Annotated in this window: 55 protein-coding genes and 1 pseudogene (2 of these 56 only partly in view); 33 read left to right on the top strand and 23 right to left on the bottom strand. The window is 58.7% G+C overall.

Annotated elements, in window-relative coordinates; all coding sequences use genetic code 11:
- The 24 genes from tssC to ACYZTY_RS27995 form a co-directional block, all read left to right on the top strand.
- Positions 1–108: the final stretch of a type VI secretion system contractile sheath large subunit gene (tssC, locus tag ACYZTY_RS28110; RefSeq protein ID WP_109626782.1), read on the top strand. The gene continues 1,368 nt to the left of window position 1, outside the view; 108 of the gene's 1,476 nt are visible here — the last part of the coding sequence; its start codon lies off the left edge, out of view; it ends in the stop codon at positions 106–108.
- Between the two features lie 14 nt (positions 109–122).
- Positions 123–530 (top strand): type VI secretion system baseplate subunit TssE, encoded by a 408-nt coding sequence (gene tssE / locus ACYZTY_RS28105; protein WP_008150080.1) that lies wholly within the window; start codon positions 123–125, stop codon positions 528–530.
- A gap of 10 nt (positions 531–540) precedes the next feature.
- Positions 541–1,053: a PAAR domain-containing protein gene (locus tag ACYZTY_RS28100; protein WP_461956341.1), complete on the top strand. Its 513-nt coding sequence runs from the start codon at positions 541–543 to the stop codon at positions 1,051–1,053.
- Positions 1,050–1,889, top strand: a complete 840-nt coding sequence (locus tag ACYZTY_RS28095) for a hypothetical protein (protein WP_461956340.1) — start codon at positions 1,050–1,052, stop codon at positions 1,887–1,889. The genes ACYZTY_RS28100 and ACYZTY_RS28095 overlap by 4 nt, the downstream gene beginning before the upstream one ends.
- Before the next feature lie 325 nt (positions 1,890–2,214).
- On the top strand, positions 2,215–2,655 hold the full coding sequence (locus tag ACYZTY_RS28090) for a hypothetical protein (RefSeq protein ID WP_461956339.1): 441 nt from the start codon (positions 2,215–2,217) through the stop codon (positions 2,653–2,655).
- A gap of 125 nt (positions 2,656–2,780) precedes the next feature.
- Positions 2,781–4,568 carry a type VI secretion system baseplate subunit TssF gene (tssF, locus tag ACYZTY_RS28085; RefSeq protein WP_461956338.1) on the top strand — a complete coding sequence of 596 codons (1,788 nt, stop codon included), beginning with the start codon at positions 2,781–2,783 and terminating at the stop codon, positions 4,566–4,568.
- Complete coding sequence (tssG, locus tag ACYZTY_RS28080; RefSeq protein WP_131062487.1) at positions 4,532–5,539, top strand: type VI secretion system baseplate subunit TssG; 1,008 nt, start codon at positions 4,532–4,534, stop codon at positions 5,537–5,539. The genes tssF and tssG overlap by 37 nt, the downstream gene beginning before the upstream one ends.
- A 13-nt stretch (positions 5,540–5,552) precedes the next feature.
- A complete protein-coding gene (gene tssH / locus ACYZTY_RS28075) occupies positions 5,553–8,201 on the top strand; it encodes a type VI secretion system ATPase TssH (protein ID WP_461956337.1) in 2,649 nt (882 codons plus the stop codon).
- Between the two features lie 10 nt (positions 8,202–8,211).
- Positions 8,212–9,729: a sigma-54 interaction domain-containing protein gene (locus ACYZTY_RS28070; RefSeq protein ID WP_461956336.1), complete on the top strand. Its 1,518-nt coding sequence runs from the start codon at positions 8,212–8,214 to the stop codon at positions 9,727–9,729.
- A gap of 270 nt (positions 9,730–9,999) precedes the next feature.
- Positions 10,000–10,140 (top strand): type VI secretion protein, encoded by a 141-nt coding sequence (locus ACYZTY_RS28065; RefSeq protein ID WP_092276060.1) that lies wholly within the window; start codon positions 10,000–10,002, stop codon positions 10,138–10,140.
- Between the two features lie 17 nt (positions 10,141–10,157).
- Complete coding sequence (tagH, locus tag ACYZTY_RS28060; protein WP_461956335.1) at positions 10,158–11,354, top strand: type VI secretion system-associated FHA domain protein TagH; 1,197 nt, start codon at positions 10,158–10,160, stop codon at positions 11,352–11,354.
- A 5-nt stretch (positions 11,355–11,359) separates the two neighbouring features.
- On the top strand, positions 11,360–11,860 hold the full coding sequence (tssJ, locus tag ACYZTY_RS28055) for a type VI secretion system lipoprotein TssJ (RefSeq protein WP_461956334.1): 501 nt from the start codon (positions 11,360–11,362) through the stop codon (positions 11,858–11,860).
- A 2-nt stretch (positions 11,861–11,862) separates the two neighbouring features.
- Positions 11,863–13,194: a type VI secretion system baseplate subunit TssK gene (tssK, locus tag ACYZTY_RS28050; protein ID WP_461956333.1), complete on the top strand. Its 1,332-nt coding sequence runs from the start codon at positions 11,863–11,865 to the stop codon at positions 13,192–13,194.
- 5 nt (positions 13,195–13,199) lie between these two features.
- Positions 13,200–14,075 carry a type IVB secretion system protein IcmH/DotU gene (gene icmH / locus ACYZTY_RS28045; RefSeq protein WP_010465262.1) on the top strand — a complete coding sequence of 292 codons (876 nt, stop codon included), beginning with the start codon at positions 13,200–13,202 and terminating at the stop codon, positions 14,073–14,075.
- Between the two features lie 13 nt (positions 14,076–14,088).
- Positions 14,089–17,628 (top strand): type VI secretion system membrane subunit TssM, encoded by a 3,540-nt coding sequence (gene tssM, locus ACYZTY_RS28040; RefSeq protein WP_461956332.1) that lies wholly within the window; start codon positions 14,089–14,091, stop codon positions 17,626–17,628.
- Entirely contained in the window at positions 17,628–18,356 is a 729-nt protein-coding gene (locus ACYZTY_RS28035; RefSeq protein ID WP_461956331.1) for a PP2C family protein-serine/threonine phosphatase, read from the top strand. Before tssM ends, ACYZTY_RS28035 begins: the two co-directional genes overlap by 1 nt.
- On the top strand, positions 18,353–19,354 hold the full coding sequence (locus ACYZTY_RS28030) for a serine/threonine-protein kinase (protein ID WP_461956330.1): 1,002 nt from the start codon (positions 18,353–18,355) through the stop codon (positions 19,352–19,354). Before ACYZTY_RS28035 ends, ACYZTY_RS28030 begins: the two co-directional genes overlap by 4 nt.
- Positions 19,355–19,382: 28 nt before the next feature.
- Positions 19,383–21,419, top strand: coding sequence for a type VI secretion system Vgr family protein (locus ACYZTY_RS28025; protein ID WP_461956329.1), 2,037 nt, complete (start codon positions 19,383–19,385; stop codon positions 21,417–21,419).
- A gap of 11 nt (positions 21,420–21,430) precedes the next feature.
- Positions 21,431–22,462, top strand: a complete 1,032-nt coding sequence (locus ACYZTY_RS28020; RefSeq protein ID WP_461956328.1) for an SEL1-like repeat protein — start codon at positions 21,431–21,433, stop codon at positions 22,460–22,462.
- A complete protein-coding gene (locus ACYZTY_RS28015) occupies positions 22,459–25,527 on the top strand; it encodes a glycoside hydrolase family 19 protein (protein ID WP_461956327.1) in 3,069 nt (1,022 codons plus the stop codon). Before ACYZTY_RS28020 ends, ACYZTY_RS28015 begins: the two co-directional genes overlap by 4 nt.
- Positions 25,508–26,230 carry a hypothetical protein gene (locus ACYZTY_RS28010; RefSeq protein WP_461956326.1) on the top strand — a complete coding sequence of 241 codons (723 nt, stop codon included), beginning with the start codon at positions 25,508–25,510 and terminating at the stop codon, positions 26,228–26,230. Before ACYZTY_RS28015 ends, ACYZTY_RS28010 begins: the two co-directional genes overlap by 20 nt.
- 125 nt (positions 26,231–26,355) lie before the next feature.
- Positions 26,356–26,910 (top strand): DUF3304 domain-containing protein, encoded by a 555-nt coding sequence (locus tag ACYZTY_RS28005; protein ID WP_461956325.1) that lies wholly within the window; start codon positions 26,356–26,358, stop codon positions 26,908–26,910.
- 171 nt (positions 26,911–27,081) lie between these two features.
- A complete protein-coding gene (locus ACYZTY_RS28000; protein WP_461956324.1) occupies positions 27,082–27,381 on the top strand; it encodes a lysozyme inhibitor LprI family protein in 300 nt (99 codons plus the stop codon).
- A 15-nt stretch (positions 27,382–27,396) separates the two neighbouring features.
- Entirely contained in the window at positions 27,397–27,648 is a 252-nt protein-coding gene (locus ACYZTY_RS27995; RefSeq protein WP_461956323.1) for a hypothetical protein, read from the top strand.
- A 95-nt stretch (positions 27,649–27,743) separates the two neighbouring features.
- Here ACYZTY_RS27995 and ACYZTY_RS27990 read toward each other — a convergent pair whose 3' ends face one another.
- The gene (locus tag ACYZTY_RS27990; protein WP_461956322.1) at positions 27,744–28,127 is read right to left on the bottom strand and encodes a DUF6124 family protein; all 384 of its coding nucleotides are present in this window, start codon (positions 28,125–28,127) and stop codon (positions 27,744–27,746) included.
- 483 nt (positions 28,128–28,610) lie between these two features.
- On the opposite strand from ACYZTY_RS27990, the gene ACYZTY_RS27985 reads away from it, so the two are divergent.
- Entirely contained in the window at positions 28,611–28,994 is a 384-nt protein-coding gene (locus ACYZTY_RS27985) for a helicase (protein ID WP_461956321.1), read from the top strand.
- A 334-nt stretch (positions 28,995–29,328) separates the two neighbouring features.
- On the opposite strand, the gene ACYZTY_RS27980 is transcribed toward ACYZTY_RS27985, so the two are convergent.
- The 6 genes from ACYZTY_RS27980 to exbB form a co-directional block, all read right to left on the bottom strand.
- A complete protein-coding gene (locus tag ACYZTY_RS27980; protein WP_461956320.1) occupies positions 29,329–30,729 on the bottom strand; it encodes an aminoacyl-tRNA deacylase and HDOD domain-containing protein in 1,401 nt (466 codons plus the stop codon).
- Between the two features lie 78 nt (positions 30,730–30,807).
- The gene (gene recG, locus ACYZTY_RS27975) at positions 30,808–32,883 is read right to left on the bottom strand and encodes an ATP-dependent DNA helicase RecG (protein ID WP_461956319.1); all 2,076 of its coding nucleotides are present in this window, start codon (positions 32,881–32,883) and stop codon (positions 30,808–30,810) included.
- 9 nt (positions 32,884–32,892) lie between these two features.
- Positions 32,893–33,822: a LysR substrate-binding domain-containing protein gene (locus ACYZTY_RS27970; RefSeq protein ID WP_461956318.1), complete on the bottom strand. Its 930-nt coding sequence runs from the start codon at positions 33,820–33,822 to the stop codon at positions 32,893–32,895.
- 284 nt (positions 33,823–34,106) lie between these two features.
- A complete protein-coding gene (locus tag ACYZTY_RS27965) occupies positions 34,107–34,856 on the bottom strand; it encodes an energy transducer TonB family protein (RefSeq protein ID WP_461956317.1) in 750 nt (249 codons plus the stop codon).
- Positions 34,853–35,281 carry a TonB system transport protein ExbD gene (exbD, locus tag ACYZTY_RS27960; protein ID WP_438658587.1) on the bottom strand — a complete coding sequence of 143 codons (429 nt, stop codon included), beginning with the start codon at positions 35,279–35,281 and terminating at the stop codon, positions 34,853–34,855. The genes ACYZTY_RS27965 and exbD overlap by 4 nt, the downstream gene beginning before the upstream one ends.
- A 6-nt stretch (positions 35,282–35,287) precedes the next feature.
- Positions 35,288–36,286, bottom strand: coding sequence for a tonB-system energizer ExbB (exbB, locus tag ACYZTY_RS27955; protein WP_461956316.1), 999 nt, complete (start codon positions 36,284–36,286; stop codon positions 35,288–35,290).
- Positions 36,287–36,475: 189 nt separating this feature from the next.
- Between exbB and ACYZTY_RS27950 the strand changes: the two genes are divergently transcribed.
- Complete coding sequence (locus tag ACYZTY_RS27950; RefSeq protein ID WP_461956315.1) at positions 36,476–37,333, top strand: SDR family oxidoreductase; 858 nt, start codon at positions 36,476–36,478, stop codon at positions 37,331–37,333.
- 76 nt (positions 37,334–37,409) lie between these two features.
- On the opposite strand, the gene ACYZTY_RS27945 is transcribed toward ACYZTY_RS27950, so the two are convergent.
- The 6 genes from ACYZTY_RS27945 to ACYZTY_RS27920 all read right to left on the bottom strand — a co-directional run bounded on the left by ACYZTY_RS27945 (position 37,410) and on the right by ACYZTY_RS27920 (position 42,705).
- Positions 37,410–38,150, bottom strand: a complete 741-nt coding sequence (locus tag ACYZTY_RS27945; protein WP_461956314.1) for a hypothetical protein — start codon at positions 38,148–38,150, stop codon at positions 37,410–37,412.
- A gap of 58 nt (positions 38,151–38,208) precedes the next feature.
- On the bottom strand, positions 38,209–38,589 hold the full coding sequence (locus ACYZTY_RS27940; protein WP_003229509.1) for a RidA family protein: 381 nt from the start codon (positions 38,587–38,589) through the stop codon (positions 38,209–38,211).
- A 25-nt stretch (positions 38,590–38,614) separates the two neighbouring features.
- Entirely contained in the window at positions 38,615–40,720 is a 2,106-nt protein-coding gene (spoT, locus tag ACYZTY_RS27935; protein ID WP_403099825.1) for a bifunctional GTP diphosphokinase/guanosine-3',5'-bis pyrophosphate 3'-pyrophosphohydrolase, read from the bottom strand.
- Positions 40,721–40,777: 57 nt separating this feature from the next.
- The gene (rpoZ, locus tag ACYZTY_RS27930; protein ID WP_007894670.1) at positions 40,778–41,041 is read right to left on the bottom strand and encodes a DNA-directed RNA polymerase subunit omega; all 264 of its coding nucleotides are present in this window, start codon (positions 41,039–41,041) and stop codon (positions 40,778–40,780) included.
- Positions 41,042–41,208: 167 nt separating this feature from the next.
- Positions 41,209–41,829 carry a guanylate kinase gene (gmk, locus tag ACYZTY_RS27925; protein WP_010465215.1) on the bottom strand — a complete coding sequence of 207 codons (621 nt, stop codon included), beginning with the start codon at positions 41,827–41,829 and terminating at the stop codon, positions 41,209–41,211.
- Positions 41,830–41,841: 12 nt separating this feature from the next.
- Positions 41,842–42,705, bottom strand: coding sequence for a YicC/YloC family endoribonuclease (locus ACYZTY_RS27920; RefSeq protein WP_461956313.1), 864 nt, complete (start codon positions 42,703–42,705; stop codon positions 41,842–41,844).
- Between the two features lie 280 nt (positions 42,706–42,985).
- On the opposite strand from ACYZTY_RS27920, the gene rph reads away from it, so the two are divergent.
- Together rph and ACYZTY_RS27910 are read left to right on the top strand one after the other, a co-directional pair.
- Positions 42,986–43,708, top strand: coding sequence for a ribonuclease PH (gene rph, locus ACYZTY_RS27915; protein WP_010465211.1), 723 nt, complete (start codon positions 42,986–42,988; stop codon positions 43,706–43,708).
- A 27-nt stretch (positions 43,709–43,735) separates the two neighbouring features.
- Positions 43,736–44,104, top strand: a complete 369-nt coding sequence (locus tag ACYZTY_RS27910) for a DUF4870 domain-containing protein (RefSeq protein ID WP_461956312.1) — start codon at positions 43,736–43,738, stop codon at positions 44,102–44,104.
- Between the two features lie 171 nt (positions 44,105–44,275).
- Here ACYZTY_RS27910 and ACYZTY_RS27905 read toward each other — a convergent pair whose 3' ends face one another.
- Positions 44,276–45,055, bottom strand: coding sequence for an exodeoxyribonuclease III (locus tag ACYZTY_RS27905; RefSeq protein WP_008030595.1), 780 nt, complete (start codon positions 45,053–45,055; stop codon positions 44,276–44,278).
- An 82-nt stretch (positions 45,056–45,137) separates the two neighbouring features.
- Between ACYZTY_RS27905 and pyrE the strand changes: the two genes are divergently transcribed.
- Positions 45,138–45,782, top strand: a complete 645-nt coding sequence (gene pyrE, locus ACYZTY_RS27900; RefSeq protein WP_461956311.1) for an orotate phosphoribosyltransferase — start codon at positions 45,138–45,140, stop codon at positions 45,780–45,782.
- A 199-nt stretch (positions 45,783–45,981) separates the two neighbouring features.
- Here the strand turns inward: pyrE and ACYZTY_RS27895 are convergent, their stop codons facing one another.
- The 7 genes and pseudogenes from ACYZTY_RS27895 to coaBC form a co-directional block, all read right to left on the bottom strand.
- The gene (locus ACYZTY_RS27895) at positions 45,982–46,365 is read right to left on the bottom strand and encodes a hypothetical protein (protein ID WP_461956310.1); all 384 of its coding nucleotides are present in this window, start codon (positions 46,363–46,365) and stop codon (positions 45,982–45,984) included.
- Positions 46,352–46,924 (bottom strand): hypothetical protein, encoded by a 573-nt coding sequence (locus ACYZTY_RS27890; RefSeq protein ID WP_461956309.1) that lies wholly within the window; start codon positions 46,922–46,924, stop codon positions 46,352–46,354. Before ACYZTY_RS27890 ends, ACYZTY_RS27895 begins: the two co-directional genes overlap by 14 nt.
- 18 nt (positions 46,925–46,942) lie before the next feature.
- On the bottom strand, positions 46,943–47,203 hold the full coding sequence (locus ACYZTY_RS27885; protein ID WP_461956308.1) for a hypothetical protein: 261 nt from the start codon (positions 47,201–47,203) through the stop codon (positions 46,943–46,945).
- Positions 47,204–47,392: 189 nt separating this feature from the next.
- Positions 47,393–48,298 (bottom strand): acetylglutamate kinase, encoded by a 906-nt coding sequence (gene argB, locus ACYZTY_RS27880; RefSeq protein WP_008007602.1) that lies wholly within the window; start codon positions 48,296–48,298, stop codon positions 47,393–47,395.
- 17 nt (positions 48,299–48,315) lie between these two features.
- Positions 48,316–49,719 (bottom strand): annotated as a pseudogene (locus tag ACYZTY_RS27875) (phosphomannomutase/phosphoglucomutase); the annotation flags it as partial.
- A gap of 360 nt (positions 49,720–50,079) precedes the next feature.
- Positions 50,080–50,535, bottom strand: coding sequence for a dUTP diphosphatase (gene dut, locus ACYZTY_RS27870; RefSeq protein ID WP_010465200.1), 456 nt, complete (start codon positions 50,533–50,535; stop codon positions 50,080–50,082).
- Positions 50,536–50,540: 5 nt separating this feature from the next.
- Positions 50,541–51,749: a bifunctional phosphopantothenoylcysteine decarboxylase/phosphopantothenate--cysteine ligase CoaBC gene (coaBC, locus tag ACYZTY_RS27865; protein WP_077748581.1), complete on the bottom strand. Its 1,209-nt coding sequence runs from the start codon at positions 51,747–51,749 to the stop codon at positions 50,541–50,543.
- A 137-nt stretch (positions 51,750–51,886) separates the two neighbouring features.
- On the opposite strand from coaBC, the gene radC reads away from it, so the two are divergent.
- Positions 51,887–52,561 carry a RadC family protein gene (gene radC / locus ACYZTY_RS27860; protein ID WP_461956307.1) on the top strand — a complete coding sequence of 225 codons (675 nt, stop codon included), beginning with the start codon at positions 51,887–51,889 and terminating at the stop codon, positions 52,559–52,561.
- A 133-nt stretch (positions 52,562–52,694) separates the two neighbouring features.
- Here radC and ACYZTY_RS27855 read toward each other — a convergent pair whose 3' ends face one another.
- A complete protein-coding gene (locus tag ACYZTY_RS27855; protein WP_461956306.1) occupies positions 52,695–54,281 on the bottom strand; it encodes an ABC transporter substrate-binding protein in 1,587 nt (528 codons plus the stop codon).
- Between the two features lie 445 nt (positions 54,282–54,726).
- Between ACYZTY_RS27855 and rpmB the strand changes: the two genes are divergently transcribed.
- Both rpmB and rpmG read left to right on the top strand, forming a co-directional pair.
- Positions 54,727–54,960 (top strand): 50S ribosomal protein L28, encoded by a 234-nt coding sequence (gene rpmB, locus ACYZTY_RS27850; RefSeq protein ID WP_007894701.1) that lies wholly within the window; start codon positions 54,727–54,729, stop codon positions 54,958–54,960.
- 11 nt (positions 54,961–54,971) lie between these two features.
- On the top strand, positions 54,972–55,127 hold the full coding sequence (gene rpmG / locus ACYZTY_RS27845; protein ID WP_007894709.1) for a 50S ribosomal protein L33: 156 nt from the start codon (positions 54,972–54,974) through the stop codon (positions 55,125–55,127).
- A 194-nt stretch (positions 55,128–55,321) separates the two neighbouring features.
- On the opposite strand, the gene ACYZTY_RS27840 is transcribed toward rpmG, so the two are convergent.
- Complete coding sequence (locus ACYZTY_RS27840) at positions 55,322–55,684, bottom strand: cupin domain-containing protein (RefSeq protein WP_461956305.1); 363 nt, start codon at positions 55,682–55,684, stop codon at positions 55,322–55,324.
- Between the two features lie 237 nt (positions 55,685–55,921).
- Between ACYZTY_RS27840 and ACYZTY_RS27835 the strand changes: the two genes are divergently transcribed.
- Positions 55,922–56,619: the 5' end (the start) of an aldehyde dehydrogenase gene (locus tag ACYZTY_RS27835; RefSeq protein ID WP_461956304.1), read on the top strand. 796 nt of this gene lie beyond the right edge of the window; the window shows 698 of its 1,494 coding nt (coding positions 1–698); its start codon is at positions 55,922–55,924; the stop codon falls past the right edge of the window.

Genomic DNA, 56,619 nt, shown 5'->3' with positions numbered 1-56,619 from the left:
GAAGGCGAGCCTGGCTGGTACCGCGTCAGCCTGAACGTGCGCCCGCACTTCAAGTACATGGGTGCCGATTTCACCCTGTCGCTGGTTGGCAAGCTGGACAAAGAGTAAGCGGAGCCTAACTCATGACTGGATACGGCAGCCTTTTCGAACGCCTGGGTGGCGACGCGGACAAACGCGTCGGCTGGAGCCGCGAGGTCTCCGCCATGGCGTCCGTGGCTGCCCATCTGGCCAAGATGCTCAGCACCCGTGCGGGCAGCGTGCAAACGCTGTCCGATTACGGGCTACCCGATCTCAATGACATGCGTCTGAGCCTGCACGACTCCCTGAGTCAGGCCCGTCTGGCCATCGAAAATTTCATCGAAGCCTACGAGCCACGCCTGAGCAATGTGCGTGTCATCTCTCTGCCGCGTGATCACGATCAGCTTCGCCTGTCCTTCAGCATCGAAGGCCTGCTGGAAGTTGATGGTTTCAAGCGTCAGGTCAGTTTCGCCGCGCGCCTGGATGGCAGCGGTCAAGTCAAGGTCAACTAAGGAGATTCGTATGTCCGGCAAACCAGCAGCCCGCGTATCCGACCCCACCGCTTGCCCGCTCCCCGGCCACGGCACCAACCCGATCGCCGCCGGTTCCGGCGACGTCTTCTTCGACGGCCTCGCGGCCGCCCGCCAAGGCGATGCCTCGGCGTGTGGTGGTGCGTTGGTTGGCGACCTTGCGACGACGGTTTTGATTAATGGGAAACCGGCGGCCACCGTGGGTTCTGTTGGCACTCATGGCAACAAAGTTACGGCTGGGTCCGGGACTGTGATTATCGGGAATTCGCATTCGCCGGTGCCGTTTGTGCCACCGATTCCGTTGATGCTGTTTTCTCATACTCAACATGTCGTGATGAAAGATCAGGACGGAAACCCTCTTCAGGATATTCCCTATCAAATTAGAAATGCGAAAGGTGAAATGATCTCAGGTAGCACTGATGCGATGGGCCGAACTCAACTAGTCGGTGGCAAAGATGGTGAAAAGTTCGATTTCTTCGCAGCCATTAAAGGGGTGATGAGTTGAGCGTAGTCATTACACCGCAGGCTATGAGCAAAGGCATCGAGTTTACCGGTGTCAATCTGACCCCGAAAGCGGAAAAAACGGGCGCGACAGTTGTTCTAAAAGTTTTTTGGAAGACAACTTCATTTTGGTCTGATTCAGATATTGCCGAGTACCACGAGCAGGCTCCGAACATTATCGAGCGTTTGATGGTGGAACAGTACTGGAACAGAGAGGGTGCGGTAAGTAATAACAAATTCACTTGTGAGGACTTTGCGCTCAGAGTGCTCTGTGAGTTTGCGAGCAAGCGAGGGCTTCCAGTTGTGTTGAAGACGGGTGTCAGGACATACAAGAACATGGAAGTCTATAACCCGGGGCAACATGATAAATACAGTTCGACCATGTACGGTTTTTCGGAAATGGTGATGTTGACATATGGTGCGCCAGACATGCAGCGAGTTGACGAAAATACCGTGGCCGTTGCAGAAGTCGGCGCATTGAAACCTGGCGATATTCTCGCGCTCATTCGCGATATTCCCATGAAAACTAGGGCGCACCACATTCAGATGGCTTTCAAGGTGGCCGCCACAAGAGTTGATATCAGGCAGGGAAATACCGGCGGATGGAGTACTCAGCCATGGACCGCTGTCCGCAATGTCATGGGAAAAAACATGGCAGACCCTCAAAATGAGGGTTATGCGGGAATGCCGATTGAGTCTGGTTACTTTGAGAAGGGTGTAGTGGGTTGGGATTATCACAATCTGTCGGCCAATTCATTTAAAAATGATTACCTGCAAAACTTCGACTTGTTTCGTTGGAATTTTTTCGAGTTTAACGGTATGTGCGGGAAACCGGCGTAAGTCGGATGGATTTCACAATAAAGGATGGGTGAGATGGATTTTGACGTTTACCTTGGGGTTGTTGCAGACAGTCTTTTTTTCGGTTGTTTGGCATTGCTTTGTTTGCTCTTGGCTGTCAGCGGAATCTCGTCAAAAATTCGCAATAACTGGATTCACAGGTTCTTGACATTCGTATGTCTGATGTCGATTCCGGTAATCGAATTGGTCGGTAGTTACTACGCTAATTTGCCTCCGGCTTAGAGGCAATTATTGATCTGGTGCGGGTTTTTAACTCAACGCAAAAAAGGGGGCTGTCCCCATTGTTTTGGTTAAGCGAGAGTGGGGAATGATGCCTGGGTTCAGCAGTTTATTTGTTGGTAAGCATCGAAAAGGTATTCGCCGAGCAGTTGTGTTGCTCGTAGCTCTTTCTGTGCTGCTGTTTTCTGTTGTCAATACGATGAAAAACTATCCAGCCAGTTCGACAGTAGTCAGTCCCTCCGGCCGGTATATTTTGGAGAACGTTAGGGTTGGGAGGATCCTCACGCTTGGTGGAATGGCTTACTTGAGAGTGATTGATAGGCAAAACCCACAAGAGGTTTACCGTACACCTCTGTACGACACTCAATCACTGGATATGAGGGTGACCGAAGATGACGAAACTGTCGGAATTGCCTGGATCTATTTCAATCGAGACAACAAAACGTTCGACATCGCCATGCCCCAGTGGGAATCGCATTGGCTGAATATGTTTATCAGCAACACCCCTTATGTACACATTGAAAACTGAGCCCCCGCATGAACCATTGAGCCGGCCCAAGCCAACCTGCAGGTGCCATGCAGGGGGCAAGTCGGATATCGGGCGTAATCCACAGGACAGTTTTTTCATGAGATCCACCACCAGGAAGGTAACCCGTGTCCTTTAACCACTACTACCAAAGCGAACTCACCGCACTTCGCCAGTTAGGTCGTCGATTCGCCGAGCGTAGCCCGGCGTTGGCGCCTTTCCTCGGTCAGGCCGGGCGGGATCCGGACGTGGAGCGGTTGCTGGAAGGTTTCGCGTTCCTGACCGGGCGCCTGCGTCAGAAGCTCGATGACGAACTGCCCGAGCTCAGCCATTCCCTGATGCACCTGCTGTGGCCCAACTACATGCGGCCGCTGCCGGCGTTCAGCATTTTGCAGTTCGATCCGTTGAAGCGTTCGGGGCCTGCGTTGATGGTCGAGCGCGATACGCCGGTCGAGAGCGTGCCGGTCGATGACGTGCGTTGCCGCTTCCGCACCTGTTACCCGACCGAAGTCTTGCCGCTGGATCTGGCCGCGCTGAATTATTCGGTGAAGGGCGACGGTTCGCTGTTGAGCCTGCGTCTGGAGATGAGCGCTGACGGTCACCTCGGTGAACTTGAGTTGAGCCGTTTGCGTCTGCACTTCGCCGGTGAGCGCTACATCAGCCAGATGCTTTACCTCAGCCTGCTGCGTAATCTGGAAGGCATCGAGCTGATTCCACTGGACGGCGCGGGCAAGCCTATCAACGGCGTCAACGGCATGCCGATGGCGTTCAAGATGCCCGGCGACCGTGTGCAGCCGGTGGGTTTTGCCGAAGAAGAAGCGTTGATCCCGTATCCGCTGAACACCTTCCGGGGCTACCGCTACTTACAGGAATACTTCGCCTTCCAGGACAAGTTCCTGTTCGTCGACGTCAACGGTCTGGACATGCTCAAGGCGTTGCCGGAAGACACGCTCAAGCAAATGCGCGGTCTCGAATTGCGCTTCGATATTCGCAAGAGCGGCATCATGCGGATGCGCCCGACGCTGGACAACGTGAAGCTTTACTGCACGCCGATCGTGAACCTGTTCAAGCACGACGCATTGCCGATTCGCCTCGACGGCAAGCAAGACGAATACCTGCTGTTGCCGGCGGAATTCGATCTGGAAAACTGCGGTGTGTTCTCGGTGGAAACCGTGACCGGCTGGAAGCCGGGTGGCCTCGGTTATCAGGAGTACGTGCCGTTTGAATCCTTCGAGCACGACCCGAGTTTCGACGTGCCCACCAGCCGCCCGCATTACAGCATCCGCCAGCGTTCGTCGCTGTTGCACGACGGCCTCGACACGTACCTGAGCTTCGGCATCCGCCATACCGAAGCCCACGAAACCCTGTCGATCGAGCTGATGTGCACCAACCAGAACCTGCCGCGCAAGCTCAAGCTCGGCGACATCAGCCAGGCCTGCGAAGAGACGCCGGAGTTCCTGAGTTTCCGCAACATCACCCCGGCCACGTCCAGTTTTGCGCCGCCGCTGAACCGCGACTTCCTCTGGAAGCTGATCAGCAACATGTCGCTCAACTACCTGTCGCTGGCCGACGTCAATGCGTTGAAGGTGATTCTGGAAACCTACGACCTGCCGCGCTACTACGACCAACACGCTGAAAAAGTCAGCAAACGCCTGCTCGGCGGGCTCAAGTCGATCAAGCATCAACACGTCGACCGATTGCACCGAGGGTTGCCGGTTCGCGGGTTGCGCACCGAACTGACCATCGACCCGGAAGGGTATATCGGCGAGGGCGACCTGTTCGTTTTCGCCTCGGTTCTTAACGAGTTTTTCGCGCTTTACGCCAGTCTCAATTCATTCCACGAGCTGCGGGTAAAAAGCACACAGGGAGAGGTGTACCAATGGACACCACGTATGGGCCTTCAGCCGCTGCTTTAAGCGGACTGACCCGAGGAATACGCGAGTACTCGCTGTTTCAGGCCGTGCTGCTGGTGGTTGACCGGCTGCGCGAGGCCCACCCGCACCTGAGCCAGGATGACTTGTACGACCAGCTGGAATTCCAGGCCAACCCGAGCCTGGGTTTCCCCGGCAGTGACGTCGATCGCGTGGAGTTTTTCCACGAGCACGGGCAGATGCGCGCGCGCCTGCGTTTCAACCTGATCGGCCTGGTCGGTTCTGGCTCGCCGCTGCCGGCGTTCTACGGCGAACAAGCCTTGGGCGACAGCGAAGACGGCAACCCGACCCGCAACTTCCTCGACCTGTTCCACCATCGCCTGCAACGGCTGATGCTGCCGATCTGGCGCAAGTACCGCTATCGCGCCAGTTTCGAAAGCGGCGCCCTTGACCCGTTCTCGGCGCAGCTGTTCGCCTTGATCGGCCTCGGCGGCGAAGAGATCCGCAAGGCCCAGGAACTGAACTGGAAACGCCTGCTGCCGTACCTCGGTTTGCTCAGCTTGCGGGCGCACTCGGCGGCGCTGATCGAAGCGGTGCTGCGTTACTACTTCAAGCACGCCGAACTGACCATCGAGCAGTGCATCGAGCGTCGCGTGGAAATTCTCGAAGAACAGCGCAATCGCCTCGGCCGCGCCAACAGCCTGCTCGGTGAAGATCTGGTGCTGGGCGAACACGTGCGCGACCGCAGCGGCAAATTCCGCATCCACATCCGCGAACTCGACTGGCAACGCTTTCACGAATTCCTGCCGATCGGGTTCGGCTACCAGCCGCTGTGCGCGCTGGTGCGGTTCACCCTGCGTGACCCGCTCGATTACGACATTCGCCTGGTGTTGCGCCAGGAAGAAATCCGCGAACTGCGCATCGGTGAGCAAAACGCCTGTCGCCTGGGATGGACCAGTTGGCTGGGCCGCGAAAAAGCGGACGGCGTGGTGACCCTGGGCAGCAAAATTCATTAAGGACAGATGACCAATGATCAACGTAGACCTGCAACAACTTATCCAGGCGCTGGACGCCGAAACCCGTCGTGATCTGGAAAGTTCTGCCGAGCGTTGCGTCGCCCGTGGCGGCAGCAAAATCCTCGTCGAAGACTTGCTGCTCGGCCTGCTGGAGCGCCCGCAAGGCCTGCTCGCACGCGCGCTGCAAGACGCCGAAGTGGATGCCGGTGAACTGAGCGCCGCGCTGCAATCGCGGGTCGAGCACAGCGCGTCGCGCAACCCGGTGTTCGCCCCGGAACTGGTGCAGTGGCTGCAAGACGCGTTGCTGGTGGCCAACCTTGAACTGGGCCAGAGCCAGGTCGAACAAGCCGCGTTGATCCTCGCGCTGCTGCGCAACCCGATGCGCTATGCGGGCAGCCGCTACCAGTCGTTGCTGGCCAAGCTGAACATCGAACGCCTGAAAGAATTCGCCCTGTCGCAGAAAGAGCAACCGGCCACCGGCAAACCGGCTGTGCCGGGTGAATCGCTGCTGCAGCGCTTCACGCATAACCTCACTCAACAGGCTCGCGACGGCAAACTCGACCCGGTGCTGTGCCGCGATGGCGCGATCCGTCAGATGGTCGACATCCTCGCCCGTCGCCGTAAAAACAACCCGATTGTGGTCGGTGAAGCCGGCGTCGGTAAGACTGCGATCGTCGAAGGTCTGGCCTCGCGCATCGCCGCCGGTGAGGTGCCGCAAGTCTTGAAAGGCGTCGAGCTGCTGTCTCTGGACATGGGCCTGTTGCAGGCCGGCGCCAGCGTCAAAGGTGAATTCGAACGTCGCCTCAAAGGCGTGATCGACGAAGTCAAAGCCTCGCCGAAACCGATCATCCTGTTCATCGACGAAGCGCACACGCTGATCGGTGCGGGCGGCAATGCCGGCGGTTCCGACGCAGCCAACCTGCTCAAGCCAGCCCTGGCCCGTGGCGAGTTGCGCACCATCGCCGCCACCACCTGGGCGGAGTACAAAAAATACTTCGAAAAAGACCCGGCCCTGGCCCGTCGCTTCCAGCCGGTGCAACTGCACGAACCGACCGTCAGCGAAGCGGTGACCATCCTCCGTGGCCTGGCTCAGGTTTACGAGAAGAGCCACGGCATCTACCTGCGCGATGACGCCGTGGTCGCCGCGGCCGAACTGTCTGCGCGTTACCTCGCTGGCCGTCAGTTGCCGGACAAAGCGGTCGACGTCCTCGACACTGCCTGCGCCCGCGTGCGCATCAGCCTCGCCGCCGCTCCGGAAAGCCTTGAGCGCCTGCGTGGCGAACTGGCTGAAGGCGGCCGTCAGCGTCAGGCCCTGCGCCGTGATGCCGAAGCCGGTTTGCTGATCGATCACGAAGCGCTGGACGCTTTGGAAGATCGCCTGGCCGCCGCCGAAGACGAAAGGGGCGCGCTGGAAACCCTGTGGACCGAGCAGAAAGAACTGGCTGAACGCCTGCTGGACCTGCGTCAGCAACTGGCCAAGGCTCGCGAAGCCGCTGCCGTCGAGCCGACCATCACGGTTGAAGAAGATGCCGAAGGCACCGTGATCGCAACGCTGCCGGTGGATGAAGCGCACAGCGTCGAAACTCTGGAAGCCGCGCTCAACGACACTCACAAAGCGCTGACCGAGCTTCAGGTCAAAGAACGTCTGGTGAGCTTCGAAGTGTGCCCGCGTCTGGTCGCCGAAGTGATCAGCGCCTGGACCGGCGTGCCCTTGGCGCAACTGGCCCGCGAACACAATGCCAAGGTCGCCAGCTTCGCCACCGACCTGCGCACCCGCATCCGTGGTCAGGAACAAGCCGTTCACGCGTTGGACCGCTCGATGCGCGCCACCGCTGCCGGCCTCAACAAACCGGATGCTCCCGTGGGCGTGTTCCTGCTGGTCGGCCCGAGTGGCGTCGGCAAGACCGAGACCGCACTGGCCCTCGCTGACCTGCTGTACGGCGGTGATCGTTTTATCACCACCATCAACATGTCCGAGTTCCAGGAGAAGCACACCGTCTCGCGCCTGATCGGTGCGCCGCCGGGCTACGTGGGTTACGGCGAGGGCGGCATGCTCACCGAAGCCGTACGCCAGAAGCCGTACTCGGTCGTGTTGCTCGATGAAGTCGAAAAAGCCGACCCGGACGTGCTGAACCTGTTCTACCAAATCTTCGACAAAGGCGTGGCCAACGACGGCGAAGGGCGCGAGATCGACTTCCGCAACACGTTGATCCTGATGACCTCGAACCTGGGCAGCGACCGCATCAGCGAACTCTGCGAAAACGGCGCACGCCCATCGGCCGAAGTCCTAGAAGAAACCATTCGCCCGGTGTTGAGCAAACACTTCAAGCCGGCACTGCTGGCGCGGATGCGCGTCGTGCCTTACTACCCGGTCGGTGGCCCGGTGCTGCGCGAGCTGATCGAGATCAAACTCGGTCGTCTGGGCGAGCGTCTGAACCGTCGTCAGCTGGACTTCACTTACTCCCAGGACCTCGTCGACCACTTGGCCGAACGTTGCACCCAAAGCGACAGCGGCGCGCGTCTGATCGACCACTTGCTCGACCTGCACGTGCTGCCGCTGGTGGCCGACCGCTTGCTCGACGCGATGGCCACCGGTGAAAACCTCAAGCGGGTTCACGCGACGCTCGACGGCGGCGCCAGTGTGACTTGCGAGTTCGCCTGAGGTGGGTGTGATGTTCACTCAAGTGCCGCAACCGCTGGTCTATGCCGAAGCCTTGCTGGCGCAGTTCGCCAGCCTGTCGCGCGCGGCGGACGGTGCTGCGCTGCTGGGTGACTTCGTGCGCGGGTTGGCCGAGCTCAGTGGTTGCGAATTGACTCAGCTGTACCTGCTGGACGCGACTCACACCTGCCTGGGGATGAATGCCGAGTGCCTCAACGGCATTCTGCAACCCCGGGAAGCAGCGAGCCTGCCGGCGGATTACAACGGTGAGCAACTGCTGCAATTCGCCCTGTGCCAGAACCGCGTGGTGAGCCTCAGCGAGTTGAGCGGCAGCCTGCACGAAACCAGTTTCCTGCCACCGCAGGCCACGCCTTGGCAGTCGCTGTTGTGCGTGCCGCTGGTCAATCAGCAGAAAGCCGTTGAAGGCTTGCTGCTGTGCGCCAGTCGCCGGCACATCGACCTGCAAGGCTTCGCCGAATCCCTTGGGCAGCTGGGTTCGTTTGTACTCGGCCAACTGCATTTACTGCAGCGTTTGCGTCAGCCGAGCGGTGACGTACGACCGATGAAGGTCAGTGTCCCAAGCGCCAGCGGTTACGGCCTGATCGGCAAGAGCAAGGCCATGCGCGAGACCAATTCGCTGATCAGCAAAGTCCTGCACAGCCCGTACACCGTGCTGCTGCGCGGCGAAACCGGCACCGGTAAGGAAGTGGTCGCACGCGCCATTCACGACTGCGGCCCGCGCCGTTCCCAGGCGTTCATCGTGCAGAACTGCGCGGCATTCCCCGAGAACCTGCTGGAAAGCGAGCTGTTCGGCTACCGCAAAGGCGCGTTCACTGGCGCGGATCGCGACCGTGCCGGGCTGTTCGACGCGGCCAATGGCGGCACCTTGTTGCTCGATGAAATCGGCGACATGCCGTTGTCCCTGCAAGCCAAGTTGCTACGCGTGTTGCAGGAAGGCGAGATTCGGCCGCTGGGTTCCAACGATACCCACAAGATCGACGTGCGCATCATCGCCGCGACGCACCGGGATTTGTCGGTGCTGGTCAGCGAAGGCAAATTCCGCGAGGACTTGTACTACCGCCTCGCGCAATTCCCGATCGAGTTGCCGGCCTTGCGTCAGCGCGAAGGCGACATCCTCGACCTGGCCCGGCACTTCGCCGATAAGGCGTGCTCGTTCTTGCAACGGGACGCGGTGCGTTGGTCCGATGCGGCGCTCGATCACCTGTCCGGTTATGCCTTCCCCGGCAACGTGCGTGAACTCAAAGGCCTGGTCGAACGTGCGGTGCTGCTGTGCGAGGGCGGCGAGTTGCTGGCCGAGCATTTCTCCCTGCGCATGGAAGCCATGCCGGAAGACAACAGCCTGAACCTGCGCGAACGCCTGGAGCAGGTCGAACGCAGCCTGCTGCTCGATTGCCTGCGCAAAAACGACGGCAACCAGACCCTCGCCGCCCGCGAACTCGGCCTGCCACGGCGCACGCTGCTTTATCGCCTTGGGCGTTTGAATATCAACCTGGGTGATTTCGATGGTTAATCCAATGTTGAGCCACGCACGACCTGTGGCGAGGGAGCTTGCTCCCGCTCGGCTGCGCAGCAGTCGTAATCCAGCCAACAAGGTCCGCCTGAGTAAACCGGACAGCCGGTTTTGGGGCAGCTTCGCAGCCCAGCGGGAGCAAGCTCCCTCTCCACAGGGGGTTGCGTCAAGGCCCCAGGCTAGAGCGCTCTACTTCAGCCCAATCAATTTCGATAGCGCCGCCCAACCGGGTCGGCGCTTTGTGCTTTGTCTACCCATGGAGACCCTCTGATGCCTGTTCGTCACTGGCAAGCCGTCCTGCTGACCCTCGTCGTTCTATGCGGCCTCGGCGGTTGCAGCGGCAATTACAAATTCAACGACAACACCTATCGCCCATTGGGTGATCCGCAGGCGGTCAATCGCGGCAAGTGACCGCAAGGAGTATCACCATGGAACTGGTTTTCGAAATGCTGAACACCAAGCAGTTCGTGCCCACGGATTTGTGCCAGAAGACCTTCAAGCAGGCCGGTGGCGTGATTGGCCGGGGCGAGGATTGCGACTGGATCATTCCTGATCGCAAGCGTCATCTGTCCAACCACCACGCGGTGATCAGCTACCGCGAAGGCACGTTTTTCCTGACCGATACCAGCAGCAACGGTATCCAGGACAGCGAAAGCGGCGCGCGCCTGCGCAAGGGCGAAGCGATGCGCATCGAACACGGCAGCGTGTACGTGCTGGGTGATTTCGAGATCCGTGCACGACTGGTGCGCGACCCGGCGACCTTCGACGTGGAAGTCGGCCGTCCGCAAGCGGCGGGCAGCATCATTCCGGATGATGCGTTTCTCGACCTCGATCCGCTGAACGCCCTCGATCAGCAAGAGCGCGTGTACTCGGAAATCGAAGAGTTGATCAGCCCGAGCACCACCCTCTCAGACACCCGTCAGCGCGCCGACTACGCGCGCATCGACATGGAAAGTCTGATGGTTCCGGAGCTGATCAATGCCCCGGCAGAACCCGAGCCAGCCCCGGCACCGAAAGCCGTCGTGCGGCAGAGCGAAGGTTTCTGGGAGCACTTCGGCGCGGCACTGGGCGTGGACCTCAAAGGCCTCGACCACGACGCCCGCGAAGCCCTGGCACTGAACGCGGCGCGCCTGCTCAAGCAGAGCGTCGGCGGTTTGCAGCAGAGCCTGCGCACCCGTAGCGAACTGAAAAATGAATTGCGTCTGGCCCAGACCACCGTGCAAGGCACCCACAAGAACCCGCTGAAATTCGCCGTCGATGCCGGTGAAGCGCTGGGCATTCTGTTGCAGCCGAACAAGCCGGGTCAGTTGCCGGCCGAGCAGGCGATCTCTCGTGCGTTCCGTGATTTGCAAGCGCACCAGGTGGCCTTGCTGACCGCCAGCCGCGCCGCCGTTCGCGGCACGCTGGAGCACTTCTCGCCACAGCAACTGACCCTGCGTTTCGAGCGCGACAACAAGCCGTTGCTGGCCACATCCGGCAGCCGCTGGAGAGCGTACGGCCGTTATCACCAGGCCCTGCGCCAGGACGATGACTGGAGCGAACGCCTGCTGGCCCGCGACTTCGCTCAGGCCTATGAAGAACAGATCCGTCTGATTTCCACCCTTCACACCGACCACCAAGGATGATGCGCATGTCTCGCTGCTCGACCGCTTTTTTCAAGACGCTGACGGCGTTCGCGGCCCTGGTGCTGCTGGCCGGCTGCTCGTCGCTGTCGCCGTATTCCCACGTCACCAAGCTCAACCTGAAGCTCACCGCCAGTGATCAGCTGAACCCGGACCTCAACGGGCGTCCGTCGCCGATCGTTGTGCGCCTGTTCGAGCTCAAGCACCCGGTGACCTTCGAGAACGCTGACTTTTTCAGCCTGTACGAGCGCGCCAAGGAATCCCTGGCCCCGGACCTGGTGGCCAGCGAAGAACTCGAGCTGCGTCCGGGTGAAACCATCGAACTCAAGCTCAGCGTGGAGGAGGGCAGCCGCTACGTCGGCATCCTCGCCGCCTACCGTGACCTGCCGGAAACCAAATGGCGCTACACGGTGCAAGTCACCCCGGTGGAAGTCACCGACGCAGACCTGACCCTCGATCAGGCCGGCATTCGCAACAGCAACGAAACGCTCGCCAAGGCGGATGACTGAACATGAATTCCCATAAAGTCATTTGGCAGGAAGGCATGCTGCTGCGTCCGCAGCACTTCCAGCATAACGACCGCTATTACGACCACCAGATGAAGACCCGCACTCAGTTGCTGGGCAGCTACACCTGGGGCTTCCTGAACCTGGACATCGACTTGCAGTTCCTCAACATGGGCAAACTGGTGATCAGCCAGGCCTCGGGGATTCTGCCGGACGGCAGCCTGTTCGAACTCGGTGGCAACACCGAACCGCTGGCGCTCGACGTGCCGCCTAACACCGGCAACACACCGATTTACCTGGCGCTGCCGCTGGTTACCGGCAACCACATCGAGGCCCGTCGCCCGGAGCAATCCGATGTGCTGGCACGTTTCACCGCGTACGAAGCGGAAGTGGCCGACTCCAACGCCGGCGACGACTCCGCCAGCCAGGTCAGCTGCGGCCGCCCGGACTTCAAACTGTTGCTCGGCGAGCAGCAGAGCGACCAGGCCTACGTGAAGCTGAAAATCTGCGACGTGCTCGACACCACGCCTGACGGCGTGATCAGCCTCGATCCGGACTTCGTGCCGACCTACATTCAGGCGCATTCGTCCAGCTACTTGCTGTCGTGCCTGAAAGAAGTGATCAGCATGCTCGGCCACCGTGGCGACACCATCGCCGACCGTATCCGTTCCAACGGCAAGGTCGGTGGCGCGGAAGTCGGCGACTTCATGATGCTGCAACTGATCAACCGCACCGAACTGCTGCTGCGTCACTACCTCGGCCTGGAGCAGGTTCACCCGGAAGAGTTGTACCGCACGCTGCTGACCATGCTCGGTGATCTGGCGACGTTCTCCAGCGACAGCAAACGCCCGCGTCTGGACAGCCGTTACCAGCACAGCGACCAGGGCGCGAGCTTCCGCAAACTGATGGAAGCGATTCGTCAGGTGCTGTCGATGGTGCTCGAACAGCACGCCATCGAACTGGTCCTGCAAGCGCGTCAGTACGGGATCATCGTCTCGCCGTTGCACGACCACAAACTGCTGGGCTCGGCGTCGTTCGTGCTTGCGGCCAGTGCCAACTGCGATTCCGAAGAACTGCGCCACCGCTTGCCGGCGCACCTCAAGGTCGGCCCGGTGGAGCGCATCCGCCAACTGGTCAACCTGCATCTGCCGGGCATCAAGGTCAAACCGTTGCCGGTGGCCCCGCGGCAGATCGCGTTCCACTCCAACAAAACCTATTTCATTCTCGAACTCAGTTCCGAAGACCTGGCACAACTCGAGCGCTCCGGCGGCTTCGCGTTCCACGTGTCCGGCGAATTTGCCGAGCTTGAACTGAAATTCTGGGCCATCAGGAACTGACCGACATGATCAAGGACATGGAACATAACCAGGACGATAAAACCGTCCTGCTCGACCGCCAGGGCCACGGCCCTGCTTCGAGTCCGCTGACAGATTTCGCCGCACCGCCGCGTTTCGAACAGCTCGAAGAACGGATGATTTACGCCGCGCGTTTGCGCCCGGCGGAATCCTTCAATATCAGCCTCAATTCGCTGGTGGCCGCCGCGTCCGATCTGCTGTCGGAAGTGGTGCGGCTCAAGCACAGCGACACCCGCGAAGACATGTACGCGCTCAACGAGCGACTGACCGCCGGGCTGAAACTGTTTGAAGTGCGGGCGCTGCACAACGGCGCCGAAAGCAGCCAGGTGATGGCCGCGCGTTACGTGCTCTGCACCGTGGTCGACGAAGCCGTCGTGACCACGCCGTGGGGCAACGAAAGCGAGTGGTCGCAGATGAGCCTGCTCAGCAGCTTCCACAACGAAACCTTCGGTGGCGAGAAGTTCTTCCAGCTACTGGATCGCCTGTCGAAAAACCCGGTCAAGCATCTGCCGATGCTGGAGCTGATGTACCTGTGCCTGTCCCTCGGTTTTGAAGGCAAGTACCGCGTACAAGCGCGCGGCATGCTCGAACTCGAAGGCATCCGCGACGCCTTGTATCGCCAGATTCGTCAGTTGCGCGGTGACGTGCCACGCGAGCTTTCGCCGCATTGGGAAGGCTTGAACGATCAGCGCCGCAGCCTGGTGCGCATCGTGCCGGCGTGGATGGTGGTGCTGTTCACCGTGGTCTGCCTGGTGGTGATGTATTCGGGTTTCGCCTGGGTCTTGGGCGAGCAACGCGAAACCGTTCTGCAACCTTTTCAGCAGCTAGATCCGGCCGCGGTCCAGCCGCAGTCGCAGCCGTAAACAGGGACGTGTGATGAAAAAGTTTTTCAAGAAAGTCGGCGCATTCTTGCGCAAGACCTGGGTCTGGACCTTGCTGGTGGTGCTGTTTGTCGCACTGCTGGTGTGGTTTGTCGGGCCGCTGCTGGCCGTTGATGACTACAAGTTCTGGGAAGGTTCGACCTCCCGCCTGCTGACCATCAGTGTGCTGTTCCTGATCTGGGGCCTGACCATGGTCTTCGTCAGCTGGCGCGCGGGCGTGCGTAAAAAAGCCGTCGAAGACACCGAAGACGGCCAGGACCGCATCCGCCGTGACGAGCTGATCGACGAAGAGCAGAAAGAACTTCGCGTACGTTTCAAGGATGCGTTGAAAACCCTGAAGACCTCGAGCCTGTATCGCGGTCGCAGCGAACGCTGGCGCAGTGACTTGCCGTGGTACTTGCTGATCGGCCCGCAGGGCAGCGGCAAAACCAGCCTGCTGGACTTCTCGGGCCTTGAGTTTCCGATCAACAAGATCGACCGCAAGCTGACCCGTGACACCCTCGGCACCCGTCATTGCGACTGGTATTTCGCCGACCACGGTGTGCTGATCGACACCGCCGGGCGTTACTTGACCCAGCCGGATGCCGAAGTCGATGGCAGCGCCTGGAGCACCTTGCTCGACCTGCTGCGCAAGCGTCGCCGCAACCGTCCATTGAACGGTGTGCTGGTGACCATCCCGGTTGAGTTGCTGCTGGGCAACAACGAGCAAGACCTCGACACCCTGGCTCGCCAGGTGCGCGCGCGTCTGCAAGACGTCCATCAGAAACTGCACGTCGATGTGCCGATTTATCTTGTGCTGAGCAAGGCTGACCAGTTGCTCGGTTTCGACGAATTCTTCGATCAACTGACCCGCGAAGAAAGCGATCAGGTGCTCGGTACCAGCTTCCGCAAAGACCAGAGCGGCACCGACGTCGCCGTGCTGCGCGCCGAGTTCGAAGAGCTGCTGCGTCGCCTGAACAGCCAGGTCATCATGCGCATGCACCAGGAGCGAGACACCCAGCGCCGTGGTCGCATCCTCGACTTCCCGCATCAACTGGGGCAGATCGGCGAGCGCCTGTGCCTGTTCGTCGACATGGCGTTCACCGGCAACCGCTACCAGCGTGTCAGCCAGTTGCGCGGTTTCTACCTGACCAGCGCACCGCATTTGACTCAAGAGATGGACCAGACCACCGCCGGCATCGGCGCCAGTCTGGGCATGAGTGCCGGCATGCTGCCGACCTTGCGCAGTGGCCGTTCGCGGTTCATTCACCATTTGCTCAGCCGGGTGATTTTCCCCGAGGCCGACCTGGCCGGTCTGGACAAGCGCGAACGCAGCCGCATCCATTGGGGCCAACGTGCGCTGTACGTGGGGGCACTGGCGGCACTGGCGCTGTTCGGCATGCTGTGGGCCGGCGGTTTCTCCGCCAACTACGAGCGGCTGGAAAACCTGCGTAACCTGGCCACCAACTGGACCCAGCAACGCTCGGCGCTGACCGCCCGTGATGATTCCATGGCGGTGCTCAAGACCCTCGACACCAGCTACGCGGCGACCCAGGTTTTCCCGAAAAAAGGTGACGTGTCGTACCACGAACGTGGCGGCCTGTACCAGGGTGAAGAGGTCAATCCGGTGGTCAAGGCAGCGTACGAGCGTGAGCTCGAAGCGCAATTGCTGCCGAAGGTCGCGACGCTGCTGGAAGGGCAGATCCGCGCCAACATGAAGGACCGCGAACGCCTGCTCAACAGCCTGCGTGCGTACCTGATGTTGAACATGAAGGATCGTCGCGATGCGGCGTGGCTCAAGGATTGGGTCGCCACTGACTGGTCCCAGCGTTACGCCGGCAATACGGCGGTGCAGAACGGTTTGAACACGCACTTCGAGCGTTTGCTCAAGCAGCCGTTTATTTACCCGCTGAACGATCAACTGGTGGCGCAAGCGCGTCAGGTGCTGCGCAGCGAATCGCTGGCCAACGTGGTTTACCGGATGCTGCGCGAGCAGGCCCGCAACCTGCCGGAATACCGCTTGAGCCAACACATCGGCCCGCAGGCTTCGCTGTTTGTCGGCGCCGATTACGTGATTCCCGGCTTCTACACCCAGCAGGGTTATCAGCAGTATTTCTCGGTTCAGGGCAGTGCGCTGGTCACCGACATCCTGCGTGACAACTGGGTGTTGGGCGAAGGCGCGGGCATCAGCGGCATGGACTTGCGCCGCTTGATGGTCGAACTGGAGCAACTGTACTTCCGCGACTACGCCAACTTCTGGAGCGAAGCGGTCGGTCAGGTTGCGTTGCCACCGATCAACGATGCGGGCGAGGGCGCCGAGCAACTGGCGGGCCTGACTTCCGCCAATTCCCCAGTGCTGCAACTGCTGGTGGAAGTGCGCGAGAACACCCGGTTCCCGGCAGAAGCCGAGCCGGTTGATCAAGCGGCCGATGCCGCTGCAGCGCTGGGTGAGCAGAAAGGCAAGTTGGGCAAGCTGGGCAAACTGGCGTCTGCCGCAGCTGATCAGGCCTCGGACATGGCGGCGATGAAAAACCTGCCGGACACCGCGAAAAAATCCCTGCAACGTCGCTTCGAACCGCTGCACCGTTTGCTGGATGACAACAACGGCCCGGCCGCTGATTTGACCCCGGCACTCGCAGCGCTCAACGACCTGCAACTGCAACTGGCGAGCCTGGCGCGTGCCAGTTCCCCGGATCAGGCCGCATTCGAAATGGCCAAGACCCGCATGAGCGGCCAGCGTGATGCGCTGAGCGCCCTGCGCAATGCGTCGAATCGCCTGCCGCGTCCGGTCAGCGTGTGGTTCAACGTGTTGGCCGAAGATACCTGGCGTCTGGTGCTGAACGATTCCTACCAGTACCTGAACCAGCGTTATCAGAGCGAGCTGTACAGCTTCTATGGCAAGGCGATCAACAAGCGTTACCCGTTCAGCGCCCACAGCACCAGCGACGTCGCGATCAGCGACTTCCGCGAGTTCTTCAAGGCACAGGGCATCAACGATCGCTTCTTCGAGACCTACATGCGTCCGTTCGTCGTTGGCGATCCAGGCAACTACCGCCTGCGCAGCATTGACGGTCACAGCATGCCGATCTCCAAGGTCTACCTCGACCAGATGGCCGCGGCGCAAGTGATTCGCCAGAGCTTCTTCTCGGTCAACCCGGCCGAGCCGCAAGTGCAGTTCAAACTGGAGCCGTACACCCTCGACCCGGCCGTCAGTCGTTCCGAGTTCAAGTTTGGCGACAAGACCATCGAATACCGTCACGGTCCGATCGTGCCGGTGTCGTTCAAATGGCCGACCGACGCTGAAGACGGTCGCACCAGCCTGGTCCTCGACAAAATGGCCGGTCGCCCGATAGGCATCGAGAAGAACACCGGCCCATGGTCGCTGTTCCGTCTGTTCGACCTGATGCAGACCGAGTACCTGAGCGGTCGCGACGTGCTGGTGCTGAAAGCTGACGTGGGTGGCCTGCGCGCCAATTACCTGCTCAGCAGCCAGCGCACACCGAACCCGTTCGACATGGGCGTGCTGCGTACCTTCCGTATGCCGGTGCAGCTCTGATGCTGGTTGCCAGTCCCTGGCGCAGCGCTGCGCGTACCGACGCCGGCAAGGTTCGGGCGCGCAACGAAGATGCTTTTCTCGACTGCCCACAGCAGGGGCTGTGGGTGGTCGCGGATGGCATGGGCGGTCATCAGGGTGGCGACATCGCCAGCCAGTTGATCGTCGCCAGCCTGGCGGAATTGCCGGTGCAAGACGACTTCGACGAACGACTCAAAGGCATTCGTCAGTGCCTGCACTGGTTGAATCGCCGCCTGGGCCAGGAGTTGACCGTCACCGCCGGGCGCCACGACAGCATCATGGGCAGCACCGTGGTGGCGCTGCTGGTGGAAGGCAATCGCGCGGCCTGTATCTGGGCCGGCGACAGCCGTTGCTACCTGTGGCGTGGCCAGCGTTTGTATCAGCTGTCCAAGGACCATTCGCTGCAACAGCAACTGATCGACGAGCAAAACATGAGCATCGAAGACGCCCGTGCGCATCCTTCGGCCCATGCCCTGACCCGTGCGGTCGGGGCAGCCGATGTGCTGACGCTGGACGTGCTCGAACTCGAGGTTTACCCCGGCGATACGTTTCTGTTGTGCAGCGACGGTTTGTACCAAGGGCTCAGCAGCGATGTCTTGGGCAACGCCCTGAGCCTGACCGCGCCGCACGTTGCGCTGGAGCGTCTGTTCGACGGCGCCTTGCGTGGCTCGGCCCGGGACAACCTGACTGCCGTGGTGATCCGACAATGACCCAACTCATGCCGCCGCTCGACGACCTGCTGGTGACCGACGAGGAAGCCAATAACCTGACTTACTTTGCGTTCGCCAAGTCTCACAAAGCTGAGCCGGCGCTGGCGCCAACCAAGGCCAGCGTCGGCGAAATGCCCGACGTGCTTGCAGGCCGTTACCGCATCGAGCGCCTGCTCGGTGCCGGCGGCATGGGCGCGGTTTACCGCGCACGGGACTTGCTGAGCGAACAGTTCGGCGATCCCGACCCTTACATCGCGCTGAAAATCCTCAGCGAAGAATTTGCCGAATCGCCGGACGCCAGCGCCTTGCTCTACAGCGAGTTCGCCCTGACCCGACGACTGCGCCACGACAACGTGTTGCGACCGCACACCTTTGAAGTGGACACCGACTGCCAGCGCGCCTTCATCACCATGGAGCTCATGCGTGGGCTGACCCTGGACAAATTACTCTGCGAGCGCCCACTGGGCCTGCCGTGGAAAGAACTGCGCGACATCGCGCTGCCGCTGCTCGACGCGCTGGCCTACGCCCACGCGCGCGGCGTGCTGCACGGTGACATTAAGCCGAGCAACGTGATGCTCAGCGAAGAGGGCGTGCGCCTGTTCGACTTCGGTCTGGGTCAGGCCGAAGAAGGCATCTTGCCCGGCCTGCCACACTTGAGCCGCGACCGCTTCAACGCCTGGACCCCGGGCTACGCCGCCGCGGAATTGCTCGAAGGCCAACCACTGTCGGCCAGTGCCGACGTATACGGCGTGGCCTGCGTGCTCTACGAACTGGCGGGCGGCAAACATCCTTTCCGCCGCTTATCGTCGATCGAGGCCCGCGACGCGCACCTCGACCGCGAGCTCCACGCTCCACGGAATCTACCGAAACACTGCTGGCCAGCGCTGCGAACGGCGCTGGCTTTCGATGCGGCCGAGCGCACCATCACCGCCGCCCAATTGCGTGACGCCCTGGGCGCCACTTCGTCTTTGCTGCAACGCCTGCGACTGCGGGCGTAACGGATGACTACCGAACAGGGAGCAAGCAATGTTTAACCCGTCTAACGAAACGCATTTCAGCCTGACTGTCGAAGACTACGTCGGCGACCTGCAAGTGCTGTCGTTCACCGGCACCGAAGGCATCAGCCAGCCGTATCGCTTCGACCTCGAACTGGTCAGCGAAAACCCCGATCTGGACCTGGAAAAACTCCTGCACAAACAGGCGTTCCTGGCGTTCGATCCGCAAGGCTCCGGCATCCACGGCCAGATCTACCGCGTCGCCCAAGGCGATGCCGGCAAGCGCCTGACCCGCTACAAAGTCTCCCTGGTGCCGCAACTGCAATACCTGCATCACCGCACCAACCAGCGCATCTACCAGCAAATGTCCGCACCGAAAATCATCGCGCTGATCCTCGACGAGCACGGCATCAAGGGCAATGCTTACCGCTTCCAGCTCAGCCAGCCCTGCCCGGACCGCGACTACTGTGTGCAGTACGACGAAACCGACCTGCACTTCGTCCAGCGCCTGTGCGAAGAGGAAGGCATTCACTACCACTTCCAGCACAGCGAGAAAGGTCACCTGCTGGTGTTCGGCGACGACCAGACTGTGTTCCCGAAACTCGGCCAGCCAACGGCGTACGTGCAAGGCAGCGGCATGGTCGCCGACGAGCCGGTGATCAAAGGCTTCAAACTGCGCCTCGAAACCCGCACCGGCCGCGTCACCCGCCGCGACTACGACTTCGAAAAACCGCGCCTGCAACTCGAAGCCGCCTACAAGCCCGACGGCGAAAGCACCGAACCGGATCTGGAAGATTACGACTACCCCGGCCGCTTCCTCGACCGCGCGCGTGGCAAATTCCTCAGCCAACGCGCCCTCGAACGCCACCGCGCCGACTACCAGCAAGCCGAAGGCCACGGCGACCAGACCAAACTGATCAGCGGCCACTTCCTGGAAATGTCCGATCACCCGCGCACCGAGTGGAACGACCTCTGGCTGCTCACCGAAATCGTCCACGAAGGCAAACAGCCGCAAGTCCTCGAAGAATCGGTGACCAGCGACACCACCGACAACAAGGACGACTTCCACCAGGGCTACCGCAACCGCTTCCTCGCCACCCCATGGGCAGTGTTCTATCGCCCAGCGCTGCAACACCCAAAACCCCGCGTCCTCGGCAGCCAGACCGCCATGGTCACCGGGCCTAAAGGCGAAGAGATTCACTGCGACCAATACGGCCGCATCAAAGTGCAATTCCACTGGGACCGCGAAGGCTTGGCGGATGACAAAACCAGCTGCTGGATGCGCGTGTCTTCGAGTTGGGCAGGGGATCGGTATGGCGCGATTGTCATTCCGCGTATTGGCATGGAAGTGCTCGTCACCTTCCTCGAAGGGGATCCCGATCAGCCGTTGGTGACGGGGTGCCTGTATCACAAGGAAAACCAGGTTCCCTACGAGTTGCCGGCGAACAAGACTCGCACCGTGTTCAAAACCCTCAGCTCCCCGGGGGGCGGTGGGTTTAATGAACTGCGGATTGAAGACAAGAAGGGTGCGGAGCAGATCTTCATTCATGCCCAGCGGGATTGGGATGAAAACATTGAGCATGATCAGAAGATTCGTGTCGGGAATGAACGGCATGACACGGTGGTTAAGAACACCTACACCGAGCTCAAGGCTGAAGAGCATCGCACCACGATTGCTGACCGCAAGGTTGAAACGCGGCTGGATGATCACCTGACGATTGGGCAGAACCAGCATGTGAAGTTGGGGACTGCGCAGCTGACGAGTGTTGGGAAAGAGATACATCTGAAGGCTGGGGCGAAGATTGTTATTGAGGCTGGCAGCGAACTGACCATTTTGGGGGGTGGGAGCTTTATCAAGCTGGATGCCGGTGGGGTGACGGTTGTTGGGCCGGTGGTGAAGATTAATGCGGGTGGTTCGGCTGGGAATGGGACAGGGATTGGGATTAAGCCGCCGGTGCTGCCGGGGGCGGCGGATAAGGATAAGGCGGGGAGTTTGATGGATCAGGCGTTGGGGAATGGGGTGCCGGAGAAGGTTAAGCCGAAGGCTTTTTTTGTGTTTTCTGAGTGATGAGTTTCGTGATGACAACAAACAAACACGTAAGGCAGATGAAGTGGTTTTCCATTGCACTGTTGAGCCTAGGGATGAGCTCCGGTGCCTTTGCCTCGTCGCCCAGCGACGCTCAATGTCCGAGCAGTAACTTTGCTGAGTTCGTCAAAGCTTTTTCATCCGAACCAGAGGTACAGAAAGCTTTTATCACGTCTCCTGTGAAGCAGGTTCACGTAACAGCGGATGGCAAAATACCCAAGGTTGTCGAGCGAAGCCTAAAGGGGTTGGCCACCGATGAATTGAAGATGCTGCTTCCTGAAAATGCGGCCAAGTCGAATCTCACGATCGATATCGTGTTGCCGAACAGGGTGATTGTTCGAGATCAGGTGGGTGGCTTTCTGAAGATTTTCGTCTTCAAGCATGACGACTGCTGGGTTCTAAACCGGGTTGAGGATTGGACGCTTGAGGTGGTCATGGATGCAGTCACTCGGTCGGAGAAACAAACGCCCGGTGAGCGTGAGCTGAAAAAAGGCGTGATATTCGACAGGCTGGTCAATAAGGCATCTCCCGAATCCGGTATCTATTTGTACGCAGCGGCATTGGATAGCTATTTAGATGGGGCTCAAAAAGGTTCGGCACAAGCCGCAGCCGCTGCTGCGGGAATTAGTCTTTCTGGGCAAGCACCGCGATTGGAGAACGCCAAGATTCTGGATCTTTTGGTGCAGGCATCAACGAGCATTCCTGACGTAGGCTTGGCGCTCGCAATGTTCTATTGCGATGAGGGCGAATACGACAATGAACGCGCTTGTATTAATCCACAAAAGTCGATAGAGACGTTGGAAATTGCTGCGCAGCAGGGCTCAACCAATGCAGTTATTCGACTAGGTGAAGTGTACGAAGTCGGCAATGTAGTGCCTGTAGATCTAATTCGGGCAATGGCGTGTTATCGGGAGGCTCAAAAGTCTGACCTTGAGTCCACTACTCTCGCTATTGACCGCTTAGCGGCCAAAGGGGTCGTCATGGATAACTCAACTCAATGTATTAAAGCAGGAAGCTTCCGATGAGTACCGGACTACTTGAGCAACTGGATAAATATCGTAGCGGTTATGAATACGGTCCCCACAAGGGCGAAACCGATATTAATAACAACGGCAAGAAAGAAATCGATTGCTCGGGTCTTGTTTACCGATTACTGCAAGACGCGGGATATACAATTCCTTACCGGACAACATCACAGCTAAATACCGACCGGGAACATTTTGACGAAGTTCCGCTCGCGAGTGCCGAACCCGGTGATATCGCACTTTGGATAAATTTTCACGGGCATACAGGAGTTATTGAAACCCTTATCTCTGGCCAGATTCCAGGAAACTTCTTTGGCTCGCAATCGCACGGTCCGAAAACGGCACTTTACGGACCGAATAGCCTTTACTGGCCTAGACCAGAGAAGATTTTGCGTCCGAAACCTCAATTTAGAGGGGGGCAACCAGCCCCCGCAGCTGCGCCAACCCCAACCCCTGCGCCCGCTCCGGCGGGGCCTGCGCCATTGATGAACTTCCAATATCCGTTCAGAAAAGCTGATGGCAAGCAGTTCGCCAACGCGGAAGAAGTTTACGCTGCACTCGAAGGTGAAACCTCGGGTCACTACCTGCTCGGCAGTAACAAGTTCTGGCACGGAGGCATCCACATCACCAATGCAAGCGCCCCGCAATGCGTACTGAATGAGCCGATACGCTGTATGGCCGATGGCGAAGTCGTTGCTTATCGCCTTAATGAGGATTATCTGGAATCGACCTTCGGTAGCAACGAGAAAAAACTGAAGTATTCCAGTTCCTTCTGCCTGGTGCGTCACGAGTACAAGTCTGCGCCCAACCCGGAAGAAGGGCCGAACAAAGGCAAGCAAAACAAGCTGAATTTCTACAGTCTGTACATGCATTTGTTGCCGTATGCCCGCTATCCGTTAGCTCCGGAAGAAACACCGAAGCCTGTAGTTACCATGAATTTTGGCGACTACAAAGGTTACGACAAGGCTCCTTGGATACCCGGCGCGCACTCCTATGGATTAATAAAAAAGGGTACAAAGCTAGAAATTCTTGATCAGGCTGTTGAGGGAACCAAAACCTACGCCAAGGGAAAGATTCTTGCTGGATCAGTCAAAAGCGGCTCAACCAAAACGCGTAACGTCGGAGATGAAATCTGGTTCGCTTTTAAAGAGAACGACATCCCCTATCAAAACTCGCAGCACAAGGCGATCTGGACTGCGGACAAAGTGCCTCAACGACTGAGGCCCAATTATTGGCAGGGAAAAGTTAAGGCCACCGCGATCAGTAAGCTTGACCTGTACGAGGCGCCAACGGCACTTCAAAATGGCCAACCCGCAGGTGCCCGCATTGGCTCAATGCAGCTTATTCCGGGCAGTGTCGTTGAGTTCGATAGTAAGGAAGTACTGAATCTCAATGTGGCAGGCGTCACTCGACGGATGGCGAAATGTACCAAGGTCAGCGGTGGCTTAGCTGGTGCAGGATCCGTACCTCCAAGTTTTTGGACATGCGTAGAAAACGCCCCGGATTACCGGATGCTTGACTGGACGAATCTGACGCCCAGTAGCTTCGATTCGGTTGAAACGGCAAGTACCGGAATCAAGGCAGGCGATCCGATTGGCTATCTGGGGCAAACAGAGAATCTCACCGGCGAAGACGGCAGTGTGTCCAGTAAGTACCAGGTTCACGTCGAGATTTTTACTGCCGAAGCTGACGTCAAAGATTTCCTCAAGAACGTTGCCGGTTTGAAGATAGGCAAGCAATACCTGCATCTGGTTGCCGGAGCCGAACTCAAGAAAAAAGCGCCTGCCACTGGTTCCACTCCACTCAAGAAGGATCATGCGGTTGACTTGAGCAAGGCTCCAATTGTTAAAGAAGGCACCGAAGATTGGTATGAAGTCAGTGTTGTTGAGGATGATCAACCGCTAGCAGGGCTGGTAAAAAAAACCAGTGCAGAAATCATCACGCAACACGATTGGGAGAAATTGGGCTTCCAGATCGTTGAGGAAAGCAATCCAACAGCAGATGGGTTCCTCGATCCACAAGATATGCCGCAGTTCTTTAAGGACCTCTTCGCGAAGATTGATAAAAACCACGATGGTAATGTGGATCCGGACGAGCTCGCCGACGCCCTGAAGGACGCTGATACGAGAGATCAGTGGGCAAAGCTTATCGCTCACCATCCGACTGAATGGAAAGATAAAGCAGAGTCACCCAAGTGGAGTAAGTTAGATAAGTTGCTGGAGACATCGCCAAAAACGCTGAAGCATGAGAAAGAAAGAATAAGTAAATACGTGTTTTGGGAAGAGCTTACCGGTAAGGCGGCCATGAGTTCAGACGTGATTTGGCATTTTCATCCAATTGAGTTTGTCTCTAACTCAATGCTCCGAGCGGGTATGAAAATAACTCTGGCGATGCTGAAAAAAGTATTTACCACGGGTGATGATGCAAAATTACAGTTGCTTGCTGATGAGCTAAATCCGCGACTAGCGGACTATAAGTTGGATACCCCATTACGCTTAAGTCATTTTTTCGCTCAAGTTAGGGTTGAAGTGGGAGATGGATATGCGCTTGTAGAATCGTTAGCTTATCGTCCTGAAAAACTTGCAAGTTTTTCCTATTTTAGCTCTCGGCCTGATGAAGCCGATTTGTACGGATACAAACCGGGCGAGCATCCAGCTAATCAGATTGAAATTGCCAATCGAGCATATAATGGTGTCACGGGTGTCACTGATCTTGGTAACGGAAATATTGCCAGTGGTGATGGTTGGAAATACCGAGGTCGCGGTTTAAAGCAACTAACTGGGCGCTATAATTACAATGAGTTCACTACACTTTATCCGCAGCTATGGCCTGGAGAAAACCTTAGCTTTATTAATAACCCTGAGTTGCTTGAGCAGCCAAAATATGCAGCTAGATCCGCAGTATTTTTTTGGTTAAAGAATAGTTTGTTTGAAATAGCGGATAAGGGGGATGCGCCTGAATTCGTGAATTCGATAACCGCGAAAATTAACCTCCATACTACTAGCTATGGCGACAGACGAACCCAGTTCACTAGGATTTGGACAAATGAGAAAATTTTTCGGTAAAAAAATGATTGCTGTCGCTTTGCTTAGTAGTTGCATAGGCTATGCGAGTGCCTCTGATTTTTTAGTGCTCAACCGGGATGTCACAGGCGACGGAAATTTAGATCAAGTTAAACTCACGGATAACGACACTGAATTTTACACATTAAGTGTTGTTTCCGGTGGCAGGGAGCTATTAAAGAATGAAGCGCTTGTCCCGAAGGTCATAAAAAATAGTGGTGGATTAGAGGTTTTCCAGGGTTTGTCTGTAGCAGATGGGAGTATTTCAATTCGGTATCGTTTCTGTAGCCCGTCTAGCAGTGTTTGCTATCTAAGAAATGTTGTTAGTATTTTTAAAGATGGGAAGTTTTTTGTTTCGCGAGAAGAGGCTGTGGCCAATGCGGATAAAATTGCATTGACGGGTGTTTTTTATCGGAAGCCAGCCATTCCATTGGACTCGCTGACTTACCAATCGCTTCTGGAAAATAATGACAGTGCAACAAAATTATTTGCCAGCATTTATGGCAATTGCGTGGTCGAAATGGATGGAGATTCGCTGGTGAAAATCTCTGATGAGTTGGAAAAAGATTCACCAAGTGAGTGGGTTCTAAGAAAAGGTTGTATTACTCCTGCATTAGTCTTCGCTTTGCAGGCTCAGAAATTTTTATCGCCTAAGGCTGCGTCCAACTACTTTAGTAAATCTGGAGCCGCTTCAATCGCTGAATAAATAACAAAGGGTGCATATTTACTGTGCTAGGTAGGCATTAGATATGAGTGAAAAGGGGACGGATTTATTTATGATGATGCGGTCGCCAATAAATAAATCCGTCCCCTTCTAGGTTTTCTACTCTTATGCAAAAAATATGCTTAGGGCTAAAAAATATTAGTCATAAGACAAAGGGAAGATTATTAATCCTGTCAGTAAGTATGTTCTGCGTAAGCTCCTGCATCGCTGGCCCAGAAATGGTGTCTACGCCTGTTACTGGTTATAACCATACCGCAGCGGAAATTATACGATTTAGTATCAATGGTGCAGGTGGTCCTAGTATTCCAGCAAATCAAGGTGGAGGGGAGGTTTGCTGCGGCGTACTTCCTGTTCAGTGGACTCCGGGTGTTAGAGCTATTATCGAATGGGACAAAGATCCAAACCCATACGAAAAACTCAAGCGTGATCAGTACGGCCAAATTGTAAAAGAGGCTGCTGTTCGCCACTCTGCTGGCTATTCTCACCATACAGCTACGGTGGAAATCCCTAAGTACGCTGAGAAAGTTTGTGCATTACAGGTTCACTTTTTTCCCTGTGATAAAGTGAAGGTGTCTACAACCTGCTATACGCCCGGAAACCCAAATTACCCAGATAAAGCTTATTTTAAAGCTAAGGAGCCGGCTTCATGTTCGAATCATTGATAGGTGAAAAGGGGACGGATTTATTTATGATGATGCGGTCGCCAATAAATAAATCCGTCTCCTTTTCCTAATAAATAAATCTGCCCCGCGTTTTTAATTTTTTCCTGTGATCGGTCGTAGCGTCGAGGGTCAACCGTGACAACGAAGTTTAAAAGGTTTGCTGTAGCACTGGTGAGCGCCGCTTTCGCGGCATCGATGATTTCGGCTCATGCACAGGAAACCTGCAACCACAACAGCTTTACCAATCCCGATTTGATCACTTGCGGCCAGCAAAGCTTCGAAAAAATCGACGCTGTGCTGAATGAGCAATACAAGAAAACCCTGGCCAGCTTGTCTCCCGCAGACAAGAAGCAACTGACCGATGTGCAAAGAAGGTGGGTGCGCTTCAAAGAAGCGTATTGCGAGGATCTGTATCAAGCGGTTTTGCCGGGAGCGGAGGCGCCCATCGAGAAGCTCGCGTGTTTGGCGTAGACAACCACTGCCCGGTTGGGTGAGCTCATTTATCTACAGACAGGTATGCCGAATGATGGCTTTTACAAAGCTGCTTCGTTGATGGCAGGGCAGGATCGCGAAAACGGCTTGAAGGCCTCAATCAACCTGCTGGGAGGGGGCGAATTCGACGATCCGGTTTGGAAGCAATACGCCGACGCGCAGTGCGAGATGAGTTTCCGTCTGTTTCGTGAAGACCTTGCTTATTGCGCTGTGCGAATGCGTTTTCAGTTACCCATGAATCGCTAACGATATGAACTCACCGCCCCAGACAGGCTGTCAGTGGTGAGTCAGGGATAATCAAGAAAGGGGACCTAAGTCCCCTTTTTCTATCCGTGGTTCCGCTACAGCTTTGCCCGATGCTCCGCCGGATTGGGCGAATCAATATGATCCAGCGCTCGCTCCACCAACAACCGAACCCCATCCGCCAATCTGCTTAGCGCCAAGGCTAAGGAGCGTCGTGCTCCGTCCACGTCGTCGGCCAGGTTGGCGGCGATGGCGCTGATGGACAGCAGGTCTTCCGAGGCGTTGGCCAGGAGGGCTTCGGTGTCGATGTCGGGGGAGACGGCGAAGAGGTTGCCTTTGCGAGGCTTGGGTTTGTCGCCGGGTGGTGGGGCGAAATGGTGGTTGAGGGCGCGCTCGGCGGCTTCGTGGAATTTCTTCGAATCGAGGGATTCGTAGGGGGAGGTGGCTTCGTTTTCTGGTGGATTCGGTGTTGGCTTGATCATAAGTGTTATCCCGTAATTATGGAGCTGACACCTTTTCGCTCGCACTTCGAAAGAGGTGGCAGCTGTGCATAGGTGTGCAAGACCGGCGGGATTACCCGGCAGACCCGAAGGTCTCCCATACACAACTGCCATAACGGTTCGCGAGCATAGGAAAATGCTCGATGAATTGCCATAACCATTGTGTATCCCGCCGGACTTGCACGTCCGTGTCACCGATTTTGCGGCGACGAACAAAGCCTATCGATGAAGCCAAACGCTGCCTAGTTCACGAACAACCCCACGTGTTGAAGGAAACTTCCGATAGCATCGAGCGTAGAGAGATCAAATCTTCCACGCTTTTAAACACAGGCGTTTCGTCAATGACTTGGTAGTCATCAGCGTCAAAAACCACGGCATCTTCTTCTATCGCTGCGCAACAGTGGCGTTCTCGCTTGAAGCCGCTACACTGCGCCGGCCGTTCACTTTTCTCTTGAGGCTGTGCGCATGAAATTTCGTTTTCTACTGTGGATGCTGGGTTTGTTGATGGGTAAGGCCAGTCGGACTAATCCTGCGTTTCAGCAGCAGTTGGGTGACAAGGAATTGGTGTTCCAGCTACAGACCCTGGACGGGAAAGTGGCGCGGCATTTCTTTGTGAAGGATCAGCGCATTACCAGCCAGTCGGGCGTGTATGCCGAGCCGGCGTTTGCGATTGCGTTCAAGGATGCGGCGTATGGCTTTGCCACGATGCAGGCGAAGAACAAGCAGCTGGCGTTTATGACGGGGATTCAGGACAAGTCGATTCAGATCAAGGGGAATCCGGCGCTGGTGATCTGGTTTCAGGGGTTGACCAAGTATTTGAAGCCGCGGAAAGCGAAGGCTAAAGCCTGAGAATCTTGATCCAGTCTGGAGTGAAAGGGGCTTTTGTGGCGAGGGAGCTTGCTCCCGCTGGGTTGCGAAGCGGCCCTAAAGCTTGAGACCTCGGTTGTATCTGAAACATCGCGTTGGCTGGATTGCGACTGCTGCGCAGTCGAGCGGGAGCAAGCTCCCTCGCCACAGGGTTGTGGTGGTTCAGAGATAGCGAGTTGGATTCATCGCGAGCAGGCTCGCTCCTACAAGGGGGGGTGGTGATCCAGGTGGATCGGCGGGGGCTTTTTCGCGGGCAAGCCTCGCTCCTACAGGGATTGCGTAAATCCTGTGGGAGCGTGGCTTGCCCGCGATGCTTTTAGGCTTGGCTGAATTGCGAAGCGAGTTCGCGCAGAAGCACTTCAGCCTCAAGCACTTTGCTGACGACGTCGTTGGCTTTGTCGCGGGTCAGGCCGACGCGTTCGAGTAAGGCGTCCGGGATGTCTTCATCCGGCCCGGAGCCGATGCCGCGTCCACGCAGCAGGCGTACGGCCAGGCACACAAGGTTCGGGTATTCAGCGTAGGCACCGTCGTAGGTTGGGTCGTGCTGAAAGCGCAGCGCGGTGGCGAGTTCGTCGGGCATGTCCCAGTAGCGCATCAACCACGAGCCGATCTGTTCGCGGCTGATGCCGAGCAGGTGTTGCTCGACGTAGCTGTGGCACAGGTGCGGGTTGACTTCGAGGTGGCGGCAGATCAGCGAGAAGTGCGGCGGGAACACGTGGGCCAGCAACAGGTAGCCGAAGTTGTGCAGCAGGCCGGCGAGGTAGGTCAGGCCGGCTTCCGGGCGCTGGGCGCGGGGCATGGCGCGGGTCAGGCCTTCGATGACGGCGGCGGTGTAGATCGATTGCTGCCAGTACGGCGTGGTGTGTTGCGGGTGGTCTTTGGGCAGGCTCAGGGTTTTGCCCAGGGCCAGGCCCAGCGCGAGGTTGATCACCAGGTCGAAACCCAGCACACGCACAATCGCATCTTCTACTGAACGAATTTTGCCCGGTGACGCGTAGTACGGCGACGCGGCCCAGCTGACGACTTGGGCGGCCAGCGCCGGGTCGGTTTCGACCACGCCGGTGATGTCGTCGATGGTGGCGTTGGGGTCGACGCGCAACTTGATGATTTTCTGCGCGGTCTCGGCCAGCGGCGGAATCTCGATGGTCGCTTCCAGGCGTTGCTGGATGCGCCGCGCGGTGAACGCCTGGACGGCCTGGGTGATTTCCTCGCGGTCATCGTCGGGGCGGTCGAGGTTCGGGCGGATGCTGGTCAGGTTCTCGCCGAAGTTCGCGGCGCTGGCCTTGGTCAGCATGGTCTTGAAGTCTTCGCTGGCGATTTCCAGCAGCAGGCCCGGCTCGCCCGAGTTGATCAGCAACTTCGGTACGCGCAGCAGGCTTTCTTCGTACAGGCACGGCGAACTGGTCAGCGCCGGCAGGCCGGGCAGCAGGCTCAGGTTGTGCTTGCCGAGCATTTTGACCAGGCGTTCGGTGGGCACGGCGGTGAGGCGGCGGCCGGTCAGTTCGGCGAGGCGATTGAGGTCCAGCAACTGGCTTTGCGGGAACAGCACCATCAAGGCACCGACCGCGTCGTCCACCAGCACCGCCTGCACTTTGCGCGAGGCGTTGAGGCCGTGGTGGTCGAGTACTTCTTCGTAGGCAATGCCCAATTTGCCCAGCAGCAGCCGAATAACAGACGGAGCGTGCAGGGTGTCGGGGGCGAGGGCAGCTTCTGTCATGGTCTGTATCCGTATTCAAACAATTGCAGGAGTATAACCAGCTTGTTTAAAAGCATCGTCGACAAACTGCGACGGTGCTCACACTTGGCCGTATTGCTGCCCATGGCGCAGCCAGCGGTCTAGCAATGGGCTGACGTGGTCCGGCCAGCGTTCCAGCAAAGCCTGGGCGGCGTCGCGCACGGCGGGCAGCAAGTCGGCGTCGCGCATCAGGTCGGCGACCTTGAATTGCAGCAGGCCGGTCTGGCGCGTGCCGAGCATTTCACCGGGGCCGCGCAGTTCGAGGTCTTTTTCGGCGATGACAAAACCGTCGTTGGTCTCGCGCATGATGCCCAGGCGCTGACGGCCGATCTGCGACAGCGGCGGATGGTAAAGCAGCACGCAGTGGCTGGCGGCGCTGCCTCGACCGACACGCCCGCGCAATTGGTGCAGCTGCGCGAGACCGAGGCGTTCGGGGTTCTCGATGATCATCAGGCTGGCGTTCGGGACGTCGACGCCGACTTCAATCACCGTGGTCGCGACCAGCAGTTGCAGGTTGCCGGCCTTGAATTCGGCCATGACCGCGGCTTTCTCGACGGGCTTCATGCGGCCGTGGATCAGGCCGACCTTCAACTCGCCAAGCGCTGCGGTGAGGTCTTCGTAAGTGGTTTCGGCGGCCTGACAGGTCAGCTCTTCCGATTCTTCAATCAGCGTGCACACCCAATAGGCCTGACGCCCTTCGGCACAGGCGCCGCGTACGCGCTCGATGACTTCGACACGCCGTGTATCGGTAACCAATACAGTGTTCACCGGGGTTCGGCCGGGCGGCAGTTCGTCGAGGATCGAGGTGTCGAGGTCGGCGTAGGCGCTCATGGCCAGCGTCCGCGGAATCGGCGTGGCGGTCATGATCAGCTGGTGCGGACACATCCGTCCGCCGACGCCCTTCTGGCGCAGGGCCAGGCGCTGCTGCACACCGAAGCGGTGCTGTTCGTCGATGATCGCCAGCGCGAGGTTCTTGAACTGCACTTCGTCTTGGAACAGTGCGTGAGTGCCGACCACCATTGGTGCGCCGTTGGCGATCTGCTCCAGCGCGGACACGCGGTTTTTGCCCTTGAGCTTGCCGGCCAGCCACGCGACTTCGATGCCCAGCGGTTCGAGCCAGCGCTTGAAGGTGATGAAGTGCTGTTCGGCGAGGATCTCGGTGGGCGCCATCAACGCGACTTGGTAACCAGCCTCCAGCGCCTGAAGCGCGGCGAGGGCGGCGACCACGGTTTTACCCGCGCCGACGTCGCCCTGGATCAGCCGCAGCATCGGTTCGTGCTGGCTGAGGTCGTAGGCGATTTCGTTGCCGACACGTTGCTGTGCGCCGGTTGGCGTGAAGCCGAGATTGGCCAGGTATTGCGCCGGCAGCTTGGTGGCTTTCGGCATCGCTGGTGCGCGAAGCGAACGCATGCTCTCGCGCAAACGTTGCTGGGACAGTTGATGGGTCAGCAGTTCTTCGAAGGCCAGACGGTGCTGCGCCCAATGATGGCCGAGGGCGAGTTCGTCGACGTCGGCATCGGCGGGCGGGTGATGCAGGTAGCGGATCGCATCGGCCAGCGGCGCGAGTTGATAGTCCCGGGCCAGTTCGGTCGGCAGCCAGTCGGGCAGGCTGGTGGGGCCGAGCATCGTCAGGGTCTGCATGCACAACTGGCGCAAGCGCTGCTGGGTCAGGCCTTCGGTGAGCGGGTAGACCGGGGTCAGGGTTTCATCCACTGGCGGCGGCTCATCACCGGTGATGGCGCGGTATTCCGGGTGGTAGATTTCCAGCCCCGACGCACCGGGCCGCGCTTCGCCGTAGCAGCGAATCCGCGTGCCGCGTTTGAGGCCTTCTTTCTGGGCGTTGCTGAAGTGGTAAAAGCGCAGGCTGAGCCCGCCGGTGCCGTCCTGCAGACGCACAACGAGGCTGCGTCGACGGCCCATGACCACGTCGGCGCCGCTGACGGTGCCTTCGATCACGGCGTCTTGCCCCGGTCGCAAATGGCCGATCGGGACCACGCGAGTGCGGTCCTGATAACGCAGCGGCAGGTGGAACAGCACGTCCTGGAGATTCTCCAGGCCGACCTTGGCCAGTTTCTCGGCCATGGCCTCGCCGACACCCTTGAGTGCCGTCACCGACACTTGCGACAACTCGGTCATGACCGCAACTTACGCCGCAGCCACCGGCGCAGGTGGCTTGGCCACCGAGCACAGGCGAATGGAGTCAGCGAGGATTTCAATTGCCTTCGGCCGCGGGAAGCTTGCGCGCCACGCAATGGCCACGGTGCGGAACGGCACCGGCGGCGACAATGGGCGCACCTCGATGATGCCGGGGGCGTAGTGATGGCTGTCGACTGCTGACAGCGGCAGGATCGAAATGCCGAGGCCGGACGCGACCATGTGGCGGATGGTTTCCAGGGAGCTGGATTCCACGGTGGTGTGCTTGGCGCCGTCATTGCCTTTGGCCAGGGTCGGGCAGGCTTCCAGCACTTGATCGCGGAAGCAGTGGCCTTCGCCGAGCAGCAGCAGGCTCTTGTCGTTGAGCAGGGCGGCGTCGATGGATTCTTTTTGCGTCCACGGGTGCTGGGCCGGCATCAGGACGTAGAACGGCTCGTCGTAGAGCTGCAAGGTCAGGACGTCGGCTTCGTTGAACGGCAGGGCGATGATGATCGCGTCGAGCTCGCCGTTGCGCAGTTTGTCGCGCAGCACGTGGGTGAAGTTTTCTTCGATGTACAACGGCATCTGCGGGGCGACCCGGTGCAGCTGTGGGATCAGGTGCGGAAAAAGGTATGGGCCGACGGTGTAGATCGCGCCGACTTTCAGCGGGGCGGTCAGCTGGTTCTTGCCGGCTTGGGCCAGTTCGCGAATGCCTTGGGCCTGTTCCAGGACTTTCTGTGCCTGGGCAACGATGCCTTCACCGACCGGGGTCAGGCGCACGGCACTCTTGCTGCGCTCGAAAATCAGCACACCGAGTTCGTCTTCAAGCTTTTTCACGCCCACCGACAGGGTCGGCTGGCTGACATGGCAACGCTCGGCCGCGTGGCCGAAATGCTGCTCTTGGGCGAGGGTAACGATGTAGCGTAATTCTGTGAGAGTCATAGCAAGCGTCCATGAAGTTGCGAGCCAAGCATACCGGCTGCAATCGATAGACGCACGTTATCAGACTGAGTGTGCTGAGTGACACTGGGTAATGCCGGTTTGCTGCAGGCAGATATGCAAAAGGCACCTTTTGGTGCCTTTATGCTTGAGCGCAGAGTTTCCTGCTGCAGGAGATCCCTGTAGGAGTGAGCCTGCTCGCGATGAGGCCATTACATTCAACCTCTTCGGTGAATGTGACACCGCTATCGCGAGCAGGCTCACTCCTACAATGATTCGGCGGCGGTCTAGCGGCGGCGTTTTTCCAGGGAGTACAGGAATGGCGCCGTAATTTCGATGGTGCCATTGGTCAGCATGTCGGCCGGCGGCTTGGGCAGCGGTTGGGCGAGGCGGATCATTTCCAGGGTGGCCCGGTCCAGATCGGCGGTGCCTGAGCGGCCCACCAGTTCGTACGACAACACATTCCCTTCGGCATCAACGATGAAGCGCAGACGGTTGGTGCCTTGCTTGCCCCGATTCTGTGCGCTCGCCGGATACTTTTTGTACTTGCCCAAGTGCGCGAGCAGGGTGCCTTCCCAACTGGCTTTGGCAGCCTGTTGCGCTGGCGATGGACCCGGTGCCGGTTGCGCGGATTTCTCCGTCGGTGCCTGGGTCGGTTGCGCGTCGCTAGGCTTCTCCTCGGACGGCTTCTCCTTCGGCGGCTCCGGCTTCTTCTCCACAGGCTTGGGCGGTTGAGGCTTTGGCTTGGGCTTGACCGGTTTCGGCACGACGATCTCGGCCTTCGGCACTTCAGCCAGTTTCGGGATCGGCAGTTCTTCTACCGGGGCCGGTGGTTGTGGCGGCGTTATGACCTTCGGCGGTGCCGGCGGTGGCGGGGCTGGAACCGGTGCCAACTCGACCATCATCGCCTGCGGAGGCAGCTCGATGGGTGGGCGCGCGGTCCAGTTCATCGCCAGCGCAATGGCCAGCGCATGGACGCCCAGCACCACGGCCAGGCTCCCGCTGTAACGCGTCAGCTTATGGCGCGTCGTGATCATTTCTTGACTGCCGTCTCGAGCCCGACCAGACCGACCTTCAGGTAACCGGCGGAGCGCAGGTTGTCCATCACGCTCATCAGGTCGCCGTAATCCACGCCTTTATCGGCCTGGAAGAAGATCGTCGTGTCTTTCTTGCCTTGGGTTTTGGCGTCGAGGGTGGCGCCGAGTGCTTCGGCCTTCACTTCTTCTTCGCCGAGGTACAGGCGCTGGTCAGCCTTGACGCTGAGGAACACCGGTTTCTCCGGACGCGGCGCCGGTTTGGCGCTGGAAGCCGGCAGGTCGACCTTGATGTCCACGGTGGCCAATGGCGCGGCCACCATGAAGATGATCAACAGCACCAGCATCACGTCGATGAACGGCGTGACATTGATCTCGTGGTTCTCGGCCAGATCGTCGTCTGCGCCTTCTTTCAAATGCAAGCCCATGGCTGATTACCCTACTTTGACCATGTGGGGTTGCGCGGAGCGCTCGGTGGTCGGCAGGTGATCGAGGTCACGGCTGACCAGCAGCAGGACTTCGGCCGAGGCATCGGACACTTGCGCTTTGTAACCGGCGATGGAGCGGGCGAAGACGTTGTAGATCACGACCGCAGGAATCGCGGCAACCAGACCCAGCGCGGTAGCCAGCAAGGCTTCGGCGATGCCGGGCGCCACGACGGCGAGGTTGGTGGTCTGGGTTTTGGCGATGCCGATGAAGCTGTTCATGATGCCCCACACGGTGCCGAACAGGCCCACGAACGGCGCGGTTGAACCGATGGTAGCGAGCACGCCGGTGCCGCTGCTCATGTTGCGACCGCACGCAGCCACCAGACGCTCAAGACGGAAGGCAACACGTTCCTTGATGCCTTCTTTCTCACGGCTGTTGACCGACAAACGCATCTCTTCAAGAGCGTCATGCACCAGCAGGTTGGCGAGGGTGCCTTGCTTGGTCGCGGTCACGCTGGCTTCTTTAAGGGTGGTGGCTTTTTTCAGGTGGACGATTTCGCTGCGCAGACGACGCTTGGCGCCCATCAGTTCGAAGCCCTTGGCGATCCAGATGGTCCAGGTGATGATCGAAGCGATGGCCAGGCCGATCATCACGATTTTCACGATAATATCGGCGTTCTTGTACATGCCCCATGGTGACAGGTCGTGGGCCATGCCCAGCGAGTTGTCCTCTTCTTGCGGCTCGTTCATCTTCTTCGCCGCTTCACCGAACTCGGCTAATGCTTTTTGTACTTCTGGAGGCAGAGACGAAGTATCGACACTGCCATCAGGATTTCTTGGTACGTCAGCTGTTGCCTGAGTCGAAACCTCATGGGCGGCAGGTGACGTGGCTTGATCGGCGAAAGCGGCGGTCGGCGCCAGCATCAGGGTGAGCAGCAGGGCGGCCACTGCGCTCCAGGCGCGAGGTCGTTTGGTTGGCGAAGCGGGGAATTGATTGCGTGTCATGCTGGCCGGACCTGAGAGAAAAATAGGGTAAATGTTCTTCCAGGCCTCGTAAGGCCGAGAACAAAAGTGGCGTGCATTATTGCAAGTAATTCTTGTTAACAGAAGTAATAGAGTATCTTTTTTTCCTTCATTGCTAGCCGCTCGTCCTGTGCCGGCGCTAGTCTGTGCCTTTCTGATGGGAGTTTTCTGATGTCTGCGCCTTCTGTTTTGATCGCCGGTTGTGGTGATGTCGGCAGTCGTCTGGCCACGCAATTGGTGTCTTGCGGCTGGGAGGTCCATGGCCTGCGGCGTGATGTTTCACGCCTGCCCGAGGGGGTCATTGGCGTTGCCGGTGACTTGTTCAACGAAGACTGCCCGCCGACCTGGCCGGTCGGTGCGGTGGATTACCTGGTGTATTGCGCGGCCGCCACCGATCACGATGAAGCCGGTTACCGCGCTGCCTATGTCCAGGGTTTGAAGCATGTGCTGGAGTGGCTGGACGACTACGGTCAGGTGCCCGAGCGTCTGCTGTTTGTTTCCAGCAGCAGCGTCTATGGCCAGCAGAATGGCGAGTGGGTCGACGAGACTTCGCCGACCATTGCAGAAGGCTATTCGGGTCGATTGATGCTTGAGGCGGAGCAAGTGGCACTGCAAAGCGGCATCCCGGCGAGCATCGTGCGCTTGACCGGCATTTACGGCCCGGGCCGCGAATGGCTGCTGACTCAGGTTCGTCGCGGTTATCGCGTGGCCGTTGACCCGCCGCTGTATGGCAACCGCATTCACGCCGACGACGCGGCGGGGCTTTTGGCATACCTGCTTGAAGCGGATCGACGCGGGGTGGCGCTGGATGACGTCTACATCGGCGTCGACGACGCGCCTGCGCCGCTGGCCGAAGTGGTGGGCTGGTTGCGTGAGTATCTGGGCGTGACTGAATGGGCTGAAGACGCGAGCGTACGACGCACCGGCAGCAAGCAGTGCAGCAATGCTCGGGCGAAGGCCTTGGGCTGGGCGCCAAAGTACCCAACCTATCGCGAAGGCTACGCCGCCATTCTCGAAGGCCGCTGCTGATTTCCTGTCCCCACATACAACTGTAGGAGCCGGCTTGCTGCGGGCTCCTACATTGGTTTTGCGTGGGGCTTGCGGGTCACTGCTTTTCCAGCAACCACTTGCGATCACCCGGCGTGAACTGAGGCATTTCATCCGCCTGCGCCGTGTTCACCGCCTGCACAATCTCCAGTTCCTTGCCCTTGCGTGCAAAAATCCAGGTATTGCCCTGGCCGTTCACTTGCAGCCACATATTGTCATTGCCACCGCTCATCGACGCGCAATCGCCCGCGAGGCACAGGGCATAGCGATCGGCTCCCGGGAGGCCGGCAACCTGGCCATCGGCCTGGAATTGCACGGAATTGCCTTCGCCCGGGCCGCTGACGATTTTCCAGCTGCCGCCCATGTAGGCGGTGTACAGCGCGCGTTCGAAGCTCGCGCCAATCGGTGCGCCATCCGGCACTGGAATCAGCGCACGGTCAAAGACCTGGTCCGGCTCGTTTTCGCTGGCGGCCTGGCTCAGTTGCTTGCCGTCACGCTTCAGTTCGCTGGCGGAGCTGCCATAAAAGTCGACTTTCCAGGCGCCGGACTCTTCGCCCAGCAGCTTGCCTTCGACATTTTCAAAACCGTTGGTGTAGCGGGCCTGAGCGGCCTTGGTGTTGACGTCCCATTCCAGGTTCGGGCCATAAGCCTGGAGCGCTTCACGCAGGGGGCCGCCTTTGGACGCAGCGTCGATCGCCACCTGATTGATCCAGATGCCGCTGATGTCACGGTCGGCAGGGTTGCTGGCACAACCGCCCAAGAGTAGGGCGACCAGCGAGAGAGCTAGCGCTTGGCGCATGGTGGAATCCTTTCAGAAACGAAGTCGACGCAACCTTGAAAAGGCTGCGCCGGATGTATTACTCGATAACCAGAATGGCATCCATTTCAACCTGCGAACCCTTTGGCAGGGCGGCTACGCCGATGGCGGCGCGGGCAGGGTATGGCTGGTCAAAGTACTTGCCCATGATCTCGTTGACCTTGGCGAAGTGGCTCAGGTCGGTGAGGAAGATGTTCAGTTTGACGATGTCCTTGAACGAACCACCGGCAGCTTCGGCTACGGCTTTGAGGTTCTCGAACACCTGGACGGTCTGGGCTTCGAAGCCTTCAACCAGTTCCATGGTTTTTGGGTCCAGAGGAATTTGACCCGACATGTAAACGGTGTTGCCAGCCTTGATCGCCTGGGAGTAAGTACCGATGGCGGCTGGGGCCTTATCGCTGGTGATAACAGTCTTGGTCATGAATGACTCCTTGTAATAGGTTGGCTTAGGCGCGCATGCGGGTGATGCGGATCACCCCGGTCAGTGCGCGCAGTTTCTTGATCACGCGAGCCAGATGCACGCGGTCGTGCACGCTGACCACCAGTTGGACCACGCTGATGCGACCATCGCGTTCGTCCATGCTGATTTTCTCGATATTGCCGTCGGCCGCGTTGACGCTGCTGGCCAGCAGGGCGATCAGGCCGCGCTGGTGTTCCAGCTCGACGCGCAGCTCGACGTTGAATTCGCCGGTGACATCCTTGGCCCACGAGAGCTGGATGCATTTTTCCGGGTTGTGACGGATTTCGCTGATGTTGCGGCAGTTGTCCAGGTGCACAACCATGCCTTTACCGGCGGACAAGTGACCGACAATCGGATCGCCCGGGATCGGTGTGCAGCACTTGGCGTAACTGAGCACCAGGCCTTCGGTGCCGCGAATTGCCAGCGGGCCTTCCGGACTTGGCAGCTGTTCGCCTTCACCGAGCAGGCGGCGCGCGACCACATAGGCCATGCGATTGCCCAGGCCGATGTCTTCCAGCAAGTCTTCGATCAGTTCGAGACGGTATTCGGCGAGCATCGCCTTGACGCGGTCGGCCGCTACTTTTTCCAGCGAGCTGTCGAAACCATTGAGCACTTTATTCAGCAAGCGCTCGCCGAGGCTGATGGATTCGGAACGGCGCTGCAGTTTCAGCGCATGGCGGATGTGGGTCCGCGCCTTGCCAGTGACCACGAAGTTGAGCCACGCCGGGTTTGGCCGCGCGCCGGGAGCGCTGACGATCTCGACCGTGGAGCCGCTTTGCAGCGGTTCGGACAGCGGTGCGAGACGACGATTGATCCGGCATGCAATGCAGCTGTTGCCCACATCAGTGTGAACCGCGTAAGCGAAGTCGACCGCCGTGGAGCCCTTGGGCAGCTCCATGATCCGGCCTTTGGGCGTGAACACGTAGACCTCGTCCGGGAACAGGTCGATCTTCACGCTCTCGATGAATTCCAGCGAGTTGCCGGCCCTTTGCTGCATCTCCAGCACGCCTTTGACCCACTGCCGGGCGCGGGCGTGAGTGCCTTTTGGCTGCTCGTCACCGCTGGATTTGTACAGCCAATGGGCGGCGATGCCGTTGTTGGCCATCTCTTCCATTTCACGGGTGCGGATCTGGATCTCGATCGGAACACCGTGCATGCCGAACAGCGTGGTATGCAGCGATTGGTAGCCGTTGGCCTTGGGGATCGCGATGTAATCCTTGAAGCGCCCCGGCAACGGTTTGTACAAATTATGCACAGCACCCAGCACGCGGTAGCAGGTATCGACCTTGTCGACGATGATCCGGAACGCGTAGACGTCCATGATCTCGTTGAAGGCCCGACGCTTGCCGCGCATTTTCTTATAAATGCCGTAGAGGTGTTTCTGGCGACCGCTGACCTCGCCCTGAATGCCATCGATGGCCAGGCAGTGGCTGAGGGATTCTTCGATCTTGTTGACGATTTCCTTGCGGTTGCCCCGGGCGCGTTTGACCGCCTGGTTGATCCGCGCGGAACGCATCGGGTGCATCGCCTTGAAGCCGAGGTCTTCGAATTCTATGCGGATGGCGTGCATGCCCAGCCGGTTGGCGATGGGCGCATAGATTTCCAGGGTTTCCTTGGCGATCCGTCGACGTTTTTCGCCGGACAGGACTTCCAGCGTGCGCATGTTGTGCAGGCGGTCGGCCAGTTTGACCAGGATCACGCGAATGTCGCGCGCCATGGCCATGGCCATTTTCTGGAAGTTTTCGGCTTGGGCTTCGGCTTTGGTCTCGAAGTTCATCTGGGTCAGTTTGCTGACCCCGTCGACCAGTTCGGCCACGGTTTCGCCGAACTGCGCTTGCAGCGCTTCCTTGGCAATACCGGTGTCTTCGATCACGTCATGCAGCATCGCAGCCATCAAACTCTGATGGTCCATGTGCATGTCGGCAAGAATATTCGCCACCGCAAGAGGATGCGTGACGTACGCCTCACCGCTACGGCGGCGTTGGCCGTCGTGGGCTTGTTCGGCGTAGAAATACGCTCGGCGGACCAGGTTGACCTGGTCCTTGCCGAGGTAGGTCGATAAGCGATCGGCGAGGGCGTCTATGCTCGGCATGATAACTCCTGCCGTTCGCTGTGACCCCGCGCCGTGCTACGTCGACCAGGCATAGGCTTAGACGGCCTCGTTGGACTCGTCCTCGAACGCTGCGAACAGCGGTTCGTCTTCGACGATTTCAGCATTGGCGATGAACTCGTAGCTCATCAGGCCTTCAGCGATTTCACGCAAGGCTACAACGGTAGGCTTGTCGTTTTCCCACTGAACCAGTGGCTCTTTGCCGCCGGTGGCCAGTTGACGGGCACGCTTGGTGGACAGCATGACCAGTTCAAAACGGTTTTCCACGTGGTTCAGGCAGTCTTCAACGGTTACGCGGGCCATGGTATTCCTCGGAGCGAATGCAATATGCGCGCTGCCCGGGTGGGCGAGCGGACTGAACAGTTTAAAAAATCACCAGCGATTAGGGAAGCGCTGATTTTTTGACCAAGCCCTTCAACGCGCTGCAAGTGCCAATGTAAAGCCCTTGCAACGGTTTTGGGAAGTGCTGATTAGCCGAGCAATTCAGCCAAAAGTTTTCCGTTACGCTGCTGCTGACGCTTCTGATGCAGCTGATTGGCACGGAAAATCGCCTGCAAATCCTTCAGGGCGTGGGCGAAATCGTCGTTGATGATCAGGTAGTCGTAGTCGACGTAGTGGCTCATTTCGCTGACGGCTTCTCGCATCCGGCCTTCAATGACTTCGTCGCTGTCCTGACCACGATTGTTCAGGCGCTGATGCAAGGCTTGCAGGGACGGCGGCAGAATGAAGATCGAGCGGGCCTGGGGCATCAACTTGCGTACTTGCTCGGCACCCTGCCAGTCGATTTCCAGAATCAGGTCGTGTCCTTCGTCCAGGGTTTGCTGCAGGTGGCTTTGCGAGGTGCCGTAGAGGTTGCCGAACACTTCGGCGCGCTCGAGGAAATCCCCGTGCTCGATCATCTTCACGAACTCGCCGCGTTCGACGAAGTGATAGTTCACGCCGTTCACTTCACCGGGACGCATGGCGCGGGTGGTGTGGGAGACCGAGACACGGATCTCCTGATCAGCGTCGGTCAGGGCCTTGACCAAGCTGCTCTTGCCCGCGCCCGAAGGGGCGGAAATGATGTACAGGGTGCCGGTACTGTGGGTCATGTCGGGTTTGCCTTACTCAATATTCTGCACTTGTTCGCGCATCTGCTCGATCAACACTTTGAGGTTGACCGCCGCCTGGGTGCTGCGCGGGTCGAAGGCTTTGGAGCCCAATGTGTTGGCTTCGCGGTTGAGTTCCTGCATCAGGAAGTCCAGGCGCCGACCGGCAGCGCCGCCGGATTTGAGCACCCGGCGAACTTCAATGATGTGAGTGCTCAGGCGATCCAGTTCTTCGGCGACGTCGCTCTTTTGAGCGAGCATGACCATTTCCTGTTCCAGGCGCTGCGGATCCATCTCGGCTTTCATGTCGGCAAAGCGGTCGAGGACTTTCTGGCGCTGAGTGGCCAGCATCTGCGGGACCAGCTCACGCAGGGTCACCACGTCTTTTTCAATGGAGGTCAGGCGATCGTTGATCAACCGGGCCAGCTCCGCGCCTTCGCGCTCGCGGCCGGCCTTGAGTTCTTTCAGGCCTTCATTGAACAGCGCCAGTGCTTCGGCATTCAAGGCTTGCGGGTCGGTGGCGTCGCCGACCAGAACACCGGGCCAGGCCAACACTTCCAGCGGGTTCAGCGCCGCCGGATTCTTGATCAGGCTGGCGATGGTCTCGGCAGCCGCAACCAATTGCGCGGCGCGCTCACGATCCACTTGCAAAGGTTTGTCAGTGTTTTCTTCGGTGAAGCGCAGGGTGCACTCGAGCTTGCCACGGGAGATGCCCTGACGCAGTGCTTCGCGAACCGCGCCTTCGAGGTCGCGAAACGACTCCGGCAGGCGCAGATGGGGTTCCAGGTAGCGGCTGTTGACCGAGCGCAATTCCCAGCTCAGGGTGCCTTGGGCGCCGGCTTTTTCAACGCGGGCGAAGGCGGTCATGCTGTGCACCATGGAGGTACCTCGCAATTCAGGTTTGCGTTACCAAAGGTTTCGCGAGACCCGATATCTGTGAATTAAAGCCGACAGGCAGCAAAGGCGCAGGATTGTAGCGCAGTGGGGCGGATGCGCCCAAACACACGGTGTGACAAAGGGCTGCAGGCCGTCGGTAAAGCGCTGTTCTAAGCTCTAGTCAGCGCCTTCAATCGTCGGGTGGATTTTTTAGAAGTGCCCAGTCTTGGCGCGCGGCTCTATAATGCTCGGCAGTTTTCCGTCCCCCGTACAGGTATTCCCTATGAAACGTCCAAGTGGTCGCGCTGCCGATCAGCTCCGCTCGATCCGCATTACCCGCAACTACACCAAACACGCCGAGGGATCTGTACTGGTCGAGTTCGGTGATACCAAAGTCATCTGCACCGTCAGCGTCGAGAACGGCGTGCCGCGTTTCCTGAAAGGTCAGGGCCAAGGCTGGTTGACCGCCGAATACGGCATGCTGCCGCGCGCCACTGGCGAGCGTAACCAGCGTGAAGCGAGCCGCGGCAAACAAGGCGGTCGCACCCTGGAGATCCAGCGTCTGATCGGTCGTTCCCTGCGTGCTTCGCTGGACATGTCCAAGCTGGGCGACGTCACCCTCTACGTCGACTGCGACGTGATCCAGGCTGACGGTGGCACCCGCACCGCGTCCATCACCGGCGCCATGGTTGCACTGGTCGATGCCTTGAAAGTGATCAAGAAGCGCGGCGGCCTGAAAGGCGGCGACCCGCTCAAGCAAATGATCGCTGCCGTTTCGGTGGGCATGTATCAGGGCGAGCCTGTGCTTGACCTCGACTACCTGGAAGATTCGGCTGCCGAGACCGACCTGAACGTGGTGATGACCAGCACTGGCGGCTTCATCGAAGTTCAGGGCACTGCCGAAGGCGCCCCGTTCCAGCCGGAAGAGCTGAACGCTATGCTGGAACTGGCGAAGAAAGGCATGACCGAGATCTTCGAACTGCAAAAGGCCGCACTGGCCGACTGATCGGATGTTCCACGCAAGGAGGACACCATGAGTGACGAGCAGCAGCTACTTCCCATCCCGAGCAAAGAAGTTCGGCAGTGGGCAATGTTTTGTCACTTGTCCGCCTTGCTGGGGATCTGGATTCCGTTCGGTACGCTGATCGGCCCGCTGATCCTCTGGCAGATGAAGCGCGAGATGGACCCGTTTGTCGATGCTCAGGGCAAGGAGGCGCTGAACTTTCAAATCACCGTCGCCATTGCCTCTGCCATCTGCTTCTTGCTGATGGTGGTGATTATCGGGTTCTTCATGTTCGGTCTGGTGGCGATTGGTGCGTTGGTGCTGACAATCATTGCTGGCGTCAAAGCCAATGAAGGGGTGCCGTATCGGTATCCGTTCACGTGGCGGTTGATCAAGTAGGCGACACCGCCCTGTAGGAGCGAGGCTTGCCCGCGAAGAGGCCGTCACATCCGGCATAAATGTCGACTGTTAAATCGCTTTCGCGGGCAAGCCTCGCTCCTACAGGGTCGAGTCATTGCGCACAAAAAAGCCGACAACGATGTCGGCTTTTTTGTGTCTGCGAAACGACGCTTAGATGGTCAGCGTCCAGTCGTAGTCCACGATCAGCGGTGCATGCTGCGAGAACCGTGGCTGACGTGGCAGGCGTGCGCTGCGTACAAAGCGGCGCAGGCCCGGGGTCAGTATCTGGTAATCGAAGCGCCAGCCCAGGTTGAGCATTTCCGCCTGTTCGTTGTCCGGCCACCAGCTGTACTGGTCGCCTTCGCGGCTGACTTCACGCAGGGCGTCTACATAGCCCATGTTGCCGACAATCTCGTCCATCCAGGCACGTTCAGGTGCCAGGAAGCCCGGGGATTGCTGGCTGTCGCGCCAGTTCTTGATATCCAGCTTCTGTTGCGCCACGTACAGCGAGCCACAATAAATGTACTCGCGACGTTTGCGTCGCTGTTTATCCAGATAACGGGCGAAGTCGTCCATTAGCTTGAACTTCTGGTTCAAGTCTTCATCGCCGTTCTGCCCCGAAGGGAGCAGCAAGGTCGCGATGCTGACCTTGTCGAAATCGGCTTGCAGGTAGCGCCCGTAGCGGTCGGCCGTCTCGAAGCCGAGACCGCTGATGACTGCCTTCGGTTGCAACCGCGAATACAAAGCCACGCCACCCTGGGCGGGAACTTCGGCTTCGCAGGCATAAAGGAAGTAGCCATCCAGTTGGAAGGCTGGATCGTCCAGTTCAAAGGCGGAGGCGCGGGTGTCCTGCAGGCAGATGACGTCGGCATTCTGTGCTTGCAGCCAACTGAGCAAACCTCGCTCCACTGCAGCCTGAATACCATTGACGTTCACACTGATGATCCGCATAAATGGCCCCAAAAATCGCGTGCGTGTATGATACACGGCGTCAACCTAATTAGCTAAATCCGTGGTATTTGGGGTTTTTTTCATGCAAACGTATCAGCGCGATTTCATTCGTTTTGCCATTGATCGCGGCGTTTTGCGCTTCGGCGAGTTCACCCTGAAGTCCGGGCGCACCAGTCCTTACTTCTTCAATGCCGGGCTGTTCAACTCGGGTTCGGCCCTTGCGCAGTTGGGTCGTTTCTACGCGGCAGCCATCGTCGAGAGCGGCATTTCGTTCGACGTATTGTTTGGCCCTGCCTACAAAGGCATCCCGTTGGCGGCGACCACCGCTGTGGCCCTGGCCGAACATCACGACCGCGATCTGCCATGGTGCTTCAACCGCAAAGAGGCCAAGGCCCACGGCGAAGGCGGAAGTCTGGTCGGCGCACCGTTGACCGGCGAAGTGCTGATCATCGACGACGTGATCACCGCCGGCACCGCCATCCGCGAGGTGATGCAGATCATCGCTTCCCAGGACGGCGCCAAGGCTGCGGGCGTTTTGATCGCTTTGAACCGTCAGGAGCGTGGCAACGGCGAGTTGTCGGCGATCCAGGAAGTGGAGCGTGATTTTGGTATCCCGGTGATCAGCATTGTTTCGCTGAACCAGGTACTGGAATTCCTCGCGGATGACCCGCAGCTCAAACAGCATTTGCCAGCGGTTGAAGCCTACCGCGCACAATTCGGCGTCTGACCATAATCCCTTGTGGTTGCGTGTTTGTGTGGCGAGGGAGCTTGCTCCCGCTGGGCTGCGTAGCAGACCCAAGGATTTTGTGAGTGCTGCGCACTCAAGCGGGAGCAAGCTCCCTCGCCACAGAAGGTGGATTGTCACAGGGATCGAACGCAAAAAAGACCCCGCTCAGCCAGTCTGAGCGGGGTCTTTTTTTGTGGCATCAGTGCAGCCTTCGCCATTTACCGATCAGTTTTAGTGCCAATCCCAAGTTGAACAACGCAAACACCAGCAGCGCCAGGACGACTAACACGTAAAGCGTTCGATCCACGTCAAAATCCCACAGATCCAGTGTGCTGCTGCTCATGACTCGGACGGCGGCCGGTAGATTGACGTAGAACAGCGCCATGAAAGCGCTGGTCATGGGCAGCGCGCAGACGAGCAAGACATTGATCACCTTTGCCCTGCCGCGTTTCCTGGCCTGCGGGCCTGATTGGCTTTCATCCAGCCCCAACGCTTCATGCAACTTCGGCCAAGCCAGGTTGAACATGAAGGTGGTCAGGGTCAGCAGCAAGCCACTGACCGCGACGATGTCACTGAACGGCATTCAGGCCGAGTGTCTGGCACAACAGCGCGTGGGAATCTTCGCTGATCTCGAATTGCCCGGCACTGCCTTTGCGTTTGATGATGGGTTTGAAGGTCGGCTCGTTCTGTGTGATCAGCATGTTCAGTTCATCGCGGATGACATCCGAACTGATCACTACCAGATACACGGTCTGAGCATGTTCCGCAGACTCGATCACGGCGCGCATGCTGTGTCGCAAGATCTCGTCCAGTTGGTTGCGAAAGCGTGAGACCGTGTTTTTCAGCAGGGTTTTGCTTTGGCTTTGGGTCAGCTGGAAGATCGTCGATATTTGCGATTCAGTCGGCAACGTCTGCCCGAAGTAGCTTTGAATCAGATACAGCAAGCGATCCTGCTTGGCCTCATCCGCTCTGCTGGGCATGCCTCCTTCGACCAGCATTTTCAAGTATTCGGTCAGACTTGCCTTGGCTATTCGCTGCAGGGCGTGAGCGATTTCGTTGTCGGAAATCCTCAAAGTCTTTTTGACCGGTTCCTTTTGCTCCTGCTCGAAAGCCTGGGCATCGATCGTGAACGAGATCTGCATGGCTCAGTGCCTCCGGCGCTATTTTTTTCTGGCAGGGCTGGAGGTTTCGACCTGTTTGATCCCGGCGGGCTTGACGGCTTTTTCCGGATAGGGATCAATCACGGCGTCGCCCTGGCCGGTCAGCACCTTCCAGCCTTTGCGCGTATGAGTGTCTTTTTTGAAATAGGGGCAGGGCGGGATCGAGGTTTTTGCCTGATTCGAATACGGATGTCCGCAGTCCACGCATTCAAAGGTGCCTGCTGCAACATCGCTGCCATATGGAACGTAATCTTTTTGCATGGGGTGTTCTCCTGTGGATACAGGGAAGATCCTATGCGGACTATTGGTGGCGGGATGTCGGACGTTTCGCTGAGTCAGGTCGGACGTTTCCGGCGCGCATAAAAAAGATCGCGGACTTCGTCAGCTCCTACAGAATATTCGTACATCCGTAGGTGCCGACGAAGGCTGCGATCTTTTGACGTGCTTGAATCAGTGACGCTTGCGATTGCTGATCAAAGTACCCACACCGGTATCGGTGAAGATTTCCAGCAGAATTGCATTCGGAACCCGACCATCGATGATCAACGAGCTGCCGACGCCGCCCTGAACCGCTTCCAGCGCGCAACGGATCTTCGGCAGCATGCCGCCGTAGATCGTGCCGTCAGCGATCAGGTCGTCGACTTGCTGGGTGGTCAGGCCCGTGAGGACGGTGCCCGACTTGTCCATCAGGCCGGCGATGTTGGTCAGCAACATCAGCTTTTCAGCTTTCAGTGCTTCGGCGACTTTGCCGGCCACCAGGTCAGCGTTGATGTTGTACGACTCGCCGTTGGCGCCAACGCCGATTGGCGCGATCACCGGAATGAAATCACCTTTGACCAGCAGGTTCAGCAGGTCGGTGTTGATGCCGACCACTTCGCCCACCTGGCCGATGTCGATGATTTCCGGTTGAGTCATCTCCGGCGTCTGACGGGTTACGGTGAGTTTCTTCGCACGAATCAGCTCGGCGTCTTTACCGGTCAGGCCGATGGCGCTGCCGCCATGACGGTTGATCAGGTTGACGATGTCCTTGTTGACCTGGCCGCCGAGGACCATTTCCACGACGTCCATGGTTTGCGCGTCAGTCACGCGCATGCCATCGATGAAGTGGCTTTCGATCGACAGACGCTTGAGCAGGTCGCCGATTTGCGGGCCGCCGCCGTGAACCACCACCGGGTTAATGCCGACAGCTTTCATCAGCACGATGTCGCGGGCGAAGCCGGTTTTCAGCTCCTCGCTTTCCATCGCGTTGCCGCCGTATTTAATCACCAGCGTCTTGCCGACATAGCGGCGGATGTAAGGCAACGCTTCGGAAAGGACCTTGGCGGTGTTGGCGGCGGCTTCGCGTTCGAGGGTCATTCAGGGCTCCGGGTGAATCAGAACGGTAGTTGGAGATCAGGTGCAACACGTTTCAACTGGACTTTGAAAACGTCCTTGATGCGCTGCAATTCAGCCTCGTCATCGGCCTCGAAGCGCAGCACCAGCACCGGTGTGGTGTTGGACGCGCGAACCAGGCCCCAGCCTTTGGCATAGTCGACTCGCACGCCGTCGATCGTGGTCAGGTCGGCGCCTTCGCCCCACTTCGCGTCGTGCAATGCATCAATGATGCTGAATTTGCTCTCTTCGGTCACATGGATATTGATTTCCGGCGTAGAAATATCGTTCGGGAAGGTCGCAAACAGCTCTTCCGCGGTGGATTTTTCCTTGCTGAGGATTTCCAGCAGACGCGCAGCGCTGTAAATGCCGTCGTCAAAACCGAACCAGCGCTCCTTGAAGAAGATGTGCCCGCTCATTTCGCCGGCCAACAGGGCGCCGGTTTGTTTCATTTTCTTTTTGATCAACGAGTGACCGGTCTTCCACATTAGCGGACGACCACCGTATTCCTTGATCAAAGGCGTCAGGCGGCGGGTGCATTTGACGTCGAAGATGATCTCCGCGTCAGCGTTGCGCGCCAGTACGTCGCGGGCGAACAGCATCAGCAGGCGGTCCGGGTAGACGATGCTGCCGGTGTTGGTCACCACGCCGACGCGGTCGCCGTCGCCGTCGAAGGCCAGGCCGAGGTCAGCGTTGGTTTCCTTGACCTTGGCGATCAGGTCCACGAGGTTTTCAGGCTTGCCCGGGTCCGGATGGTGGTTCGGGAAGTTGCCGTCCACCTCGCAGAACAGCGGGATGACTTCACAGTTCAACGCTTCGATCAATTGCGGGGCGATCACGCCGGCCGCGCCGTTGCCGCAGTCGACCACGACTTTCAGGCGACGAGCCAGTTTGATGTCCTGGACGATTTCGGTGTTGTAGCGGTCGAGGATCTCGACCTGGGTGACGCTGCCCTTGCCGCTGCTCAGGTTGTTGGTCTTGAGGCGGTCGTGCAGGGCCTGGATCTGTTCGTTGGCCAGGGTGTCGCCAGCGATGACGATTTTGAAACCGTTGTAGTTCGACGGGTTGTGGCTGCCGGTCAGCATCACGCCCGATTTCCCAGCCAGTACGTTGGCGGCGTAGTACAGCGCCGGGGTTGGCACCAGGCCGACGTCGCTGACGTGGCAACCGCTGTCGGCCAGGCCTTTGATCAATTGTTCGACCAGTTCCGGGCCGGAGAGTCGACCGTCGCGGCCAACGGAAACGTTCGGTTCGTCCTGGGCCAGGCTCTGGGCGCCGATGGCGCGACCGAGCCAATAAGCGGTCTCAGCGTTCAGGAATTCCGGGACGGTGCCGCGAATGTCATAGGCGCGGAAGATGCTGTCGGGGAACTTGGGTGCGACTTGGGCTGGGCTGCTCATTACTGGAAATGCTCCATCTCGAAGGTGGCTGGACCTGTCTGCGAAGAACTCGTCAGCAGGCGCAAACTGAAGGATATGACGGCGTTTTCCACTGAGAGTTCGTGGTGTGTAAAGGCCATGCCACCTGCGTTTGCGAGGTAATGACCGGTCAATGCCTTGATTTTCGGCGGTAAAACTTCCAGCTGAGCGTTGTGCAAATTTCAGCAGGGCCCGTACCTGTGGCGAGGGAGCTTGCTCCCGCTGGGCTGCGAAGCGGCCCCAAAAACCTGTCAGTCATTACCGATTTTTGTGAGTGCTACGCACTCAAGCGGGAGCAAGCTCCCTCGCCACACAAGCCCCTTCACCACAAGGTTGTCATCTATCCAATCAGTGGCTGCCGGAATGCCCGAAACCGCCGGCACCACGCTCGGTTTCAACGAATTCTTCGACCATCTCGAAGTGCGCTTGAACCACCGGCACCAGGACCAGTTGAGCCAGACGTTCACCAACCACCATATTGAAGTCGGTCTGGCCACGGTTCCAGCACGAAACCATCAGCGGCCCCTGGTAATCGGAGTCGATCAAACCGACCAGATTGCCCAGCACGATGCCGTGTTTATGGCCCAGGCCGGAGCGCGGCAGAATCAGCGCCGCCAGGCCTGGATCGCCAATGTAGACGGACAGGCCGGTAGGGATCAGCAGGGTTTCGCCCGGCTTGATCACGGTGTCTTTTTCCAGCATGGCGCGCAGGTCGAGGCCGGCGGAGCCTGGGGTGGCGTACTGCGGCAGCGGGAATTCGGTACCGATGCGGGGGTCGAGGATCTTGGCTTGCAAAGCGTGCATGTAAATTAAACCTGGTTCAGACGTTCGGCGATAAAAGTGATCAGCTGGCGAGCAATCTTGCTCTTGCTGGTCTGGGCGAAAAGTGTGGCGTGCAGCTCACGGTCGATCACGCTGCAGGCGTTTTCTTCGCTGTTGAAGCCAATACTCGGGTTGGCGACGTCGTTGGCGACGATCAAATCGAGGTTCTTGTCTTTCAACTTGCGTGCAGCGTAATCGAGCAAGTGTTCGGTTTCGGCGGCGAAACCGACACTGAACGGACGGTCGGGGCGCGTGGCGATGGTGGCCAGAATGTCTGGGTTGCGCACCATCTGTAGCAACAAGCCGTCGCCGTTCGTAGGGTCTTTCTTGAGTTTCTGTGGGGCGACGACTTCCGGGCGGTAATCCGCGACCGCTGCCGAGGCGATAAACAGGTCGCAGGGAATCGCGGCTTCGCAGGCAGCGAGCATGTCGCGAGCGCTGACCACGTCGATGCGGGTAACGCGATCCGGGGTCGGCAGGTGCACCGGGCCGGTGATCAGCGTGACGCGGGCGCCGGCTTCCACTGCGGCTTCGGCCAAGGCAAAGCCCATTTTCCCGGAGCTGTGGTTGGTGATGTAGCGCACCGGGTCGATGTTTTCCTGGGTCGGGCCGGCGGTAATCAGCACGTGTTTGCCGGTCAATGCCTGACGCTTGAAGCAGTCCGCCGCGCATTGGGCGAGTTCGACGGCTTCGAGCATGCGGCCCAGGCCGACGTCACCGCAGGCCTGGCTGCCGGAGGCTGGGCCAAAGGCTTTGATGTCGCGGCTTTCGAGGGTTTGCAGGTTGGCCTGGGTTGCCGGGTCGCGCCACATCGCCTGGTTCATCGCCGGGGCAACGGCGACCACGGCGTCGGTGGCCAGCACCAGCGTGGTCAGCAGGTCGTCGGCAATGCCTTGGGCCAGACGGGCGATCAGGTCCGCAGTCGCCGGGGCGATCAGTACCATATCGGCCCATTTGGCCAGTTCGATGTGACCCATGGCAGCTTCAGCCGCCGGGTCCAGCAGGTCCAGATGAACCGGGTGGCCGGACAGGGCCTGCATGGTCAGCGGGGTGATGAACTCGCTGCCGCCACGGGTCATGACCACGCGCACTTCGGCGCCTTGGTCGATCAGGCGGCGAACCAGGTCGGCGCTCTTGTAGGCAGCAATACCGCCGCCGACGCCCAGAACGATGCGTTTCCGATACAGCCGCTGCATAGGTCTGCCTTTCATTTCGTTGATGACTGCGTGGCGATACCCCCTCCCCAGGAGTGAAATCGCTCGCAAAAAAGATGGGCTACGATATCACAGCGACCGCTATGGAACAGCGGCGCCCAAACACACATGGAGGTGCTATGAGCATTCGCGATTGGCCGGCGGCGGAGCGGCCGCGGGAGAAGTTACTGGAGCAGGGTTCGGCGAGTCTTTCGGACGCCGAGTTACTGGCCATCTTTCTACGAACCGGCGTGTCCGGCAAAAGCGCGGTGGATTTGGCGCGGCATCTGTTGCAGCAATTCGGCAGCCTGCGCACGTTGCTCGAGGCCGACCTTCGGACCTTCAGCAGTGAGCTCGGACTTGGGCCAGCAAAGTTCGCGCAGTTGCAGGCTGTGCTGGAAATGGCTCGCCGGCATCTGGCAGAACGGTTACGGCGTGATTCGGTGATGGAGAGCCCGCTGGCGGTGCGGGACTATCTCAAGTCGATGCTGCGTCACGAGCCGCATGAGGTCTTCGGCTGCCTGTTTCTGGATTCCAAACACCGGGTGCTAGCGTTCGAGGTGCTGTTTCGCGGCTCCATCGACAACACCAGCGTGTACCCGCGACAGGTGGTCAAGCGCGCTTTGGCCCACAACGCCGCCGCATTGATCCTCTGCCATAACCATCCGTCGGGCAATCCCGATCCCAGTCAGGCCGATCGATTGCTGACCAAACGCCTGCAAGAGGCGCTGGACCTGGTTGATGTGCGGGTGCTCGACCATTTCATCATTGGGGACGGCGATCCGCTGTCGATGGCGGAGTATGGGTGGATGTAGCTCTGACGGGAGAAGACAAACCCCATGTAGGAGTGAGCCTGCTCGCGATGGCGTCGTGTCAGTCACCTTGTCCGGTAACTGAAAGAATGCAATCGCGAGCAGGCTCACTCCTACAGGTTTTGTGTAGGGCGGGTTATTTGATGTTGACCTTCGAATAGTCCTGGCGGCCGAACGGGCTGACCGAGTAGCCCTCGACGTCCTTGCGCGTCAGCGCGAAGGCAGTCGGGTGAGCCAGCGGCAGCCACAGCGCCTGCTGCTGGATCTGCGCCTGAGCCTGTTCGTAGAGCTTGGTGCGTACACCTTGCTCGCCGGTGGTCTTGCCGGCGCTGATCAACTTGTCCAGGTCCTGATTGCAGTAACGGGCGAAGTTGGTACCGGACTTGACCGCGGCGCAGGAAAACTGCGGTGTGAGGAAGTTGTCCGGGTCTCCGTTGTCACCAGCCCAGCCCATGAACAGCAGGTCGTGCTCACCGGCCTTGGCGCGGCGGATCAGCTCGCCCCATTCGATCACCCGGATTTCGGCTTGGATACCGATTTCTGCGAGGTCGGACTGCAGCAATTGAGCGCCGAGGCTTGGGTTGGGGTTCAGCGTGCTGCCGGAAGGGCGGGTCCAGATGGTGGTCTGGAAGCCATCCTTGAACCCGGCCTTGGCCATCAATGCCCGGGCCTTTTCGACGTCGTGCGGGTAGCCCGGCAAGCCTTTGGCGTAGCTCCAGGTGTTGGGCGGGTACGGGCCATTGGCGGCCTCGGCGGTGTCTTCGAACACGGCTTTGACGTAGTTGGCCTTGTCGAACGCGAGGTTGATCGCCTGACGCACTTCAGGTTTATCCAGCGGCGGATGCTGGCTGTTGATGCCGACGAATGCGGTCATGAAGGCGTCAGTCTTTTCGACTTTCAACGTCGGTTCTTTCAGCGCGGCCTGTACGTCCAACGGTTTGGGCGACAGGGCGATCTGGCACTCGTTGCGGCGCAGTTTCTGCAAGCGCACGTTGGCATCCGGCGTGATGGCGAAGATCAGCGGGTCCACTGAAGGCTTGCCACGGAAGTAGTCCGGGTTGGCCTTGTAGCGAATCGAGGCATCTTTCTGGAAACGCGTGAAAACGAATGGGCCGCTGCCGATCGGCTGGCTGTTGAGCTTCTCGGGCGTGCCTGCCTTCAGCAGTTTGTCGGCGTATTCGGCGGAATAGATCGAGGCGAAGCCCATGCTCAGGGTCGCGAGGAAGGTCGAGTCCGGATGATCTAGGGTGAAACGCACGGTCAACGGGTCGAGTGCGTCGATCTTCTTGATCAGCGCTGGCAACTGCATCGACTGGGCGTGCGGGAAGCCGCTCTGGGCGACCTTGTGCCAAGGGTTTGCCGGGTCGAGCATGCGGTCGAAGCTGAACTTCACGTCTTCAGCGGTCAGCTCGCGCGTCGGGCTGAAGTACTCGGTGCGGTGGAATTTCACTTGCGGGTGCAACTTGAACACATACGTCAGGCCATCGGGCGTGACTTCCCAGCTGTCCGCGAGGCTGGCGACCACTTTGCCGCTGGCCGTATCGAAGTCCACCAGGCGGTTCATCAGCACGTCGGCCGAGGCATTGGTGGTGGTCAGCGAGTTGTATTGCACCACGTCGAACCCTTCCGGGCTGGCCTCGGTGCAGACGCTCAGGGCGGCGGCATGGGCCAATGGGCTCAGCAGAAGAGGGGCGAGCAGCAGCGGTAGGGCAGCGAGGCGCATGGTCGGATTCCTTTACAGATCGAAGGCCCATCTGCAAGTGCAGTCTGGAAAAGGCCTACCCTAGTGGGCTCTTTTGCAAATGACTATCCCCTTTTTCATTTTCAGGGGACTATGGGCGATTGTTTTCGGTGAGTGCTGGCTGAAAAAATCCTGGATTGGCCGGTTAGCCGATTCTCTGCGACGAGCGGTCTCTATCGATGACAGCCTTTATCCAAGGCGCTCGCAGCTCGAAAAACGGGGTTTTTATCAAGTCCGTGCACACGGAATGTTGTTGCTCTTCAGTCTTTCTGGTATAAAGCAGCGCTCTTTTCTAGGGGCCCGGTTCCTTCACTGTAGGTGTAGCCGGTAAGACCTCTAAAGAAACGCGGCGCCTGGCGCCAAATGACTGAGAGATTAAGCGGCCAACCCATGCCGGGTTGGGCATGTGGTTTTAGAGGGCTGAGGCATGTCGAGAGTATGTCAAGTTACCGGTAAGGGTCCGGTGACTGGGAATAACATTTCCCACGCAAACAACAAAACCCGTCGTCGTTTCCTGCCGAACCTGCAGCATCACCGCTTCTGGGTTGAAGAAGAGAAACGTTTCGTGCGTCTGCGCGTATCTGCCAAAGGCATGCGTATCATCGACAAGCGTGGCATCACTGTCGTGCTGGCCGAAATCCGCAAAGCCGGCAAGATCTAAGGGAGCTAATCATGCGTGAATTGATTCGTTTGATTTCGAGCGCCGGTACTGGTCACTTCTACACTACCGACAAGAACAAGCGTACTACCCCGGACAAAATCGAGATCAAGAAATTTGATCCGGTTGTTCGCAAGCACGTGATCTACAAGGAAGGCAAAATCAAGTAATTGATTTTTCCCTCTTACGAAAAAGGCCCGTATCGCGAGATACGGGCCTTTTTTGTTGCCTGTGGATTATGCGGTGCTTGTCAGGGACTCATCGTCGGAACGCCGCCCGGAGCAGGCTCGCTCCTACATTGGAATGCGGTCAACTGTAGGAGCGAGCCTGCTCGCGATAGCGTCGGTCCAAACAACACAAATCTTCAGGCCTTCTGTTCAAACGCCACATAAATCTTGCGGCACGTTTCCAGCACTTCCCAAGTACCCCGGAACCCGGCCGGGATCACAAAACGATCACCCGCACGCACGGTTTTGCTGTTGCCATCGTTGTCGCGCAGCACTGAAACACCCTGAACGATTTCGCAGTATTCGTGCTCAGTGAAGTTCACATGCCACTGCCCGACGGCGCCTTCCCACACGCCCGCATTCAACTGGCCACAAGGGCTGTTGTAGTGGTTGTAAACCACTTGTTCGGGGTCGCCCTTCAAGATTCTCGCCTGGTCCGGTCTGTAGCGCTCGGGCTCGGTAGTAGCCTGGCTGAAGTCGACGATGTTCTGGATGCTCATTCTTATAATCCCCCGTGATTGCGGCGCGATGGCTGAAAAGACCCAAAGTCTATGTTTATTAAAATGAACACTGCAAGGCCGTTTGCCGACCTTATGTCAAATATATTGAAACAACCCCGGCCACTGGTTTAGGGTGGCGGTTGCCCATGGCCGATTAGCAGACTGGCCGGGCAGAATTCCTGGGGACGTCCGCGAAGACCGCGGGGCGCTCGTATTCAATAAGAGGAGGACACTCGAATGACCACCCTGACTCGTGCCGATTGGGAACAACGGGCTCGCGATCTGAAGATCGAAGGCCGTGCCTACATCAACGGCGAATACACCGATGCCGTCTCCAGCGAGACCTTCGAGTGCATCAGCCCGGTCGACGGCCGTCTGCTGGGCAAGATTGCCAGCTGTGACGCCGCCGACGCCCAGCGCGCTGTTGAAAACGCCCGCGCCACGTTCAATTCCGGTGTCTGGTCGCGCCTGGCGCCGACCAAACGCAAAGCCACCATGATCCGTTTCGCCGGCCTGCTGAAACAGCACGCCGAAGAGCTGGCCCTGCTTGAAACCCTGGACATGGGCAAGCCGATCAGCGATTCCCTGTACATCGACGTTCCCGGTGCGGCGCAAGCTCTGAGCTGGAGCGGTGAGGCCATCGACAAGATTTACGACGAAGTCGCCGCGACCCCCCATGACCAACTGGGTCTGGTGACTCGCGAGCCTGTGGGCGTAGTCGGCGCGATCGTGCCGTGGAACTTCCCGTTGATGATGGCCTGCTGGAAACTCGGCCCGGCGCTGTCGACCGGTAACTCGGTGATCCTCAAGCCGTCGGAAAAATCGCCGTTGACGGCGATTCGCATTGCCGCGCTGGCCGTCGAAGCCGGCATCCCGAAAGGCGTGCTCAACGTGCTGCCAGGCTACGGTCACACCGTCGGCAAGGCCTTGGCCCT

The organism is Pseudomonas sp. LB1P83 (assembly GCF_054897885.1).
The sequence above is the reverse complement of the archived record's forward strand: the minus strand, read 5'-3'. Positions and strand labels throughout refer to the sequence as shown.

Bases quoted from the DNA above. Each gene is read 5' to 3' on its own strand.
- ACYZTY_RS27840 (WP_461956305.1), bottom strand. From the start codon at position 55,684: ATGAGCATCCAGAACATCGTCGACTTCAGCCAGGCTACTACCGAGCCC.
- ACYZTY_RS28035 (WP_461956331.1), top strand. From the start codon at position 17,628: ATGCTGGTTGCCAGTCCCTGGCGCAGCGCTGCGCGTACCGACGCCGGC.
- tssG (WP_131062487.1), top strand. From the start codon at position 4,532: ATGGACACCACGTATGGGCCTTCAGCCGCTGCTTTAAGCGGACTGACC.
- spoT (WP_403099825.1), bottom strand. From the start codon at position 40,720: ATGCCGAGCATAGACGCCCTCGCCGATCGCTTATCGACCTACCTCGGC.
- tssH (WP_461956337.1), top strand. From the start codon at position 5,553: ATGATCAACGTAGACCTGCAACAACTTATCCAGGCGCTGGACGCCGAA.
- rph (WP_010465211.1), top strand. From the start codon at position 42,986: ATGAAACGTCCAAGTGGTCGCGCTGCCGATCAGCTCCGCTCGATCCGC.
- rpmB (WP_007894701.1), top strand. From the start codon at position 54,727: ATGTCGAGAGTATGTCAAGTTACCGGTAAGGGTCCGGTGACTGGGAAT.
- pyrE (WP_461956311.1), top strand. From the start codon at position 45,138: ATGCAAACGTATCAGCGCGATTTCATTCGTTTTGCCATTGATCGCGGC.
- gmk (WP_010465215.1), bottom strand. From the start codon at position 41,829: ATGACCCACAGTACCGGCACCCTGTACATCATTTCCGCCCCTTCGGGC.
- ACYZTY_RS27965 (WP_461956317.1), bottom strand. From the start codon at position 34,856: ATGATCACGACGCGCCATAAGCTGACGCGTTACAGCGGGAGCCTGGCC.
- ACYZTY_RS27990 (WP_461956322.1), bottom strand. From the start codon at position 28,127: ATGATCAAGCCAACACCGAATCCACCAGAAAACGAAGCCACCTCCCCC.
- ACYZTY_RS27985 (WP_461956321.1), top strand. From the start codon at position 28,611: ATGAAATTTCGTTTTCTACTGTGGATGCTGGGTTTGTTGATGGGTAAG.
- recG (WP_461956319.1), bottom strand. From the start codon at position 32,883: ATGACCGAGTTGTCGCAAGTGTCGGTGACGGCACTCAAGGGTGTCGGC.
- ACYZTY_RS28100 (WP_461956341.1), top strand. From the start codon at position 541: ATGTCCGGCAAACCAGCAGCCCGCGTATCCGACCCCACCGCTTGCCCG.
- ACYZTY_RS27895 (WP_461956310.1), bottom strand. From the start codon at position 46,365: ATGCCGTTCAGTGACATCGTCGCGGTCAGTGGCTTGCTGCTGACCCTG.
- ACYZTY_RS27885 (WP_461956308.1), bottom strand. From the start codon at position 47,203: ATGCAAAAAGATTACGTTCCATATGGCAGCGATGTTGCAGCAGGCACC.
- tssM (WP_461956332.1), top strand. From the start codon at position 14,089: ATGAAAAAGTTTTTCAAGAAAGTCGGCGCATTCTTGCGCAAGACCTGG.
- ACYZTY_RS27910 (WP_461956312.1), top strand. From the start codon at position 43,736: ATGAGTGACGAGCAGCAGCTACTTCCCATCCCGAGCAAAGAAGTTCGG.
- exbD (WP_438658587.1), bottom strand. From the start codon at position 35,281: ATGGGCTTGCATTTGAAAGAAGGCGCAGACGACGATCTGGCCGAGAAC.
- radC (WP_461956307.1), top strand. From the start codon at position 51,887: ATGAGCATTCGCGATTGGCCGGCGGCGGAGCGGCCGCGGGAGAAGTTA.
- ACYZTY_RS28030 (WP_461956330.1), top strand. From the start codon at position 18,353: ATGACCCAACTCATGCCGCCGCTCGACGACCTGCTGGTGACCGACGAG.
- ACYZTY_RS27945 (WP_461956314.1), bottom strand. From the start codon at position 38,150: ATGCGCCAAGCGCTAGCTCTCTCGCTGGTCGCCCTACTCTTGGGCGGT.
- rpmG (WP_007894709.1), top strand. From the start codon at position 54,972: ATGCGTGAATTGATTCGTTTGATTTCGAGCGCCGGTACTGGTCACTTC.
- ACYZTY_RS28070 (WP_461956336.1), top strand. From the start codon at position 8,212: ATGTTCACTCAAGTGCCGCAACCGCTGGTCTATGCCGAAGCCTTGCTG.
- ACYZTY_RS27920 (WP_461956313.1), bottom strand. From the start codon at position 42,705: ATGGTGCACAGCATGACCGCCTTCGCCCGCGTTGAAAAAGCCGGCGCC.
- ACYZTY_RS27905 (WP_008030595.1), bottom strand. From the start codon at position 45,055: ATGCGGATCATCAGTGTGAACGTCAATGGTATTCAGGCTGCAGTGGAG.
- ACYZTY_RS27970 (WP_461956318.1), bottom strand. From the start codon at position 33,822: ATGACTCTCACAGAATTACGCTACATCGTTACCCTCGCCCAAGAGCAG.
- exbB (WP_461956316.1), bottom strand. From the start codon at position 36,286: ATGACACGCAATCAATTCCCCGCTTCGCCAACCAAACGACCTCGCGCC.
- dut (WP_010465200.1), bottom strand. From the start codon at position 50,535: ATGCACGCTTTGCAAGCCAAGATCCTCGACCCCCGCATCGGTACCGAA.
- ACYZTY_RS28010 (WP_461956326.1), top strand. From the start codon at position 25,508: ATGAGAAAATTTTTCGGTAAAAAAATGATTGCTGTCGCTTTGCTTAGT.
- ACYZTY_RS27980 (WP_461956320.1), bottom strand. From the start codon at position 30,729: ATGACAGAAGCTGCCCTCGCCCCCGACACCCTGCACGCTCCGTCTGTT.
- ACYZTY_RS27950 (WP_461956315.1), top strand. From the start codon at position 36,476: ATGTCTGCGCCTTCTGTTTTGATCGCCGGTTGTGGTGATGTCGGCAGT.
- ACYZTY_RS28065 (WP_092276060.1), top strand. From the start codon at position 10,000: ATGCCTGTTCGTCACTGGCAAGCCGTCCTGCTGACCCTCGTCGTTCTA.
- ACYZTY_RS27890 (WP_461956309.1), bottom strand. From the start codon at position 46,924: ATGCAGATCTCGTTCACGATCGATGCCCAGGCTTTCGAGCAGGAGCAA.
- argB (WP_008007602.1), bottom strand. From the start codon at position 48,298: ATGACCCTCGAACGCGAAGCCGCCGCCAACACCGCCAAGGTCCTTTCC.
- icmH (WP_010465262.1), top strand. From the start codon at position 13,200: ATGATCAAGGACATGGAACATAACCAGGACGATAAAACCGTCCTGCTC.
- ACYZTY_RS27855 (WP_461956306.1), bottom strand. From the start codon at position 54,281: ATGCGCCTCGCTGCCCTACCGCTGCTGCTCGCCCCTCTTCTGCTGAGC.
- rpoZ (WP_007894670.1), bottom strand. From the start codon at position 41,041: ATGGCCCGCGTAACCGTTGAAGACTGCCTGAACCACGTGGAAAACCGT.
- ACYZTY_RS28005 (WP_461956325.1), top strand. From the start codon at position 26,356: ATGCAAAAAATATGCTTAGGGCTAAAAAATATTAGTCATAAGACAAAG.
- ACYZTY_RS28020 (WP_461956328.1), top strand. From the start codon at position 21,431: ATGACAACAAACAAACACGTAAGGCAGATGAAGTGGTTTTCCATTGCA.
- ACYZTY_RS28015 (WP_461956327.1), top strand. From the start codon at position 22,459: ATGAGTACCGGACTACTTGAGCAACTGGATAAATATCGTAGCGGTTAT.
- tagH (WP_461956335.1), top strand. From the start codon at position 10,158: ATGGAACTGGTTTTCGAAATGCTGAACACCAAGCAGTTCGTGCCCACG.
- coaBC (WP_077748581.1), bottom strand. From the start codon at position 51,749: ATGCAGCGGCTGTATCGGAAACGCATCGTTCTGGGCGTCGGCGGCGGT.
- tssE (WP_008150080.1), top strand. From the start codon at position 123: ATGACTGGATACGGCAGCCTTTTCGAACGCCTGGGTGGCGACGCGGAC.
- tssK (WP_461956333.1), top strand. From the start codon at position 11,863: ATGAATTCCCATAAAGTCATTTGGCAGGAAGGCATGCTGCTGCGTCCG.
- ACYZTY_RS28025 (WP_461956329.1), top strand. From the start codon at position 19,383: ATGTTTAACCCGTCTAACGAAACGCATTTCAGCCTGACTGTCGAAGAC.
- ACYZTY_RS27940 (WP_003229509.1), bottom strand. From the start codon at position 38,589: ATGACCAAGACTGTTATCACCAGCGATAAGGCCCCAGCCGCCATCGGT.
- ACYZTY_RS28090 (WP_461956339.1), top strand. From the start codon at position 2,215: ATGATGCCTGGGTTCAGCAGTTTATTTGTTGGTAAGCATCGAAAAGGT.
- tssJ (WP_461956334.1), top strand. From the start codon at position 11,360: ATGTCTCGCTGCTCGACCGCTTTTTTCAAGACGCTGACGGCGTTCGCG.